We start from the raw sequence: 45,833 nt of genomic DNA on the forward strand, positions 1-45,833 counted from the left end.
CTTACCGGGTGATTTAAGCCAAAAAGTTGACCCGTACTTACGCCCACTGTACGACGCACTATTTGAAATGCTAGGTTTTGAAAAGGTTGAAAAACTGATTGAGCGTAACGTCATTGAAGTCGCACCACTGGCTTACATGCGCGGTCGCACACTCAACGATGCGTTTATTATTTTAGATGAAAGCCAAAACACCACCATCGAACAGATGAAAATGTTTTTAACCCGTATTGGCTTTAACTCTAAGGCGGTCGTGACTGGAGATATCACTCAAGTCGACTTGCCAAGAGGGAGTAAATCCGGCTTGAGACATGCCATCGAAGTGTTATCGAATGTGGATGATTTAAGCTTTAACTTCTTCCATAGCGAAGACGTGGTACGTCACCCTGTCGTGGCTAAAGTCGTCATGGCATATGAAGCGTGGGAAGAGCAAGACAGTAAGCGTCGCCAGCAATTGAAAGCAGAAAAAGAGCAGCAACGTGAGCTTGAAAAGCAGGAAAATAACTAAATGAGCGATGTTATTCTCGATTTACAGATAGCAAGCGAAAATACCGCGGGCTTACCCACTGAAGCTATGTTCCAGCGCTGGGTTAATGCGGTATTACCTAAGTTCCAAGCAGAAAGTGAAGTCACTATTCGTGTCGTTGATGAAGCCGAAAGCCATGAATTGAATCTCACTTATCGCGGGAAAGATAAACCAACCAACGTGTTGTCATTCCCCTTTGAAGCACCGCCTGAAGTCGAGTTACCGCTGTTAGGTGATTTAATTATTTGCCGCCAAGTTGTGGAACAAGAAGCAGCTGAGCAGCAAAAAAGTGAAGAAGAACATTGGGCACACATGGTGGTTCACGGTTGCCTACATTTACTGGGTTATGATCATATCGAAGATGATGAAGCCGAGGAAATGGAAGGATTAGAAACTGAGATCCTCGCAGAAATGGGTTATGCCGATCCGTATCTTGCGGAAAAAGAGTGAGCTCTCTATAATTTTCATTCGAATGCAATTTTTCGATATTCGACACAAATTTGTACCGCTAACCCATAAATTGTCTAGCCAATAAAAATGTTTTAAGCTAAACAATTCATTACCCAATCATATGGGTTAGCCATTTTTATTAATTAACTGAGGAATAATAAATTTAACGCCATGAGCGACGATAACTCTTCGAGTAGTGATAACCCTGGACCTAAGAAAGGTTTTTTTGCGCTATTAAATCAACTTTTCCATGGTGAACCAAAGAACCGTGATGATTTGGTCGAATTAATTCGTGATTCTGAACAAAACGATTTAATTGACCCAGATACCCGTGAAATGCTGGAAGGCGTTATGGATATCGCCGATCAGCGGGTACGTGACATCATGATCCCTCGCTCTCAAATTGTTACCTTAAAACGTAACCAAAGCCTTGATGAGTGCCTCGATGTCATCATCGATTCTGCCCACTCTCGCTTCCCTGTTATCAGCGAAGATAAAGATCATATTGAAGGGCTGCTAATGGCAAAAGATTTACTGCCATTTATGCGAACTGATGCAGAACCTTTCAGTATCGATAAAGTGTTACGTCAGGCTGTTGTTGTTCCTGAAAGTAAACGAGTAGACCGCTTACTCAAAGAATTCCGTTCTCAGCGCTACCATATGGCCATCGTTATCGATGAATTTGGCGGTGTCTCTGGTCTCGTGACCATCGAAGATATTTTAGAGCTGATTGTCGGTGAAATTGAAGATGAGTATGACGACCAAGATGATGTGGATATCCGTCAACTGAGCCGCCATTCATACTCAGTTCGTGCTTTGACCCAAATTGAAGACTTTAATGATGCCTTTGGCACGCATTTTAGTGATGAAGAGGTAGATACCGTTGGAGGCTTAGTGATGCAAGCCTTTGGTCACTTACCATCCCGTGGTGAAACCATTACCATTGATAACTACCAGTTTAAGGTTTCTATGGCTGATAGCCGTCGAATTTTACTGCTTCAAGTTAAAATTCCTGACGACGCGCCAGTGCCTACTTTGGATGAAGAACAGAGTTAATGAACTTATCCTCTCGTTATCAAAGCCAGTGGCTGCGTCTGCTGCTGGCCTTACTATTCGGAGCCAGTGGTACACTGGCTTTTTCGCCTTTTGACTTCTGGCCAGCCGCACTTCTTTCTGTTTTATTTCTCCAATTATTAACTCTACAAAGAACCGCTAAGCAAGCTTTTGCAATTGCATTCGCTTGGGGATTTGGTTTATTTGGTAGCGGTGTCAATTGGGTATACGTCAGTATCGCGGATTTTGGCGGTATGCCGGAGGCCGTTAACGTATTTATCGTTATCTTGCTGGCGGCATACTTATCACTCTACCCAGCCCTGTTCGGAGCACTACTCACCAAATTGACCCCTAATGCCAACGTATGGCGTTTGGTCTTTATGGCTCCCGCGTTATGGCAAGTGACCGAGTTCCTTCGAGGCTGGGTACTAACAGGCTTCCCATGGCTACAGTTTGGGTATACCCAAATTGACGGACCAATGAAATCATTAGCACCGATTTTTGGTGTTGAGATGATCACCCTACTGCTATTTAGCATTAGTGGCTTGATTGCCCTTGCAATCATTCGCCGTAACCTGTTCCCTCTTGCGTGTGCTGCCGTTTTATTACTGGCACCGTTGCTCGCTAAAAATCTTCAGTGGTTTACGCCATTGAACGATAAAACAATGGAAGTCGCGCTAGTACAAGGAAATATTCCTCAATCCATGAAATGGGAAGCGGGCTTTTTACAGCAAACCAAAGATCGCTATATCAAACTTTCTAGCCCTTATATTGGCAAGGCCGACATGATTATTTGGCCCGAATCCGCCATTCCTGTCGTTGAGCTGGAAAACCAAGCTTGGTTAAAAGCACTAGATACTCTGCTGAATGAAACTAAAACACGGTTAATCACAGGGACCGTGGATGCCAAACCTGTCAATGGTGACTCTGTATTCTATAATTCCATTATTGTATTGGGAGACAGAAAGCCGTATCTCTATCCCACTCAAAACCGGTATAACAAACACCATTTAGTGCCGTTTGGTGAATTTGTGCCTTTAGAAGATTTACTGCGCCCACTGGCTCCATTCTTTAACTTACCAATGTCAGGCTTTAGTCGTGGAGATTATCAACAAGCCCAATTGGCTATTGGTAATATTCATCTGACGGCAACCATCTGCTATGAAATTATTCTAGGTTCCCAAGTCAGAGACAATTTCAAACCAGATAGTGATTATTTGTTAACGATTTCAAATGATGCATGGTTTGGCGAGTCTATTGGTCCATGGCAACATTTCCAAATGGCAAGAATGCGCTCACTTGAGCTGGGTCGCCCACTGTTACGTGCAACAAATAACGGTGTGACTGCGGTGATTAACGCGGATGGCTCTATTCAAGATATGCTACCACAATTCCAAGCTGCGGTTCTGGCTACTGAAGTGACACCAACGACAGGATTAACCCCTTATGCTCGCTGGAGTAATTGGCCGATGTGGGGTCTGGTCGCTATATTTGGCATTGTCGGATTTACGCTTAACCGCCGTCAAAAACGTCACTAATTGACGCTTTAAACCCATTAAAAATCCCCGACATCTCGATTGATAATTCGGGGATTTTTTTAACCTAACCAATTAATAACCCCTGAGTTTCTGCTATCCCAATAGATGCAATGCAACCTGCATTAAAATTCAAATAATCCTCCTCGAGACCATCTGAAAAAATCACCCCGTTTTCAGGCATTAAAGATTCTAGCTGTAATGGCGTATTTGGCTCGATAGTGCCAAAAACTAATGTCGTTCCCGTCGTTTTACTACGAAAAGGTTCTCGTACACTAAACTGCAACCGCTTTTCTCCCCAACCAAATCCTTCAGATAAAGGATGTGACTGCGTTCCAGCGATGGCTTGTGCCCCAGCAAGAATAGACTGAAACCATCCAGTAGAGCCCAACCCTGTCGACACAATAATACCTGATGAGGATTGAAACTCTTGCTGTCCTTGCCATGCTAACCGATAGCGGGCAGAAGTATGACTTTTAGGTCCAATGAACAAATCATTGACGGCGAGTAACGTTTGCCCATCATTGGTTGTTGCCTGTGCAAACGTCACGGATTTTTGTTCCACTTTTCCATTGAGTGTACGAGTGACCACATCAGATAGCTGTCCGATTTCAAAGGGAAGTAACTGCCCATCCCAACGTGCTGGTTCAGGATTGATGGCTATCACAGGCTGTCCATTAAGATATTTGAGTGTATTCGCCACTAAGCCATCTTGCCCTATCACCACAACAATATCCCGCGCCGAAAACTGATAGCTAGGCAACAGCTTCCTTTCCAGTAATTGAAAGCGCCCTATCGCTTTTAAAATCGATTCTGCCTGAATCAACTGCCGCTGATAAATATCATGTTCGAGTAAATAATCACTTACTTCAACATCGTTATGCTCTAGATAAAACTTCGCTTGCGACCATGTATTAAAACGTTCAATTAATTCCTGCATACGTGTTTTACGCATCACTAACACGAAGCGAACATCATCAAAATGGCTCATTATTTCGCGCCTTTTTTCATCAATTGACCAAATAAATCAGGCGAGAAATTAATTTCACCAATTTTGCCAGCATTTTGTGCCAATGATTCGAATGCCATCGCCATCAACTGCTCTGGGTTCATTTTCGCCAATGCCATCGCCTTCAAATTCTCCACCGGCAATTGACTATAGGCTTTCATTTTGGCTTCAATGGCATAAGCATCCGCTTCTGATTGAGTACGTTGGTTTTCAACACTCAGCGCCACCAGCTCGTTACGTTTAGCTTCCAAGTTAACCTGAGCTATCAACTCTTCTTGTTCAATTTCAGCACGTTCACGCAGCAATGTGCGCTCATTATCCAATCGGGCTTCTTCAATTTGCTGCTGCTTGGCTTGTACCGATAAATCTGTTTCTAATTCGGCTTCTTTTATCGTTCTTTCCTGTTCAACGGAGAATTTACGTCTCGCGTAAATCGCATCATCCGCTTCTTTTAAAATTGACTCTCTCGCTTGTGCTTCAAGTGCTTTGAGTGTTTCTGGAGAAGGCGTAATGGCTGAAATCGCCACATCCAAAATTTCGATCCCCAAGGATTCAAGAGCAGGATGCTCAGACAGTTGTTGAGAAACCAACATCACCAATGGTTGCCCCATGAGTAATGCATCTCGCAAATTGGTACTTTGCGTTTTTGCTTGGATGACAGTTTGCGCACTACGAACCACCCTATCACTCAGCTTTAAAGGGTCTTCTGACGCATAAGATTTACCATCTTGAGCAAGGTTAAAATTCAAGACATCCGCTGTTTTTTCTGGGTATTTCACCTGAAATGAAATTTGTCCTTGAATACGTAAGCTTTGGAAATCCGCCGTCTGTAAATTAAAAATAAATGGCGCTTCTTGGGCGTTCAAAGGTAATGCCGCAATGGACGTTTTATCTGCGTTATACCAAAAACTTAATCCTTTACCTTGCTTATGTACTGCCCCATTGATGGATTGAATAATGAATGTCGATGAATCTGATTTGAAGTATTTAAAATTTAACATGTCCTACCCCGCTTAGTGTCTTTGTGAAATCAATTAGTGTCTTTATGACCTTAATTAATTATTGTCCTATAGACACAAATAAGTCAACACATAAATGTCTTAATGACACTAAATATGTTTTCGCGTATGATTTAACGCAAGACTAAAACAGGGGAAAGGATCTTAATCACATGACAGAAAAAGAATTTTTATCTAATTATGATCGGCGAGATTATTTAACTCCTTTGCTCACGGTGGATACCGTATTATTCACTTATCATGAAAACACCTTAAAAGTGCTGATCGTGGAACGCTCTAATTACCCGCAAAAAGGCCAATGGGGGTTACCGGGTGGATTCGTTGATGAAAATTGTGATACCACGTTAGACGATACGGTATATCGCAAACTAAAAGAGAAAACGGGGGTTGTTCCTCCTTATATCGAGCAGTTATGTACCGTAGGAAATTCAGAGCGAGATCCTCGCGGCTGGTCCGTAACAGTCTGCTATACCGCACTTATTGCTCACCAAGCCTGCGAAGCGCACATTGAAAGTGTTCATTCTGTTAAATGGGTCTCCATCGAAGAAATTGAAGGCATGGCACTGGCTTTCGATCACTACCAGCTTTATTTACAAGCCCGCGAACGTTTACGCCAGAAATCCCTTTATTCCATTGTGCCGGGATTTGCGCTACCAGAAGTATTCACCTTAGCCGAGCTGCAACATGTTCATGAGGTTTTAATCGGCAAAGCCATACAGAATAAATCCTTCCGCCGCCGTTTAGAGCAAGCTGATTTACTGATTGATACAGGGGAAAAACGCCAAGAACGCGGGCGCCCAGCCAATCTTTATCGCTTAAAATCACAATCGGCTGACTATCGGTTTATTCGTAATCTCGAATTTTGATGAGAGAGTTTGAGAAAAGAGTTTAATCAGCAAAATACCCTTGATAATCATACCAAGGGCATTTATTTAGAACGATGCAAGCCATAGGCGGCTTTTTAAGCCTAAATAGCTCGTCCAACCAGACGTAAAGCTGACCATCTCGCCTTTATCGATAATCATAAAGGTTGGCGTTGCGGTCACACCAACTTGTGCAGCAAGCTGCCCATGGGTGTCATTGATGACAGGAAACGCCAATTCCTTTTTCTGCATCCCCGCTAACAGCCGAGAACTATCCCCAGAGCGGAGTGCCACGGTCACCACAGGAACCCCTGACTTCGCTAAATCCGAAACGGTTGGGGATGTGATACTACAAACACCACACCATGTTGCCCAAAAATAGACGAGAACAGGCTGCTTCTGGCTAAGTTCAGCAATAGAAACCTCATCTCCTGTTGCAAGGGTCAGAGGTTCTAATAACATAGGGGCAAGGCTTTGCGGTTTACGCCAAAAATCCATCACCGTAAAAGCAATGACAAGAATAATCGCTAAAACGAGAAGCTCTTTTGACCACTTCTTGAGTCTCCCCATCATGTCATTATTTCGCTTTGCTGAGCTGTTCTTTCACGATGCGTTCAAATTCTTGTGCATCTACAGCGCCTGGGATCATTTCATCACCCACTAACGTTGCCGGTGTGCCGTTCACACCCAGCATATTAGCTAGCTCAAGGTTTTTACGGATAGCCGCACGGCTCTTATCACTCGCTTTTAACTTACCATTACCGGTTGCTTGTAGCGCTTCTTTGATATTCGAATCCGACAGCATGCCCTGTTTCGCCATCAGTTTTTGGTGCAATGCTAAGAACGCTTTTGGATTTTCTTGCCATAACGTCATCGCTAATTGCGAAGATTCCAACGAAGTTTCCCCTTTGAATGGCAGGTACTTGATGACTACTGCAACATCAGGGTTTTTCTTCACCATCTCTTCTAACAGTGGGTCAAAACGTTTGCAGTATGGGCAGTTAAAATCCGTAAAGTTAACTAACACTAATTTCGCGTCTTTCGAGCCAATGCGTGGGCTGGTCGGATCATTGAACAGCGCATCATGCTGATCTTTTAATACCTGCTTCATTTGTGCTTGTTGCTTCTCACCTTGTTTGGCTTGTAAAGCGACAATTGCTTCCTCAAGAATTTCAGGGTTTTCAACTAAGGTGTCACGTACCAATTTGCGCACCTGAGCTTCTTGATCCGCAGTCAGTGGTGCCGCATGTGCTGTTGCCCCTAATACTAACGAAGAAAATAAAACCGCTAACATTGTCTTTTTCATTTTTTGGCTCCTTTGGCCTCAGTCATAATTGATACTACAGATTCACGATCAAGTATTGTTGACAGTATTTTCCCCTCTGTCAGATTAGGGCCATAAATCTGGTTGAATGGTACAGCAACTTGCCCTCGGCGCTGTAAAAATGCCGAAATCTCTGGAGAAGGTTTGGTCCAATCCCCTCGCAATGCCACCACATCCGGTTCACTCAATAAATTCTGAATTTCTTCGTTGAGTAACACATTGTATTTATTTGCTTTGCAGGTCACACACCAATCTGCCGTCACATCAATAAACACGCGCTTATTCTCCGCTAGTGCCCTTGTGATAGCGTCTTCCGATAATGTTTCCCACTGCACTTTATCCGCAGCTAACGTTTGATGCCCTTGATGTTGATCTAACGCCATCCAAATAAACCCAGCACCGAGTGCCGAGAATAATAGGAATGGGAAGATAGCCGCGCGTACACCGCGATTTTTCAGAATAAACAACACAAGAATCAGTAAAAACAGTACCGCGATGATGATTGCCGTCATTGCACCAAAATGGGGTATCAGTAAGCTGATTAACCATAAGCAAGAGACCAACATCATTAAGCCTAGTACAGCACGCAATTTCAGCATCCATGTCCCCGGCTTCGGTAGTGCTTTTGCAATCACAGGGAAAGCCGCAATCAGAAGCCAAGGAAGACTCATTCCAACACCAAGTGCGGTAAAAATCAGCCACAGTTGTGACATCGGTGCCGCCAACGCAAATGCCACTGCCGTGCCCAAAAATGGTGCAGAGCATGGTGTTGCAAGTAATGTTGCGAAAACACCTTGCCAGAAATGTCCACTATTGCCCTGCCCACCTGCAGTCGCCAAGCGCGTGTTGGCCTTGCTGCCTAAATGAATCTCAAACAGCCCAAATAAATTCGCCGTAAATAATGCCGTAATAAGGACCATCAAGCCGATAAACCATGGGCTTTGGAACTGAATTCCCCACCCAACAACTTGCTGTCCCCATCGTAAGAGAGTCATTAGCAATGCCAATAACCAAAATGAGACTAAAATCCCTGATGAAGAGAGTAAAAATTGCCGGCGAATGGTATTTTGTTCCCCTTGAGGAACCAATAAGACAGAACCGAGTTTCATTGCCAATACAGGTAATACGCATGGCATTAAGTTAAGGATCAGACCGCCAAGCAGGGCAAATAAAACGACCAGCCATAAGCTAATCGACTGTCCACTATCATCACTCGATATGACACTCACATAGGGTTCAACCGTGCCATGAATTTGCTGGGATAACTCTCCATCAACAACAACAAATGAAACCGTTTTACCGACAAGGTTAGGTGCTTCCCCACCCCAATCATCGCTGACATTAATAGTTGCCGTTAATTTATCGCCTGAGTATTTTAAGGCAGGAACCCCCAAACTCGCACCATCAACCACATCAGTGTACAGATGTGGATCAATCCACGTATTGTCAGCGGCTTTTTGTAATTCTACCGTCAGCTTATTTCCAGCAAATCCATACTTAGCCTGCTCGACAAGACCACTCACTGCTGGAACATGACCTTTTGCTTGGTTAAATGCCCAACTGAAATCCGCAGGCGCGGGCTCAGTCAGATCTAACTCAAAAGGATAGTCCGTTAAAATACACACATTGCTACAAGTCGATAGCGTCAATGTGCCTGATAACTTATCGAGCTTTTCGCTCGTACTCACCGTGATAGGGAAAATCACATCACCCATGTAACCTTGAGTGGAAACCCCTGCAACATCAAAACGACCCGGTGTTGGCCACAGCCATTCCACCGTTTTTACCGGTGATGACCACGTTATCTCCGGCGCAACTCCTCCTTCACCCGGTGAGCGCCAATACGTTTTCCAGCCATCATCAAGTTTTACATCCAATAAAATATCGACTTTGCCCTCTTTTTGGGCAGAGCTAAGCAAGCGAACCTGAACATGGCTCGGAGTATTTGCGGTCATGAACCCCGTATTCGCAGGTTGTAACCAGCCTGTATCCGCAGCGTATAAGCTGCTAGAAAATACAGTAAATAACACAATTAACGCATTAATAAAAAAACGCATGATCCCTCCAGAATAAATAACAGCGACGAATGACAACCCGCTGCTTTCTAATCCCGAAGATTACAGAATTGTAGATGACGCCTAACGCTAGGTGGGGAATGGCTCTCTTCACGGTTTGCTCTATATATAATAAATAGCCTAGTGCAAAAGATAGCGAATGACGCTAAAGAAAGAAATACAAAAAAGAGAGGCTCAATCACGACAGGGACAAGAGTGAGGAGTGATTTTGAACTTAATTCGCAGGTTGAAAGCTTTACAGGCTCACTACCTTCTTTATTTGCATCAGAAAAATAAGTATCTGAATGAAACTGAAGGTGTTCAGCAGAAAGAGGAGAAAACATGGACGTCGAGGTAAACATGGAGGCGAATACGCGCTCTCCGACAGCTCTTTGGTTCATACAAAGCAGCACCATCAGACAGGCAAGCAATACTAATCCTTTACCTAACTTCATCGACCTATTCATGTCTGTCTCAGTTTATCTTCCTGAATTCTCAATAATTAGATAATTAAGTTAATAGAAGGTTACATATTACACAGCCAAATAAGCAACACAAGCAGCATCATTTAACTTTACAAATAACGCCCCTTAAAAAACTCACTATTTTTTGCATTTTTTCTTAAAAACGGCACGGAACTTGCAATCTATTTAGTGAATAGAAAAAAGAAATTATTTTGCACACTTTCGGTGCACGATAATCAAGTTTAGGTAGTTTGTCGTTTTATTAGTGCCGCAGCTCACAACTGCCTAAATAATATGCGAGACAGCTCCCGAATTTAAAACAATTCATTTTCAAAACTCATATTTTTTAATTACTTTTTAACAATAATAAAACATACAGCCGATGATCGTGCCATGATTAAAACCTCACGAAACATCTGCAAACACAACACCACAAAACCAAAATAATTCGAGCAATATGTTGTTAGAACACAGAACTCGAAATATGGCGGATTGACACCGATGTTCTAAAGGAGCTGTAATTATGCGTATTAGCAAGCTTGTTTTAACAATGATGCTTTTGGGTGCGACCTGCGCAGTTCAAGCAGAAGAATTAAACGGTACTCTGAAGAAAATCAAAGATAATGGCGTGATTGTGGTGGGTCACCGCGAGTCATCTGTGCCATTCTCTTACTATGATAATAATCAGAAAGTTGTTGGCTACTCACAAGATTATTCCAATCTCATTGTTGATGCAGTGAAAAAGAAACTCAATATGCCTGATTTACAGGTGAAGTTGATTCCTATCACGTCACAAAACCGTATCCCATTACTGCAAAACGGCACATTTGACTTCGAATGTGGCTCGACAACAAATAACCTAGAGAGACAAAAGCAAGCCGCATTCTCCAATACTATTTTCGTTGTTGGTACTCGACTGCTGGCGAAAAAAGACTCTGGCATCAAAGACTTTGCTGATTTAGCTGGCAAAAACGTCGTTGTGACCTCAGGTACAACGTCGGAAGTGATTCTGAATAAGCTAAATGACGAGAAAAATATGAAGATGCGCATTATCAGTGCTAAAGACCACGGTGACTCATTCCGTACTTTAGAATCTGGTCGTGCTGTTGCCTTTATGATGGACGATGCCCTATTAGCCGGTGAACGCGCAAAAGCGAAACAACCGGATATCTGGGAAATTGTAGCAAAACCGCAAACTGAAGAAGCTTACGGCTGTATGCTGCGTAAAGATGATCCACAATTCAAAGCATTAGTCGATGATACTATCTCAACTGCACAAAAATCTGGTGCAGCAGAGAAATCATTCGACCGCTGGTTCAATCAACCAATCCCACCGAAGAACCTGAATCTGAAGTTTACGTTATCTGATGAAATGAAAGCGCTGTTCAAATCACCAAACGATAAAGCATTAAACTAATAAAAAAGACAAACAGGGTGTTACTGAAGTAGGAGTCGCAAGGCGGTCGTTCCCGCCTTGCTTTCTCTTATTGCGGTATTCGGGACAATCAAATTGCCCACAGGAAGTCATATTATGTCAATTAATTGGAATTGGGGGATATTCCTTGAGAATGCCCCATTTGGGAATACCACCTATTTAGGGTGGCTAATATCTGGCTTAGAAGTCACCGTCACGCTATCCATCTGCGCATGGATCATTGCATTTCTCGTTGGCTCGTTCTTTGGTATTTTACGTACCGTCCCCAACCGGTTCTTAGCTTTCTTAGGAACGGCTTACGTTGAATTATTCCGTAACGTGCCGCTTATCGTTCAGTTCTTCACTTGGTATTTAGTGATCCCTGAACTGCTGCCTCAATCCATCGGCGACTGGTTTAAAATGGAGTTAGATCCTAACTACCAGTTTTTCCTCTCCTCTATGCTATGCCTTGGTTTATTCACCGCTGCGCGAATGACTGAGCAAGTTCGTGCTGCTATTCAGTCCTTACCTAGAGGACAACGCAATGCAGCACTCGCGATGGGGCTGACACTACCGCAAACATACCGTTATGTACTGTTACCGAATGCTTATCGCGTTATTTTACCGCCGATGACTTCGGAAATGCTGAACTTGGTGAAAAACTCCGCTATTGCATCCACTATCGGGTTAGTGGATATGGCGGCACAAGCAGGAAAATTACTCGATTACTCCGCCCATGCTTGGGAATCTTTCACAGCAATCACGCTCGCATATGTCGGTATCAACTTGATTATTATGCTGCTAATGAGCTTGCTTGAGCGCAAAGTGCGCTTACCCGGCACACTAGGAGGACGCTAAGATGGCTTATCAATTTGATTGGAGTTCCATTGAGCCAAGCATCCCATTCTTAGTGGATGGCTTTATTATCACAGCCAAAATTACGGCAGCTGCCATTGTGGTTGGGATTTTATGGGGAACCGTACTGGCAGTCATGCGATTATCCAGTATTAAACCTCTGCGTTGGCTGGCGGCGTTTTACGTCAACACCTTCCGGTCAGTTCCATTAGTTATGGTACTGTTTTGGTTCTATTTAGTTGTGCCTAACATATTACAAAATGTTCTAGGCTTATCACCAAAAAATGATATTCGTTTAATATCCGCAGTGGTAGCCTTCTGTCTTTTTGAAGCGGCTTACTACTCTGAAATTATCCGTGCAGGTATTCAAAGTATCTCGAAAGGTCAGGCAAGCGCCTCCCTCGCTTTAGGTATGACCCAAATGCAAACCATGCGTTTAGTCGTATTACCGCAAGCGTTCAGAGCGATGGTGCCATTATTGCTGACCCAAGGTATTGTATTATTCCAAGATACCTCATTAGTGTATGTTCTTGGGTTGACCGACTTTTTCAGAACCGCGACCAATATTGGTGAGCGTGACGGTACGCAAGTCGAGATGATACTCTTTGCAGGTCTCATCTATTTTATTTTCAGTTTCGGCGCTTCAATGCTGGTGAATTATCTTAAGAAAAGGACTGTTTCATGATTACCCTGAAAAATGTATCTAAATGGTATGGCCAATTTCAGGTGCTCACAGATTGCACAACTGAGGTCAAAAAAGGCGAAGTTGTCGTTGTATGCGGGCCGTCTGGTTCTGGTAAATCCACATTAATAAAAACAGTAAATGGGTTGGAGCCAATTCAACAGGGTGAAATTTTCGTTAACGATATCCAAGTTAATAATAAAAAAACTGACCTTGCGAAGCTGCGCTCAAAAGTGGGGATGGTATTCCAGCACTTTGAGCTATTCCCACACCTTTCCATTATTGAAAACCTAACCTTAGCGCAAGTTAAAGTGCTAAACCGTGACAAAAAAGCGGCAGAAGCTAAAGGATTAAAACTACTGGAGCGTGTTGGTTTAGCAAGCCATGCCAACAAATTTCCAGCGCAATTATCCGGTGGTCAGCAGCAACGTGTCGCCATCGCCCGTGCATTGTGTATGGACCCCATTGCTATGCTGTTTGATGAACCAACATCCGCCCTAGACCCAGAAATGATTAACGAAGTGCTGGATGTTATGGTTGAGCTGGCTAACGAAGGCATGACCATGATGGTCGTCACCCATGAAATGGGCTTTGCAAAGAAAGTTGCCAATCGCGTTATTTTTATGGATGAAGGGAAAATCATCGAAGACAGTAAAAAAGAAGATTTCTTCGCGAATCCTAAATCTGATCGCGCGAAAGATTTCTTAGCAAAAATCTTACATTAATCGCCCTTTGAGTTGCAGAAAGTCCGACAGGGCTTTTTGCAACTTTTCTCTCAGCTTTTCTTACCGACACAAAATTCACCTCGTTTTCTTAATTGGCACTTTTCCGCGCTTGAAATCTCTTAAAAAATTCTCTAACGTGTTCTAAGTTCAAATAAAATTGCGAACAAAGCAAATTCACCCTGAAATAGTTCAAGTTTTAGGTAGAAAATTGAATTATGATAGGCGATACGCTTGTTATTTTGTGCGCGCTCTTAGTTTCAACAACGTATGGCAATATCAACGTATCGCCAACCACTATGTAGCACAAAATATAACAAACAGCTGAAACAGCAAGACCAAGTCCCTGTAAATTCATCTAATCGACGATTCATCGTTTTTTACAGACACAATGGCTTTCGGCATTGTTGTTTTCATGTGTGATCCGCTATGCTATGCGGATCCATTTTATAGACAAGACATTCACCAGCTACAGGCTAACCCTGTAGCGATTATTCACCATAGGATTATCGGTGCCATGCAAGAACAATATCGTCCAGAAGATATAGAGCCTAAAGTACAGCGTCACTGGGATGAACACCAAACGTTCAAAGTGACAGAAGACAACAGCAAAGAGAAATACTACTGCCTGTCCATGCTACCTTACCCTTCTGGTCGACTACACATGGGCCACGTTCGTAACTACACCATTGGTGACGTGATCTCCCGCTACCAGCGCATGCTGGGTAAAAACGTTCTGCAACCAATTGGTTGGGATGCGTTTGGTCTGCCAGCTGAAGGTGCTGCTGTTAAAAATAACACCGCACCTGCACCATGGACTTACGCCAATATCGATTACATGAAAGGTCAGCTGAAAATGCTGGGCTTCGGTTACGATTGGAACCGCGAAGTGACCACCTGTACACCAGAATACTACCGTTGGGAACAGTGGTTCTTCACTAAGCTGTATGAAAAAGGCTTAGTGTATAAGAAAACCTCTGCAGTGAACTGGTGTCCACACGACTTAACCGTTCTCGCAAACGAACAAGTTATCGACGGCTGCTGCTGGCGCTGCGATAGCCAAGTTGAGCGTAAAGAGATCCCTCAGTGGTTTATCAAAATCACCGACTACGCTGAAGAGCTGCTCAATGACTTGGACAAACTGGAAGATTGGCCAGAACAAGTTAAAACCATGCAGCGCAACTGGATTGGTCGCTCAGAAGGTGTGGAAATCACTTTTGATGTTGCCGACCGTGCAGAGAAATTAACTGTCTACACCACCCGCCCAGATACCTTTATGGGAGCGACCTATGTCGCGGTTGCAGCAGGTCACCCATTAGCGCAAGAAGCTGCCAAAGCGAATAGCGAATTAGCCGACTTTATCGATGAGTGCCGTAATACCAAAACTGCGGAAGCGGATATGGCAACCATGGAGAAAAAAGGTCTGGCAACAGGTCTGTATGTCGTTCATCCATTAACCCAAGAAAAATTACCAATTTGGGTCGCGAACTTTGTTCTGATGGAATACGGTACAGGCGCAGTGATGGCGGTTCCAGCTCATGACCAACGTGACTGGGAATTTGCTCATAAATACAATCTGCCAATCAAAGCAGTGATTGCAGATGCTGAAGGCAACACGCCTGACTTATCTCAAGAAGCGATGACGGAGAAAAATGCCCTTATCAACTCAGGTGAGTTTACTGGTTTAAGCAACGAAGCTGGCTTCAATGCTATCGCAGATAAACTAGTTTCGCTTGGTGCGGGTCAACGCAAAGTCAATTATCGTTTACGTGACTGGGGTGTTTCCCGTCAACGTTACTGGGGCGCGCCAATTCCAATGGCGACCTTAGAAGACGGTACCGTTGTTCCAGTTCCTGAAGACCAATTACCGGTTATTTTACCGGAAGATGTCACCATGAACGGCATCACTAGCCCGATTAAAGCGGATCCTGAGTGGGCAAAAACGACGATTAATGGTCAACCAGCGCTGCGTGAAACCGATACGTTCGATACCTTTATGGAATCATCTTGGTACTACGCTCGTTACACTTGCCCACAATACGATGATGGCATGTTGAACCCAGAAGCAGCAAACTACTGGCTGCCAGTGGATCAATACATCGGCGGTATTGAACACGCCATCATGCACTTAATGTATTTCCGCTTCTTCCACAAATTAATGCGTGATGCAGGTCTGGTGAACTCTGATGAGCCAGCAAAACGTTTACTGTGCCAAGGTATGGTGCTGGCTGATGCCTTCTACTACACCGGTAGCGATGGTCAGCGCGTGTGGGTTTCTCCTGCGGATGCAATTGTTGAACGTGATGACAAAAACCGTATTACTAAAGCGGTAGACCGCGAAGGCCATGAACTGGTTTATACTGGTATGAGCAAGATGTCTAAATCTAAGAACAACGGTATCGACCCGCAATTAATGGTCGAAAAATACGGTGCTGATACCGTCCGTCTGTTCATGATGTTCGCCGCGCCACCAGAATTAACCCTTGAATGGCAAGAATCTAGCGTTGAAGGAGCTAACCGTTTCGTTCGTCGTGTATGGCGTTTAGTTCATGAACACGCACAAAAAGGTGCAACTCAGCCATTAGACATCAGTGCATTAACGGCGGAACAAAAAGATTTACGTCGTGATCTCCACAAGACTATTGCGAAAGTGACTGACGATGTGGGTCGCCGTTATGCTTTCAACACGGCTATCGCGGCTATTATGGAGTTTATGAACAAATTAGTTCGTGCTCCACAAGATACAGAGCAAGATCGCGCTTTAGTTCAAGAGTCTTTAGATGCGATTACCCTGATGTTATCACCAATCATTCCACACGCTTGTTTCGAAATGTGGAAAGCATTAGGTCACAACGAAGATATCGACTTTGCAAACTGGCCTGTAGCAGATGAAAAAGCCATGATTGACGATACAAAACTGGTCGTTGTTCAAGTTAACGGTAAAGTGCGTGGTCGTATTACGGTTCCTGCGGATGCTAACCAAGAATTCGTTCAGGAAATGGCATCACAAGAAGCAAGCGTCACTAAATACCTTGAAGGCGTGAGCATCCGTAAAGTCATTTATGTACCAGGTAAATTACTGAACTTAGTTGTTGGCTGATAAGGAGCCCAAGTGCGCTATCTGATAACTCTATTTCTCAGCCTGTCGGTGCTTGTCACCGCAGGTTGCGGTTTTCGTCTTCAAGGGACAACTCAACTTCCTGAAGAATTGAAAACGTTACAATTAAGTTCTGGCGACCCATACAGTTACCAAACGCGTGTGGTCAGAGAACAGCTTCGACTCAATAACGTAACCTTGTTAGATTCCGGTCGTGCTGATGTGCCTATTTTAAAACTGGTAGGCTCAACAGAAAGCACGGATACCGTTTCGATTTACCAAGATGGTAAAGCGGCGGAAAAACAACTGACATTGGTCATGAAGGCACAAGTATTAATGCCTGATGGCGCTATTTATCCGCTGGAAACTAAAGTTGTGCGGACTTTCTTTGATAACCCGTTAGAAGCGCTCGCTAAAGATGCTGAGAACGAGATTGTGAAGCAAGAGATGCAACAACAAGCAGCACGTAACATTGTGCGCAAATTGCTTCTGGTTCACAGCGCTGAGTTAGAAAAAGCGAAAGCAAAAGCGGCTGAGAAACCTGTTGCCGAATAATGATACGCATTTATCCTGAACAGCTGGCCTCTTCGTTACAAGAGTCTCTAAGAGGCCGCTATCTCATTTGGGGCTCCGAGCCCCTCCTTATTCAAGAAAGCCAAGATGCTATTCGCCTAGCTGCTCGCCAGCAAGGATTTGAAGAGCATTTTACCTTCGCGTTAGAGCAAAATACCGATTGGGACGAGATTTTTAGTCTCTGTCAGGCGTTAAGCCTTTTCGCTAGCCGGCAAATGCTCACCTTATTTTTACCTGAAAATGGTCCCAATGCCGCAATGGCGGATAAACTCGCTCAGCTGGCAAGTTTGCTTCACCCAGATCTACTGTTAGTCCTGCGAGGACATAAACTGACTAAAGCACAAGAAAACAGTGCTTGGTTCAAAGCGATTAGCCAAGATAGTGTCTATGTCAGTTGCTTAACACCTGAGTACCAACGCTTACCTCAGTGGGTATCTAAGCGTGCTAGTCAGATGAGACTCGCATTAGAAACAGAGGCAAATCAGCTACTGTGTTACTGTTATGAAGGGAACTTACTGGGGCTTGCTCAAGCGTTAGAACGCTTATCACTGCTCTACCCTGACGGTAAACTGACCTACCCTCGCGTCGAAAGCGCAGTTAATGATTCTGCGCATTTTACGCCCTATCATTGGGTTGATGCGATTTTAGCGGGAAAACCTCGCCGTTCATGGCATATCCTTGAGCAGCTCAAGCAAGAAGATGTTGAACCCGTGATTTTGCTGCGCGCTATTCAACGTGAACTCATGTTATTGATTACGTTAAAACGTCAGTCTACGAGCACGCCATTGAAAACCTTATTCGACCAGCATAAAGTCTGGCAAAACCGCCGAGGTTTGTTAGGTGAAGCACTCCAACGTTTGAGCCTACATCAATTACAATCTGCCTTGATGTTACTCACTCAAGCGGAAATTCATACTAAGCAAGATTTCTCTCACTCTTCATGGCCAGACTTACAGTCTCTCTCCATGGTGTTGTGTGGTAAAACGGATGCGGAACATTTTATTCAGCATTCATAATGCACGATGTATAGATAAGTCACCTGATATCAATAGGTAACGAACAATGAACGCGAAACCACAAGGTCTACAAGCACTCTTTGGCGGAACATTTGACCCCATTCATTATGGACACCTGCGCCCTGTTGAAGCACTCGCAAAACAAGTCGGATTGCAAAAAGTAATTTTGCTTCCCAATCACGTTCCTCCGCATCGACCTCAACCTGAAGCAAGCCCTGCCCAGCGTTTAGAAATGGTAAAACTCGCAATTCAAGATAACCCATTGTTCTCTGTTGATACCCGTGAACTACGACGTGATACGCCTTCTTTTACGCTTGAAACACTGAGTGAATTACGCCAAGAGTTAGGAGAGCAGCAACCTCTTGCGTTCATTATTGGGCAAGATTCTCTTCTATCCATCAACACGTGGCATGGTTGGACTCAGCTATTAGATAAATGCCATTTACTCGTTTGTGCAAGACCCGGTTATGCAACGCATTTCGATGACCCCGATATGCAGCAATGGCTGCAACAGCATCAAGTCACAGAACCGCAAATATTGAGCGAGACACCGAGTGGTTCAATTTTCATTGGTGACACTCCACTGGTGAATATTTCTGCCACTGAAATCCGGGAACAACTGGGTTTAGGACAGGCTTGTGATGATTTATTGCCGCGCGCTGTTTACCACTATATTCAGCAGCAGAATTTGTATCAAAAATAAGCAGCTTTATTTCGACTATTCGAATGGAAATATCAATAAATAATTGATTCTCTTTTATTCGCTTATTTTCAATTTAATTAATTGCACAACCCCACGCATATTCTAGAATATGGGTACGCGAGAGGTAGCGATATTTTGTTTGTAAAGTTACGATAATTATCTTGCCGAATGGATAAGATATCCCTATAAATTGCCCTCTTACATCAATAAAAAATAATTTAGCCGATTTTTCCGAAAATCTGGGGTAAAATAGCGGCGCTTTATTGGGGGATATCTCCCCTGAAAGTACAGCGATAAATCGTGTTTAACAAGAGATTCTCTCAATTTGAATAAAGGTGAACCTTTTGCAAGGAACTGAACTCCAAAAATTTATTATCGATCAACTTGAAGATGCGAAAGCAGAAGATATTACATCGATCGATGTCCATGGGAAATCAAGTGTTACCGACCAAATGATTATCTGCACAGGGACTTCAAGCCGTCATCTCATGTCCGTTGCTGATCGTTTAATCGATGCATGCCGTAAACAGGGTTTGATGCCTTTAGGTGTAGAAGGCCAAGGTATTTCAGACTGGATTGTTGTCGACCTTGGTGATGCCATTGTGCATATCATGCAAGATGAAAGTCGCCGCATGTACGAACTAGAAAAACTCTGGAGCTGAGTTTGAAATTACAGCTCATCGCCGTCGGTACAAAAATGCCGGACTGGGTACAGACCGGCTTTATGGATTATCTTCACCGTTTTCCTAAAGATATGCCTTTCGAGTTAACCGAAATTCCCGCAGGAAAACGAGGAAAAAATGCAGACATCAAGCGTATTCTCGAAAAAGAAGGCGAATTGATGCTTGCTGCTGTTGGTAAAGGCAATCGCATCGTGACATTGGATATTCCAGGGGATCGTTGGGACACACCTAAACTTGCCGTTCAGCTGGATAAATGGAAACAAGATGGTCGTAATGTCAGTTTATTAATCGGTGGACCGGAAGGACTTGCACCTGCGTGTAAAGATGCTGCAGAGCAAAGCTGGTCGCTATCACCGTTAACACTACCCCATCCGCTCGTTCGCGTCCTTGTTGCCGAAAGTCTTTATCGGGCATGGAGTATTACGACTAATCATCCGTATCATCGGGAATAGTTAGGAATTAATTTGTACACAATGGCAATGGGATGAAACAACAACGCACCCCTTTTCGCGACCATACCGCAGAATCAGTTTTGTTTATTCGCCGAGCATTAATTGCTTTCGGCGTCATTGTCATACTTACCTCAATCCTCGTGACCAATTTGTATCATTTACAAATTGTCCGTCATGAAGATTACCAAACTCGCTCCAATGATAACCGCATTAAATTGGTGCCAATTGCCCCTAGCCGCGGCATTATTTATGATCGTAAAGGTACTCAGTTAGCCCTTAACAGCACTTTTTATCAGTTAGAAATCGTGCCTGAGAAAGTGGAAAACTTGCAGGAAACCCTCGACAAATTACGCGATGTGGTCGACCTCACAGACGAAGACATCACAAACTTCGAAAAAGAGCGTAAACGCTCCCGCCGCTTTACCTCAATTGCACTGAAAACTCAGCTGAACGAAGTTCAGGTAGCGCGTTTTGCGGTCAATCAGTACCGCTTTCCGGGATTAGAAGTCAAAAGCTATCAACGCCGTTCATATCCATACGGTTCAGCATTAACCCATGTCATTGGCTATGTTGCAAAAATTAACGATAAAGACGTTGAGCGCCTCGATAAAGATGGCTTGCTACCAAACTATGCCGCCAGTCATGATATCGGAAAATTAGGTATTGAGCGTTATTACGAAGATGTGTTGCACGGCAAAACAGGCTACGAAGAAGTTGAGGTGAATAGCCGAGGTAGAGTTATTCGTCAACTTCACGAACAACCACCGCAAGCAGGTCGCGATGTCTATTTAACTATCGACCTTGAATTACAGACCTACATCGAAAAAATTCTGACCACCAGCCGTGCTGCGGTCGTGGTTACCGACCCTCGTAATGGCGAAATCCTCGCTTTGGTATCAACACCTAGTTACGATTCAAACTTGTTTGTGAACGGAATTTCCAGCAAAGATTATCAAGAGCTACTAAATAACCCTAATAGACCGCTGATCAACCGAGCAACTCAGGGCTTATATCCACCCGCATCCACGGTGAAACCATTCATTTCAGTGGCAGCCTTGAGTGAAAAAGTGATTACACCGAATACCACTATCTATGATCCAGGTTGGTGGCAGCTCCCCGGCTCTGAAAAACGTTATCGTGACTGGAAGCGTTGGGGACACGGCAAACTGAATGTGGTCAAATCCATCATTGAATCTGCCGATACCTTCTTCTATCAAGTGGCTTATGACATGGGGATTGATCGCCTATCTGATTGGATGACTCGTTTTGGTTATGGCGAATACACTGGTATCGACCTTTCCGAAGAGCGTCAAGGTATTATGCCAACTCGTGAGTGGAAGCAAAAACGCTATAAAAAACCTTGGTATCAAGGGGATACTATCCCTGTTGGGATCGGTCAAGGCTATTGGACATCAACGCCAATTCAAATGTCTAAGGCGCTGATGACATTAATCAATGATGGTAAAGTGAAAACACCACATTTGCTGTATGGAACTAAACTCGGCAATGCCATGGTACCTTATGAAGATAAAGAAACCCGCCAGATTGGTGATATCCACTCAGGTTATTGGGAGCTAGCTAAGACGGGTATGTATGGTGTCGCCAATGCGCCGAATGGTACGGGTAAACGCAGCTTTGTTGGCACACCATATAAAGTGGCAGCGAAATCAGGAACAGCCCAAGTATTTAGCTACGAAACCTATAACGCAAGCAAATTAGCGGAACACCTGCGCGACCATAAACTCATGATTGCGTATGCCCCTTACGATAAGCCCACAATTGCCGTTGCGATTATTTTAGAGAACGGTGGTGCAGGTCCTGCGGTCGGTGATATTGTTCGCCAAATCTTTGACCATGTCCTGTTAGGTGATAACAAGACCCAAGTTGAAACCTCGGGTGCCAGCGCAGAGGAAGATCGTTAATCATGACAGACGATAAACGAAAACTATCACTATCAACACGTCTGCACATTGATGTGCCAATGTTATTGATTATCATAGCATTGCTCGCGTATAGCGCATTTATTATGTGGAGTGCTAGCGGGCTAGACCCAGATATGATGGAAAGAAAATTGGGGCAAATTTTTTCTGGCTTCGTAGTCATGATCGTGATGGCGCAAATCCCCCCACGAATGTATGAAAGCCTTGCGCCACATCTGTTTATTTTCTGTGTCATATTATTGGTTTTTGTCGATGTATTTGGGCAAATCAGTAAAGGGGCTCAACGTTGGCTCGACCTAGGTTTTGTGCGTTTCCAACCATCGGAAATTGCTAAAATTGCCGTCCCCTTAATGGTGGCTCGCTTTATGAACCGAGATACATGCCCGCCTTCATTTAAAAACACCTGTATTGCACTTGTCTTTATCTTCGTTCCAACGTTGCTCGTCGCAGCACAACCGGATCTCGGTACTTCAATTCTCGTTGCCGCATCAGGTCTATTTGTTCTATTCCTAGCAGGAATGAGCTGGCGATTGATTGCCGTTGCTGCCGTTGCGCTCGCCGCCTTTATCCCAATGCTTTGGTTCTTCTTAATGCATGATTACCAACGTGCACGAGTCATGATGTTACTTGACCCAGAAAGCGACCCACTCGGTAAGGGATACCATATTATCCAGTCTAAAATTGCCATTGGCTCCGGTGGGTTAATGGGAAAAGGCTGGCTGGAAGGCACTCAATCCCAGCTAGAATTCTTACCTGAACGACACACTGATTTTATCTTCGCTGTATTAGCCGAAGAACTCGGACTCATTGGTGTATTAGTCTTACTGGCGCTCTACATTTTGCTCATCATTCGTGGGCTCTATATCGCCGCGAGTGCGCAAAACACCTTCGGGCGAGTCATGGTCGGTGGATTAATCCTAATCCTATTTGTGTATGTGTTTGTTAATATTGGCATGGTCAGCGGCATCTTGCCTGTCGTTGGTGTTCCCCTTCCCTTAGTCAGTTATGGTGGCTCCGCCTTAATTGTTTTAATGGCTGGATTCGGTATTATCATGTCTATCCATACCCACAGAAAATTTCTATCTAAGAGTTTATAACATGAGGCTTAGTATGCGTTTACAATGGATTATGCTCGCCATGGCAACCACATTGCTCAGTGGTTGTATTAACGAAGACGTTAAGCAGCAGCCAACAGTACCAACCAATATCCCAACACAAGATGTCTTGGGTGCTGAGCCACATTATGAACCTTATCACCCAACGGCGAATAATGATTACCAACGTAATGGTAAACAGTATCAAATCGTGCGTGATCCGGCGCAGTACTCTCAAGTTGGTTACGCATCAATTTATGGACAAGAAGCCTCTGGTCAACTGACAGCCATTGGTGAACGAGCGAACCCAGTAGAGTTAACAGCTGCTCACCCAACCCTGCCAATTCCAAGTTATGCACGTATTACCAATATGATGAATGGTCGCATGATGGTGGTGCGTATTAATGACCGGGGTCCATATACACCGGGTAAAAGCATTGCCGTATCTCGTGCGGTTGCAGATCGCTTAAATCTGATGACAACGACAAAGATTAAAATTGATGCTATTCAAGTTGCACCCGATGGCAGCTTATCGGGTCCCGGTACAGTAGGTTCAAACTTTGTTAAGCAAAGTTATGCGCTCCCCGACCGCCCACAGTTAGGGTCTGGTCCATTAGGCACGCCAGTGATGCAAGAATCCCCAGCACCAACAAATTCACTGCCCGTCCAACAACCTGTTGAACCTATGCAACCGACTATGCCTGATATGAACATCAAGCCGCAGGAACCGCAAGCTGCGCCACAAGCAACCGCAACAGAATCGGTCCCTGAGCGTGGATTTTTAGTCCAAGCTGGTGCTATCAGTAGTAAAGCGAATGCACAAAGCATGTTAGACAATTTAAAAAACCAGTTTAAGGTTCCAGGACGCCTGCAACCCTACAATGGCATCTACCGTGTTCAATTAGGACCTTTTGCAACCAGACAACAAGCCGTAGAGATTCAATCTCGCTTACAGTCCGAGCGTAATCAACAATCTATGGTTGTCGCGCCTTAGTCTCCCAATAGCCGAATAATTTACGTTGTAAGGGGAAATAAATCCTTATTTCCCCTGCAACTTGAAGTAGAACGGGTATAAACTAGCGTAAATTTACCTGCACAGCGCAAGAGCTTCTTTTATCTGCCTTTGAACTTTTGCTAAACTGCGCTTTCTTGTGTTAACCGAATGCCGGATATAATGATACAACCATGAAAAATGTCTTCCCATCACGCTATGTCTTTCTGTCACGCATTGCGCGCCAGACTGCCTTGGCTTCTGCACTGATCGTTTCTACCGCTAATTTTGCAAATGCAGATGAAGCATTTCCAAATACATCAATTCCCGCAGTGCCAGACATTGATGCGGCTGCCTATATCTTAATTGATTACAATTCAGGTAAAGTCCTTGCCGAAAGCAATGCAGACCAACGCCGCGATCCTGCCAGTTTGACCAAAATGATGACCAGCTACGTTATCGGTCAAGCCATTAAATCAGGCAAAATCGGTGCGAATGATATGGTTACGGTTGGCGATGATGCATGGGCGACAGGTAATCCAATCTTCAAAGGCTCATCATTAATGTTCTTAAAACCAGGGGATCGCGTGAGTGTTTCTCAGCTGACCCGTGGTATTAACTTACAGTCAGGTAACGATGCTTGTGTAGCAATGGCGGATTATGTTGCTGGTGATCAAGCTAACTTCGTTAACTTGATGAACACCTACGTAACTAAACTGGGTCTGCAAAATACCCACTTCCAAACGGTTCATGGTTTGGATGCCGCGGGTCAATACAGTTCTGCTCGCGATATGGCGTTGATTGGTCAAGCACTGATCCGTGATGTACCGGAAGAGTACGAAATTTACAAAGAAAAAGAGTTTACGTTTAATAATATCCGCCAAACTAACCGTAATGGTCTACTATGGGATAAAAGCCTCGCCGTTGATGGGATTAAAACCGGTCATACTGATGCAGCGGGTTATAACTTAGTGGCATCAGCGAAAGATGGCGATATGCGCCTGATCTCTGTTGTTATGGGTGGAAAAAGCAGTAAAGGTCGTGATGCAGAAAGCAAAAAACTGCTCACTTATGGCTTCCGCTTCTATGAAACAGTTAAGCCACTGCAAGCCGATGTTGAGTTCGCAACTGCTCCCGTTTGGTTTGGTGATGACAGCGAAGTTAAATTAGGCGTCGTTGAAGACCTTTACCTCACCATTCCTCGTGGTCGTTTAAAAGACTTGAAAGCAAGCTACGAATTAACCACAACTGAAATTGAAGCACCGCTGAAAAAAGGCCAGCAAGTCGGAACGATTAGCTTCCAATTAGATGGAAAAACAATTGAACAACGTCCTTTAACGGTATTAAAAGATGTTGAAGAAGGTGGCTTCTTCAGCCGCTTGATCGACTACATCAAACTATTATTCCATCGTTGGTTTAGTTAATACTTGAAATCGAAATAAGTTAACCCCATATAGTTTGTATCTGAAAGCCTGTAGTGAAATACAAACCCTAGTGGGGTCATGAATTGGCTGGCGAAATCTATTTTCTTCCAGCCAATTTTTATACAGGCGCTAATTAATCTTTTAGGAGTGCCCATGAAAACGAAATTAGGTGAACTGCTTGAGTTCCCATGTCCATTGACCTACAAAGTGATGGGCCTAGCGCAGCCAGAATTAGTTGACCAAGTCATTGAAGTTGTTCAACGCCATGCTCCGGGTGACTATGCACCGGATGTGAAACCGAGCAGCAAAGGTAACTACCACTCAGTTTCTATTACGATTAACGCGACTCACATTGAGCAAGTTGAAACGCTCTACACTGAGTTAGGCGCATTAGAATTAGTCAAAGTTGTCCTGTAATGAACAACGCAAAAAGCCGAGCCATGTGCTCGGTTTTTTATTGCTCGTAATGTTGAAATATACTGCAAAATAACACGTTTATAACAAGCTAAACTGGTGGTAAAGCTTTCACAGCGTTATACTGCCATTCATCTTTACAGCCTGTGGACACCGAATTTTGTCGAAGAATAGCATCATCATCCGCGACTTAGGTCTGGCTCCCTACGAGAGCACATCTGAGGCAATGCATCAATTTACTGAATCCCGTACTTCTGATACCTGCGACGAAATTTGGCTGGTACAGCACCCTTCTGTCTTTACTCAAGGGCAAGCAGGTAAAGCTGAGCATGTTCTCGCGCCAGGAAACATTCCTGTCATCCAAAGCGATCGAGGTGGACAAGTGACGTATCATGGTCCCGGTCAGCAAGTGATGTATGTTATGGTGGATTTAAAGCGTAGCCATATTGGTGTCCGTGAACTGGTTAGTGCTCTAGAAACCTGCGTGGTGAATACCCTCGCTCATTTTAATATCAGTGCGTACCCACGCCCTGATGCCCCCGGAGTGTATGTCAATGGAGACAAAATCTGCTCCCTTGGTTTACGCATCCGCAAAGGCTGTTCGTTCCATGGATTGGCACTGAATGTTGATATGGATTTAGAGCCTTTTAATCGCATTAACCCCTGTGGTTATAGTGAGTTGAAAATGACACAAGTGCGAGCACTGTCGCCAAATATTACATTAAGCGATGTTCAACCAGTGCTTATTAGTCAGTTCTGTGACACACTTGGATTTCATATTGTTCAATAATAATGCTATAATTTTTTAACATTATTCAAAAAAATTTTAATGGCAAACAGATAACTGGAACCGGCACATTATGAGTAAACCAATTCAGATCGAGCGTGGAATTAAATATCGTGACGCCGATAAAATGGCACTGATCCCTGTTAAAAACGTGGTGACGGAACGTGAAGAAATTCTACGTAAACCTGACTGGATGAAAATCAGATTGCCAGCTGACTCTACGCGAATTCAAGGCATCAAAGCCGCAATGCGTAAAAATGGCCTGCACTCCGTCTGCGAAGAAGCGTCATGCCCTAACCTCTCTGAATGTTTTAACCACGGAACTGCCACCTTTATGATTTTAGGTGCAATCTGTACTCGCCGTTGCCCATTCTGTGATGTTGCCCACGGCCGCCCAAATGCCCCTGATGCCAATGAGCCTGAAAAATTAGCCCAAACTATCAAAGATATGGCTCTACGCTATGTGGTTATTACTTCCGTAGACCGTGATGATTTACGTGATGGCGGCGCACAGCATTTCGCTGACTGCATCAGTGCAATCAGAGAAAAAAGCCCATCGATTAAAATTGAAACGCTTGTACCTGATTTCCGCGGCCGTATGGATCGCGCATTAGAAATCCTTACCGCTACGCCACCGGATGTGTTTAACCATAACCTTGAAAACGTTCCACGCATTTACCGCCAAGTTCGCCCTGGCGCTAACTATGAATGGTCCTTGAAATTGCTGGAAAAATTCAAAGAAGCACATCCAGAAATCCCAACAAAATCAGGTTTAATGGTTGGCTTAGGCGAAACCAATGAAGAAATTATCGAAGTTATGCGTGACTTACGTCGTCATGGCGTGACGATGTTAACATTGGGACAATACTTGCAGCCAAGCCGCCACCATTTACCCGTTAAGCGTTACGTCAGCCCTGCTGAGTTCGATGAAATGAAAGAAGCGGCTATGGATATGGGCTTCACACATGCAGCATGTGGTCCATTTGTGCGCTCTTCTTACCATGCTGACCTACAAGCAAAAGGCGAAGAAGTTAAATAATATTTACCATTTCACCCAACGATGCTTGCAGAGAAACCCTGATGATGCATATTGCACATTGGGGTTTTTTATTAATTATCTAATTTATCACTAATACAAATTATTATTAGATGAGTTTGATCCATAAAAAAACTCGCGCTAGCAATGCTAGTGCGAGTTTAGTGCTGTTCGTTTCTAAGTATTTAATTACAAAGAGACAACGTTAGCAGCTGATGGACCTTTCGCGCCTTCAGTGATTTCGAATTCGACTTTTTGGCCTTCTGCTAAGGTTTTGAAACCGTCGCCAGAAATCGCAGAGAAGTGAACAAAAACATCTTTGCTACCATCTTCTGGAGTGATGAAACCAAAACCTTTAGATTCATTGAACCACTTAACGTTACCTTTAACTTTAGACATCAAATTATTACCTTTAAAATAAAATAGACACACCATCTGTATCAAGCTCAGTACATCAGATATGTAACTTACTTGTCTACAACCTAGATCACGAAAATTGATTTAAATGATAAAAAAATATTATTTATCCACACTTTTCCCCAAAAAAACGGGAATAATCCTTATCAATAGTAATTAACGCAAAGATAAATATTACTAATAGTTAATTTTTCAGCGTTTACTTCTCGTGAATAAGTAGCCAATCTTTAATATCCAAGCCCCCTGTGTAACCCACCAATTTTCCATCATGCCCCAACACACGATGACAAGGTACAATCAATGAAATAGGATTACGGGAATTTGCCATTCCTACAGCTCGGCAATAGTTAACAGAACCTAATTTTAAGGCGAGATCTTTATAACTCCAGCGCTCACCATAAGGAATTTCGCACAAATGCTTCCAGACTTTTTTCTGAAACTCAGTACCTTGCGGATTCAGTGCGACAGAAAACACTTTCCGCTTATGATTGAAATATTCTTTTAACTCTTTAGCACACTGCTTTGAGAATTCGTTCTTCGACTCTTTCTCCATTTTTTCATCAACAAAATAGATACTCGTCACACCTTCATCATCAGCCGTAATATGGATCCACGGTTTCGGAAAGTTTTCTGGGGCTACTAAATATTGATGGTACATAACATCTCCTCAAAAGGATTCACTTACCTGATTGTATATACAGTTATAAGGTAAATTATTTCTACTTTGCAATGATATTTTTTCTCAGTGTAGCTAACTGAATCATCTCCCCCTGAATTTTTTTATTTCCAATGTTAATAACAGCATAGCCAATAATTTGAATGATTATCATTCAAAATAAGAAATCACTATATATTGTGTGGTTGAAATATTTTTTATCAATATATAGGATCAAGCCATCTTAGATACACCACTATCACGTAACTACCACGTTCTGAAAATATTAAGGTGAAAAAAATGACTGAGATTACCATTTATAGTAAGCCTAACTGCGTCCAGTGTAATGCCACCTACCAAGCTTTTGAACGCAAGCAACTTCAATATAAAGTCATCGACCTATCTGAAGATAATCAAGCCATTGAATTTATAAAAAAACTAGGTTACCAACAACTTCCCGTTGTTATCGTGGGAGAGCAACATTGGTCAGGATTTCGCCCTGACAAAATCAATGCTTTGATTGAGTAAGTGAGGCTGATATGACCACACAGCCACTGATTTATTTTTCAAGCCATTCGGGCAGCTGCCATCGGTTTGTCGAAAAATTACAATTGCCAGCAACCCGCATCCCCATCGGTCATTTACCTGAGAATGCCATTTTAGCAACTCAGCCTTATGTACTGCTGCTACCGACCTATGGTGGAGGCTCTTCCCATGGTGCAGTACCTAAAGAAGTTGTGCATTTTCTCAATATCCCAACTAATCGTACGTTGATTCGCGGTGTTATTGCGGCAGGTAATACTAATTTTGGGGAAGCTTACGCGCTCGCCGGCAGCATTATTGCTCAAAAATGTGCCATTCCCTTCCTCTATCGCTTCGAATTATTAGGTACTGAGCGAGATGTACAGTCCGTAAAACAAGGATTGAAAACATTCTGGGAAAGCGCTCATACAAAGGAACCAATCAATGGATAACCCACAAAACAGCCGCAATGCGGATTATCATGCGCTAAATGCGATGTTGAACCTCTATGATAGTGAAGGTCGTTTACAGTTAGATAAAGACAAGCAAGCAGCATATCTCTACTTTCGCCAGCATGTGAATCAAAACACCGTCTTTTTTCATGATTTAAAAGAGAAACTTGATTTTTTAGTGAATGAAAAATACTACGAAGAAGAGGTCCTCGCACAGTACGATTTTCCGTTCATTAAACAACTTTTCAAGCAAGCCTATGCTCATAAGTTTCGTTTTCAAACGTTCTTAGGCGCTTTTAAGTATTACACCAGCTACACACTTAAAACCTTCGATGGAAAACGCTATCTTGAACGTTACGAAGACCGCGTTTGCATGGTGGCACTCACCCTTGCACAGGGTTCTAAATCTCTCGCCTCCCTCTTCGTAGATGAAATCATCACTGGGCGCTTCCAACCTGCAACGCCAACGTTTCTCAATTGTGGGAAGAAACAGCGCGGGGAGCTAATATCCTGCTTTTTACTGCGAATTGAAGACAACATGGAGTCTATCGGGCGCTCAGTGAATTCAGCACTACAACTGTCTAAGCGCGGGGGTGGTGTTGCTTTCTTGATGAGTAATTTACGCGAACAAGGTGCCCCGATAAAACAGATCAAGAACCAATCCTCTGGCGTCGTACCTGTCATGAAAATGCTGGAAGATGCATTTTCCTATGCAAATCAATTAGGGGCGAGACAAGGTGCAGGTGCCGTTTATCTTCATGCTCACCATCCTGATATTCTGCGCTTTTTAGATACTAAACGAGAAAATGCGGATGAAAAAATTCGCATTAAAACACTCTCTCTTGGAGTCGTGATCCCTGATATTACATTCCAGCTCGCGAAAAATAATGAAGACATGTACCTATTTTCCCCTTATGACATTCAAAAAATCTACGGGGTACCCATGTCAGAAATCAGTGTTACAGAAAAATACCACGAAATGGTGAACAACAAAGCCATCAAAAAATTCAAAATTAATGCGCGGGAATTTTTCCAAACTATCGCTGAAATCCAATTTGAATCAGGCTATCCGTATATTTTATTTGAAGATACCGCGAATCGTGCCAACCCCATTGCTGGGCGTATCAACATGAGTAATTTATGCTCTGAAATTCTACAAGTAAACCAAGCCAGCCAATATGAAGATGATTTAAGTTACCAAGAAATTGGTAAAGATATTAGTTGCAACTTAGGCTCTATGAATATCGCAAATACCATGGATTCACCAGACTTTGCATTGTCGATAGAAACCGCTATTCGCGCTCTAACTGCGGTTTCAGATATGAGCAATATTGGCTCAGTTCCTTCTATTGCTAAAGGTAACCGACAATCCCATGCTATTGGTCTTGGTCAAATGAACTTGCATGGTTTTTTAGCCCGAGAACATATCCACTATGGATCTGAAGAAGGATTAGATTTTACTAATATTTATTTCTATACCGTGGCTTACCATGCCTTAAAAACATCGAACCAATTAGCCATTGAACGCCAACAAACCTTTGATGGCTTTGAATCATCCTCCTACGCTAGCGGCGAGTATTTTGATAAATATATCAACAACACATGGTTACCAAAGACCCAAACCGTTCAGGAATTATTCCGACGCTCGGGCATCGAAATACCCACACAAGCAAACTGGCAAGCCTTAAAGCAGTCAGTGATGACCAATGGAATATATAACCAAAACTTGCAAGCGATCCCACCAACAGGATCTATTTCCTATATCAACAATTCGACCTCCAGCATTCACCCTGTAGTTGCTCCTATCGAAATTCGTAAAGAAGGCAAAATTGGGCGTGTTTACTATCCCGCACCATTTATGACCAATAAAAATCTTCAGTTCTACCAAGATGCCTATCAAATTGGTCCAGAAAAAATCATCGATACCTATGCAGAAGCGACCCAGCACGTTGACCAAGGTTTGTCGCTAACACTGTTTTTTGATGGTAATGCAACCACCCGCGATATCAATAAAGCACAAATCTATGCATGGCGAAAAGGAATAAAAACCTTGTATTACATTCGATTACGCCAAACTGCTCTCGAAGGTACCGAAGTAGAAGGCTGTGTTTCCTGCTCACTGTAAAAGGATAAATAATATGACCACCAGCACGCCTAATCGCCCAATTCAAGCAATAAACTGGAACCGTATTCAGGATGATAAAGACCTCGAAGTATGGAATCGGCTAACCAGTAACTTTTGGTTGCCAGAAAAAATTCCACTGTCAAACGATACTGTTTCATGGAATACACTAAAAACAGACGAGCAACAGCTCACCATTCGTGTATTTACGGGATTAACACTTCTGGACACCATCCAAAATACTGTTGGTGCGCCTTGCTTAATGGAAGATGCACAAACGCCCCATGAAGAAGCCGTTCTCTCCAATATCAGCTTTATGGAAGCGGTACACGCACGTTCCTATAGCTCGATTTTTTCTACACTATGCTCCACCGTAGATGTTGATGAAGCCTATCGCTGGAGTGAAGAAAACACTGCATTACAAAATAAAGCTAAAATTATTCTTTCTTACTATTGCGATTCCCATCCACTCAAGAAGAAAGTCGCCAGCGTTTTTTTGGAGTCCTTTCTATTTTACTCTGGCTTTTATTTGCCAATGTACTGGTCAAGCCGTGGAAAACTGACCAATACCGCAGATTTAATTCGGCTGATCATTCGCGATGAAGCCATTCATGGCTACTACATCGGTTATAAATTCCAAAAAGCGCTAGCTCATTACTCAGAACAAGAACGTAATGAAATTAAAGATTTCACTTTCTCATTGCTACTTGATTTATATGAAAATGAAATCAAATATACTCAAGAGTTGTATGATGGTGTTGGCTGGAGCGAAGACGTCAAAAGTTTTCTACACTATAACGCCAATAAAGCGTTGATGAACTTGGGCTATGAAGCACTATTCCCAGACTCAATTACACAAGTGAGCCCTGAAATTTTGTCCGCTCTTTCACCTGACGCCAATGAAAACCATGACTTTTTCTCTGGCTCTGGCTCATCCTATGTCATTGGCAAAGCGGTGAGTACTGAAGATGATGATTGGCTTTTTTGAATAACATCAACAAAAATATCACGCATCAATATTCTGAAAAAATAATAAAATAACCTCATGCATTAACTCATTGAACAATAATGGTGGGTTAGGCTTAAAGCCTGCCCACTGAATAATAAATTAACACTTATATTCGAAGCATAATGAGCATAAAAACACCACAAGCGGAACTGACTACGGGCTTAACGCTCTTAATGGCAATTGCCACCGGACTCGTCGTTGCCAGTAACTATTACGCGCAACCTCTACTCGATACCATCGCACTCCAATTTAACCTCACCACTAACATGGCTGGGTTTATTGTGACGGCAGCTCAATTAGGCTATGCCGTTGGGTTACTATTTTTAGTTCCTCTCGGTGATCTTTTCGAACGAAAAAAGTTGATCATCGTCATGACGACATTGTCAGCGAGTGGTTTATTAATCACGGCGCTTTCTGACAATATTTGGCAAATTTTGCTCGGTACGGCTTTAACCGGATTATTCTCCGTTGTCGCGCAAGTCCTTGTTCCTATGGCTGCCTCTATTGCGAAACCGCATCAAAGAGGGAAAGCCGTCGGAACGATTATGAGTGGGCTACTTTTAGGTATTTTACTTGCCAGAACTATCTCTGGCGGGGTTGCCATGATCGGGGGATGGAGAGCCATTTACTGGGTCGCCTTTGGATTGATGATGATCCTCGTCCTTGTTTTAGCGCTCAAACTACCCCGCTATCACCAAAAAACTGATCTTAACTATTTTCAGCTCATCTTCTCCATTGGACGCCTGTTTTTTACAACCCCCGTATTAGGTACTCGAGCACTACTCGGAGCCTTAACTTTTGCAAATTTTGCACTGTTATGGACTGCCATGGCATTCTTGCTTGCTAGCCCCCCATTCAATTATTCGGAAGGGACTATCGGACTATTTGGTCTTGTTGGTGCGGCAGGAGCATTAATGGCAACTCAAGCGGGTCGCTTAGTTGATAAAGGCAAAGGTAAATTAATCACGACCCTTGGCTTAGTGTTACTACTGTTATCTTGGATCCCCATTGGCATGGCGAAGTATTCGTTAATTGCCTTTATTATCGGCGTATTAGTCCTTGATTTGGCGGTTCAAGCCGTGCATGTCACAAACCAAAGTACCCTTTATCGTATTATGCCTGAAGCACGTAACCGCTTAACCGCAGGTTATATGACCAGTTATTTTATTGGTGGTGCATTAGGTTCATTACTTTCAGGATATGCATATGAACATGCGGGCTGGCTAGGCGTTGCAATTTCAGGGGCAGTCTTGACCGGAATAAGCTTAATCATTTGGGCTATTGGTGCTCGATTTGATCCAAAAATTACTTCAGAGCAATAAATACATTTAATTCTCTCAATGCATAGCCGCTAAATAGATTGCGGTTATGCATATCCAGCTCACTTAATATCAATCACATTCTTTCCTGGTCCATTATTTAACCTATTATTATGTGGCTATGATAATAATCATCTTATCAAATAGCTAACAATGATAAATAATTAGTGCAAGGTATAATTTACTTAGAAAAAGTTAATTAGTGACACAGTTAAGCAAAAAGTATACCTTCATCAAATGGTATACTTCTTGCCCATAAAATATTAACCCAGTATCACTCAGTACCCTAGGCTCCTTCTCTTGGTATTTACCTCCAAAAAGAGAGCTCCTTCTATCTTGTAATTATTGAGTAATAAAAAAAATGGTATTGAGTTAATGCGATGTGATTATATATTGTTTTATATGATTTTATTTGTCGTATAAAACGCAATTATACTTTGATCTATTTATCTGCACGATAGTAAGAAAGCAGTGATTGTTAATTGAACTATACTAAATGCGTTAAAACACATTCATAAAATTTATGAATGATGTATCATTGTCAAAATAAAATGGATGAAATTAATTAAGTATAATTGCTAATTCTATCTTTTAATATACCATTCACATGGTTGATTGCAGTTGAAACATTACCAACTGAAACTAATAAGGTATCCAAATAATGGAAAGTTCATTTACACCGACAGAAGAATTACTTAACGCCCGTGTCGCGCAACAAGTTTCACTGGAAAATACCATTCCTTACCAAGAAATTTTATTAACGCGCCTGTGCATGCACGTGCATGGAAAACTGTTGGAATCACGTAACAATATGCTAAGAGCTCAAGGAGTCAACGAAACGCTGTTCATGGCGTTAATGATCCTTGATACCAAAGATTCTCATAGCATTCAGCCATCTGAACTTAGTGCAGCATTGGGATCTTCACGTACTAACGCTACGCGTATCGCAGATGAATTAGAAAAGAATGGCTGGATTGAACGTAAAGAAAGTCATAATGACCGTCGTTGCTTACACCTGCATTTAACTGAAAAAGGCTCTGAGTTTTTAAGCGGATTATTGCCACCACAACATAAAGCCTTAATCGATATTTGGTCGGCATTAGACACTGATGAAAAGCAGCAGCTTGATAAATTAATGCGCAAGTTACTCATCAAGCTTGATAGTATCAAAGAGTGATTATATTAACCACAATAAATTAATGGTTAATGTTTTTGAGGCATTCTGTGGTTTAAACTGAAAAAAAACCTTTTCACTCACTTATATTTCATTATCCTTTCAGTGATATATTGCTACATCCCATCGAGCAACGAAATCATTTGTCGTCTTAGTTTCCAGTAGTTAATACTAACTGCTGGAAACAGCCGTTATTTTTATCCATTGAATATGGGGAACCATCAGTATGAGCGCCCGCGAGGATCTACCGGAAACGCAAACACCGCCATTAAACAAAAAAAGACAGCGCAGAAATGCTCTCATGTTCTTAACCTTTATTTTTGTCGCTATTGGCATCGGGTGGACGGCATACTGGTATATTGTCCTACGCCATTACGAGTCCACAGATAATGCTTATGTAGCCGGAAATCAGGTTCAAATCCAAGCTCAAATATCAGGCAGCGTCATGACGGTCAACGTCGACAATACCGATTTTGTTAAAAGCGGAACAGTATTGGTGGAACTCGACCCTCGAGATGCTGAATTAGCTCTCGAAAAAGCAAAAACTGAACTTGCTAACAGTGTTAGACAATCCCAGCAGCACATAATCAATAGTCGACAATTTCAAGCTAATATTGATGTTAAACGCTCTGAACTATCCCGTTTGCAAAATGATTTAAAACGTCGTGAAGTTCTAGGAAATAGTAATCTGATTGGAAAAGAAGAACTACAACACGCGAGAGAAGCGGTCGTCAGCGCTAAAAGTGCTTTGGATGTGGCAATTGAGCAATATAATGCCAACCAAGCCATCGTGCTCAATACTGCCCTAGAAAAACAACCTCTCGTTGAACAAGCGGCAACACAAGTGAGAAATGCGTGGCTTGCTCTACAACGAACCAAAATTGTCAGCCCTGTGGATGGTTACGTGTCGCGCCGCAGCGTACAAGTCGGCTCGCAAATCACGCCAAATACCCCATTAATGGCAATCGTGCCATCTAGCGGTATGTGGATTGATGCCAACTTTAAAGAAACACAACTTTCCAGCATGCGGATTGGTCAGCCCGCAAAAGTCACGACCGATTTCTATGGTAAAAATGTAGTATTCAACGGTACGGTCGTTGGATTAGATATGGGTACAGGTAGCGCATTTTCATTATTACCTGCGCAAAATGCCAGCGGTAACTGGATTAAAGTAGTACAACGCCTCCCGGTACGTATTGCTCTTGACGAGGCTCAGTTAGATGAATACCCATTACGTATTGGGCTTTCTACGGAAGTTGAAGTGGATACCGCCAACAAAGACGGGAAAGTGTTATCAAAGGGTCTACGTGATGCGCCGGCTTACCACACGACGGCTTTAGCTGTAGATATGTCTCCTGCTGACAAGATTGTTGCTGAGATTATTCAGAATAATGCCGGCAATAAGTAAACGGAGACACTGACGTGACAAATGCACCGTTAACTGGCTCAAAATTGGCTTGGATGACGATTGCCTTATCTTTGGCAACTTTCATGCAGGTATTGGATTCGACCATTGCTAACGTCGCTATCCCCACTATTGCGGGTAATCTGGGTGCATCTAACTCACAAGGCACATGGGTGATTACGTCGTTTGGCGTCGCGAATGCTATCTCTATCCCTGTCACTGGTTGGCTAGCTCGCCGTATTGGTGAAGTTCGACTCTTTTTATGGTCTACAGGGCTTTTCGCACTCACCTCATGGTTATGTGGGATCTCTAACAGCTTAGAAATGCTCATCTTATTCCGCGTATTACAAGGTTTAGTTGCAGGTCCTCTGATTCCGCTTTCCCAAAGTTTATTGCTAAACAACTATCCTCCAGCCAAACGCAGTATGGCGCTTGCATTATGGTCAATGACCATTGTTGTCGCCCCTATCTGTGGACCTATTCTTGGCGGATATATCAGTGATAACTATCACTGGGGATGGATTTTCTTTATTAACGTGCCATTTAGTATCGCCATTATTTTTGCCATCATGCGAACCTTAAAAGGACGTGAAACAAAAATATCCATCAAACCAATTGATACTGTTGGACTTGTCTTACTGGTCGTCGGTATTGGCGCACTCCAAATTATGCTCGACCAAGGGAAAGAGCTTGATTGGTTTAATTCAACAGAGATTATTGTTCTGGCAGTGATTGCAGTTGTCGCAATTGCCTTCTTGATTGTTTGGGAGTTAACAGATGAACATCCTGTAATCGACCTTTCACTCTTCAAAGAACGCAATTTTACCATTGGCTGCTTAGCGCTCAGTTTGGCATATATGCTCTATTTCGGCACTATCGTTCTATTGCCTCAATTACTCCAAGAGGTATACGGCTATACGGCAACTTGGGCAGGCTTAGCATCGGCACCGGTCGGTCTATTGCCTCTTTTAATCACGCCTATTATTGGTCGCTTCGGTAACCGTATCGATATGCGTTACTTAGTTACCTTCAGCTTTATTATGTATGCAGTGTGTTATTACTGGCGAGCTTATACCTTCGAACCAGGAATGGGATTCGCGGCGGCTGCATGGCCTCAGTTTGTTCAAGGCTTAGCGATTGCCTGCTTCTTTATGCCACTAACAACCATTACGTTATCAGGCTTACCACCTGAAAGAATGGCGTCAGCATCTAGCTTATCTAACTTTACGCGAACATTAGCAGGGGCAATTGGTACCTCGATCACAACCACTCTGTGGACACAACGTGAAGCGATGCACCATGAAAACTTAACGGAATTTGTTAATCCATATAATCCTAATGCTCAACATATGTACAGTGAGCTCGCGCAAATAGGCATGAATGAGCAGCAAAGCGCCGCTTATATTGCACGCTCAATCACAGAGCAAGGGCTAATTATTTCGGCGAATGAGATTTTTTGGATGTCCGCGGGGGTCTTTATTCTACTCATGGTCATAGTTTGGTTTGCGAAACCACCATTCGGCGCAGGATCGAAAGAGGGTGGAGGCGGCGCTCACTAACCCCTATTCTCGCTATCATGTTGAAACGAAAAAAAACCATACACAATTTTGTGTATGGTTTTTTCTTTAAGCTCATGCTAATGCACGATTACTTAACTTTGTTTTGTGACCACCACTGAGATAGCATAATACCGGTTGCCACAGAAACGTTCAGGCTTTCAACTTTACCTGTTCCGCCAATGTACAAACTCATATCGCCCTGATCCCAAGTGCTATCACTTAATCCATCACTCTCTTGACCTAACACCAGCACCATTTTCTTCGGTAATTGAACTTTAGCAATGTCCTGACTACCTTTATGGCTTGATGTGGTGACAATGGTATAGCCCGCTTGACGGAACTTATCCAATGTTGTCGTGAAGCCATCCGCGTCAATCGCTTTAATATGCTCAGCACCACCTTCAGCAGTACGAATTGCCGCACCAGACTCTAACATTCCGGCATCTTGTAAAATTACGCCTTTCACGCCAAAGTGAGCACAACTACGCATGATCCCGCCAAGGTTATGTGGATTACCCACATCTTCCAATGCTAAAACACAATCGGTATCTACCGCATTTTCTAAGTAAACCTCAGCCGCCATACCACCACGTTTTTTAATGATGAAGCACACACCACCATGGTGTTCAGTACCAGATGCTTTCGCAAGCTCTTCTTCATCAACAACATGGTATGCTTTACGGTTTGCCGCCATCCATTTTAATGCATCACGAAAACGGGGAGTCACTGACTGTAAGAACCACGCACGAACAATGCCGTCTGGACGGTTTTTAAACATCGCTTGGCAAGCATTTTCACCATAAATACGCGTCTCTTCTTGACGCTGTTTACGCAGTTGTTCAGGGTCAATTTGGCTTTTCCCTGAAATACCACCATGGTCATTTTCTAATTCATCACTACCTGGTTTTGATACAGTACGCCATGGTGACTGCTCGCGAGGTGCGCTATCACGTGGGCTGGAACGTCTATCGCTGTCAGAACGTCTTTCTGAACGACCACCTTCTGGGCGGTTTGAACGACCTGAACGATCGTTGCGATCATTACGATCGTTACGCCCACCAGAACGTTTGTCACCGCGTCTATCATCGCGCTTATCATCACGACCGCCGCGGCGCTTATCATTACCTTTATTATTGTCCTGCTCTTCGCTACGGACATACATCACTTTTACTTTGCCGTTTTTACCACTAAAATCATTCGTGTCGTTCATCGCTATCCCCTACTAAGCTATGGCGCGAAGATTACATGAAGTTGCAAAGCTACGCTACCGATCCTCACTATTATCTCACCGAAAAGTTGTTGAATATACTTCTATCGTATGCAAATCGTTTTGCGTACAATATGCCCCTTATTTTGTTGCAATGAAAAGTACCCTATCAACCATGAGTCAGAACGCTGTCTATCTCCTGCGCCAACAACGCTTAGCTCTTTCAACAAAACCTTTTAAAGCAAGAGGTTGTCGAGTAAAACGTTGCCATTTTTGCCTACTACCTGTTCCACAATGTTTATGTGAAGAGACTGTTTCTGCGCAAGCAAAAAGCCAATTTTGTCTCATTATGTTTGATGGTGAGGTTTTTAAACCTAGCAATACAGGAAAACTGATTGCAGATGTACTTCCTGATACGCAAGCTTACCAATGGTCCAGAACAGATCCTGATAGCCAGTTATTAGCGATACTGCAAGATCAGACTAGACAACCTTATCTGATTTTCCCAGAAAGCTACGCACAAAATGATCGTATTGTTGTTAACCAACCGACGCTTTCCCACAAACCTGCATTGTTCATCTTATTAGACGGAACTTGGCCGGAAGCCCGTAAAATGTTTCGAAAAAGTCCTTACTTGGACCAAATTCCCATGCTATCCATTAACACCAAAGCGAGAACAGATTACCTCCTACGTATCCCATCAAGGGAAGAGCAACACTGTACGGCTGAAGTCGCCGCCACTGTATTGGAACAAGCTGGGGACATCGATGCATCTCAAAAGTTATTTGCTCATTTTAATCTGTTTCGCCACAAATACTTGGAAGGAAAACCCCACCACCCGACCGCTCAAATGCTCCTATCTCAGCCCTTAAAATAACGCTTATTAGGTATTCTTTACGTTATTTATACATTGCGCTTTCCAGCAATTTATATTTTGAAAATCACCTTCACAACAAAACGTGAGGGTGCTTGTATTATTCAATAAAATTCCCTCTATAAACTGGCGCTTCTCCCAATATACGGCATAGTATTGCTTACGAACTCAAGATCAATTGGGCGGTATTTACGCTCACCACATAAAAGGTTTGCCAGCATGGGGTTAGTGAGTCAACTAGAGTCATTATTTAGGCCAAAATCCATCGTTGTCGTAGGCGCTTCAGAAGATCCTAGCCGAGCAGGTTCCGTCATGATGAAGAACTTACTGAGCAGTGGCTTTAAAGGTCCTATTCTGCCCGTTAATCCGAATAGAAACTCTATTCTTGGCGTCCTCGCTTACCCATCAATTGATAAACTGCCATTAAAACCTGATCTTGCCGTCATCTGTACCCACTATTCTCGTAACACCGAATGCTTACGGCAACTTGGAGAAGCTGGCTGTAATGTTGTGATCATACTGTCATCCCCTTCTATTCAGTTTAACGAACTGAAAAAAGTGGCGCAGCAATACCAAATTCGCTTGCTAGGTCCCAATAGTTTAGGCTTCTTTGCCCCATGGCAAGGACTCAATGCCAGCTTTTCCCCTATTCCTATTTTAAAAGGCAAATTAGCATTTATTTCACAATCTGCCGCAGTTTCAAATACCGTATTGGATTGGGCGCGTCACCGAGATATCGGTTTTTCGTATTTTATTGCTCTAGGAGATAGCATCGATATTGATATCGATGATCTGCTGGACTACCTAGCCCGAGATAGCAAAACCAGCGCAATTTTGCTGTATTTAGAAAATATTAGTGATGCAAGGCGCTTTTTATCTTCTTCTCGTAGTGCATCACGTAATAAACCAATTTTGGTTATCAAAAGCGGTCGCACCCGAAAAGCACAAGAATTACTTGGTGAAAAACCAAGTTTAGATGCCGCCTATGATGCGGCTATCCAACGCGCGGGTTTACTGCGAGTACAAGATACCCATGAAATGTTTTCGGCAGTCGAAACTCTAAGCTATATGACCCCACTGCGAGGGGAACGTTTATCAATAATGAGTAATGGCTCCGCACCTGCTGCGATGGCACTTGATGAGCTACTACTGAGAAATGGAAAACTCGCGAAACTTGGCGTAGAAACAGAAAACGAATTAAGCTCCTTGCTCCCTCTCGATTTATCAACGCAAAATCCAATTGATCTCGGCGATGATTCCACGGTAGATAGATACCTTAACGTGTTGAACAAAATGCTCGATAGCCACGATCATGATGCATTGCTTTTGATCCACACACCCAGTGCCATAACCCAAAGCAAATCTATGGCAGAAAAAGTGATTAAAGCAATTAAACAGCATCCACGAGGAAAATGGCTAACGATATTAACAAATTGGTGTGGGGAATATACATCCCAAGAGGCAAGAAGGCTCTTTAGCGAAGCAGGTATTCCAACTTATCGAACACCTGAAGGTGCTATTACTGCCTATATGCATATGGTGGAATATCGTCGTAACCAAAAACAATTAAAAGAAACCCCTGCCCTTCCTATCGGGATTACTGCGAATACTCAGCAAGCCCATACATGCATTATGCAGGCAATTGAAAATAACAAATTACATTTGGATACCCATGAAGTTCAGCCTATTTTAAAAGCTTATGGATTAAATAGCCTACCAACATGGATAGCGCATTCTAGTGAACAAGCTGTTGAAATTGCTGAAAAGATTGGTTATCCCGTTGCATTGAAATTACGGTCCCCTGATATTGTGCACAAATCAGAAGTTCAAGGGGTTATGCTCTATTTAAGGAATGCCAAAGAAGTTGCAGAGGCGGCTGATGCGATCATAGAACGCGTTTCTACCAACTTCCCTCTAGCACGGATTGAAGGCTTATTAGTACAAAGTATGGCGAATAGAGCCGGTGCTCAAGAGCTCCGTATTGCGGTAGAATTGGATCCCGTATTTGGTCTACTAATCATGCTTGGTGAAGGTGGTATTGAATGGCAGCAAGAGAGCCAAGCTGCCGTCGCGCTTCCTCCACTGAATTTAGCTCTGGCGCGTTATTTGGTCATCAATGCCATTAAAGGACATAAAATTAAAGCCCGTAGTGCTTTAGAACCATTAGATATTCCAGGGCTAGCTAGCTTACTGGTTCGGGTCTCTAATTTAATTATTGATTGCCCTAATATCAGCCGATTGGATATACACCCGCTGCTAGCCGCAGGCGATGAATTCACATTGCTTGATGTTTCAATGACATTAAGCTCTACAACTGATAGCCCAAATACTCGACTTGCCATTCGCCCATATCCAAATGAATTAGAAGAGACAATCCACCTAAAAGATGATCTGACTTGCTTGCTAAGACCGATTCTTCCGGAAGATGAGCCTTTACTGAAATCCTTTATTGAACAAGTCACCAAAGAAGATCTGTATTACCGCTATTTTAGTGAAATCAGTGAGTTTACTCATGATGATCTCGCCAATATGACTCAAATAGACTATGACCGAGAAATGGCATTTGTCGCCGTTAAAAATAGCAAGACACAACCTGAAATTATTGGCGTTACCCGTGCGATGGCGGATCCTGACAATCAAGAAGCAGAATTTGCAGTGTTAGTTCGTTCAGATATGAAAGGGCAAACTCTAGGCTATCAATTGATGCAAAAGCTTCTGAATTACACCCGCGCACATGGTATTAAAAAATTGACCGCAATCACCATGCCAGAAAATCGCAATATGATCAGCTTGGCAAAAAAACTAGGGTTTCAAATTGATGTTCAATTTGAGGATGGTGTCGTGAATCTGACCCTGCATCTATAATAAAATTTAGGAATACACTGTAATCTGCATGGTAAGCAAACCAATTACCAATTTATTCCTAATGAACGATGTAAATATGATATCATCGACAGATCATTCGCTTAAATATTTGTATAAAGCGATTTGCTATTAGACTAACAAGAGAAAATTCACACTGTGATGTTGTCAAAATTAAAACAAGCAAAACATCAACAACACTTGGCAAATATGCCTAAATTGTCTCAGTCAGTTGATGATGTTAAAACGCTCTATAAGACGGAAGATTTTCGTGGTGCTCTGCTTGAACAAATCTCGCAAGCTAAAAATACAGTCTACATTACGGCGCTGTATTTAGAAAAAGACGATGCGGGTAAAGACATTCTTCATGCTTTATATGCTGCTAAGCAAGCAAATCCTAATCTAGATATTAAAATTTTAGTTGATTGGCACCGAGCTCAACGAGGGCGTATTGGTGCAGCAGCTAATCTCACTAATGCCGATTGGTATTATGAAGTCTCTCAACAATACCCTCATATTGAGATTCCTGTTTTTGGAATTCCTGTTAATACACGGGAGGCATTGGGCGTACTACATTTAAAAGGCTTCTTATTTGATGATACATTGCTATATAGCGGTGCAAGTATCAACGATGTGTATTTACATCGTCATGAAAAATATCGCTATGATAGATATCACCTGATCAAAAATAGCCATCTCACCGCGACGATGAAGAAATTCATTGATGACTCTCTTCTATCATCAGATGCTATTCATCTACTCAATACGCCTAATCGACCAAAAACTGCGGAATTCAAAGGGTTAATCAAACAATTTCGTTTATCATTACGTGGGATAAACTACCAATTCGTAGGAAATGCTAGTAATGATGAGCTCGCTGTTATCCCCTTTGTTGGTCTAGGTAAAAAGAATGAGTTAAACCGTACGATCACACATTTAATGAGCTCAACCTCTGAAAAGCTGACCATCTGTACACCATACTTTAATTTACCTGCCGTTTTGGTCAGGATTATCAGTAAATTACTGCGTGATGGAAAAAAAGTTGAAATTATTATTGGCGATAAAACGGCTAACGATTTTTATATCCCGCCAGAAGAACCATTTAAGATTATTGGTGCATTACCTTATCTCTATGAAATAAACTTGCGCCGTTTTGTCAGCCGCTTACAACGCTTCATTGACAGTGGGCAACTGACTGTTCGTTTATGGAAAGATGGTGATAATACCTACCATCTCAAAGGAATGTGGGTTGATAATCAGTGGCAATTGATTACAGGTAATAACTTGAATCCACGAGCTTGGGGATTAGATCTGGAAAATGCTGTTTTGATCCACGATCCGAAACAGCAACTCCAAGAACAACGCCAACATGAGTTAGATTGTATTCGCACTCATACTAAAGTTGTTCATCACTACCGTGAATTGGACAGCATTCAAACTTACCCGGTTAAAGTGAAAAAGCTGATCCGCCGATTACGACGGATCCGCGTCGACCGCCTAATTAGTCGAATACTTTAATTATTATCTCTTTAAAGCGCCGCTCACGTGGCGCTTTTTATTATCTATTGAACTCTAACTCACGAGTTGTTGTAGAGGCTCAAGATATGTCATCTATCACATATAAACCATTAGCTTTAATTTTTTCATTAATAATCATCACTGGCTGCTCAGGGTTTCATTGGTCAAATGATAACTGGAAAGGTAAGGATAAAGCACAACATTTCGCCTTTTCAGCTGCGATGGCAGCTGCAGGAAACGCTTATGCCGATAGACAAAACATGCAACATAGACAAGCAGCTCAATTCGGCATGGTATTCTCTATTTCTCTAGGGGCAGCAAAAGAATTCTATGATAGCCGCCCATCGGGTACTGGCTGGAGTTTGCATGATTTTGCTTATGATATCGCTGGGGCTGTTGCAGGTTATACGCTCTACCAAAACTTTAAATAGTATTCATAAGATTTAAAATCTGACGCAGCAGGTAAGAAATAGGTACAGGTACAGGTACAGGAAGTGATCTTTGAAATAGCATGTTACTGAAAAACAAAAACCCCGTGATTTTCATCACGGGGCTTGCTAT

General features: G+C 42.9%; 43 protein-coding genes (1 of these 43 only partly in view). 34 read left to right on the top strand and 9 right to left on the bottom strand.

The features are described from left to right. The 4 genes from PR795_RS16280 to lnt all read left to right on the top strand — a co-directional run. A protein-coding gene (locus PR795_RS16280) for a PhoH family protein (RefSeq protein ID WP_181480899.1) crosses the window boundary here: on the top strand, nt 1-505 show its final stretch. It extends 548 nt beyond the left edge of the window; 505 of the gene's 1,053 nt are visible here — the last part of the coding sequence; its start codon lies off the left edge, out of view; it ends in the stop codon at nt 503-505. Then, on the top strand, nt 506-973 hold the full coding sequence (ybeY, locus tag PR795_RS16285) for an rRNA maturation RNase YbeY (protein WP_006660961.1): 468 nt from the start codon (nt 506-508) through the stop codon (nt 971-973). Between the two features lie 171 nt (nt 974-1,144). Then, nucleotides 1,145-2,029: a CNNM family magnesium/cobalt transport protein CorC gene (gene corC, locus PR795_RS16290; protein WP_006660960.1), complete on the top strand. Its 885-nt coding sequence runs from the start codon at nt 1,145-1,147 to the stop codon at nt 2,027-2,029. After that, a complete protein-coding gene (gene lnt / locus PR795_RS16295; protein ID WP_181480663.1) occupies nt 2,029-3,564 on the top strand; it encodes an apolipoprotein N-acyltransferase in 1,536 nt (511 codons plus the stop codon). The genes corC and lnt overlap by 1 nt, the downstream gene beginning before the upstream one ends. Before the next feature lie 64 nt (nt 3,565-3,628). Here lnt and PR795_RS16300 read toward each other — a convergent pair whose 3' ends face one another. Continuing rightward, nucleotides 3,629-4,552: a sugar kinase gene (locus tag PR795_RS16300; RefSeq protein ID WP_272516951.1), complete on the bottom strand. Its 924-nt coding sequence runs from the start codon at nt 4,550-4,552 to the stop codon at nt 3,629-3,631. Continuing rightward, the gene (locus PR795_RS16305; RefSeq protein ID WP_154630444.1) at nt 4,552-5,571 is read right to left on the bottom strand and encodes an SPFH domain-containing protein; all 1,020 of its coding nucleotides are present in this window, start codon (nt 5,569-5,571) and stop codon (nt 4,552-4,554) included. Before PR795_RS16305 ends, PR795_RS16300 begins: the two co-directional genes overlap by 1 nt. Before the next feature lie 170 nt (nt 5,572-5,741). On the opposite strand from PR795_RS16305, the gene PR795_RS16310 reads away from it, so the two are divergent. Continuing rightward, the gene (locus PR795_RS16310) at nt 5,742-6,455 is read left to right on the top strand and encodes an NUDIX hydrolase (RefSeq protein ID WP_181480661.1); all 714 of its coding nucleotides are present in this window, start codon (nt 5,742-5,744) and stop codon (nt 6,453-6,455) included. Between the two features lie 66 nt (nt 6,456-6,521). Here PR795_RS16310 and PR795_RS16315 read toward each other — a convergent pair whose 3' ends face one another. From PR795_RS16315 to PR795_RS16330, 4 genes are read right to left on the bottom strand one after another with little or no spacing between them, the layout of a single operon-like run. Beyond that, nucleotides 6,522-7,025: a protein disulfide oxidoreductase gene (locus PR795_RS16315; protein ID WP_006662327.1), complete on the bottom strand. Its 504-nt coding sequence runs from the start codon at nt 7,023-7,025 to the stop codon at nt 6,522-6,524. Nucleotides 7,026-7,029: 4 nt separating this feature from the next. Next, nucleotides 7,030-7,758, bottom strand: a complete 729-nt coding sequence (locus PR795_RS16320) for a DsbA family protein (RefSeq protein ID WP_006662328.1) — start codon at nt 7,756-7,758, stop codon at nt 7,030-7,032. Continuing rightward, a complete protein-coding gene (locus PR795_RS16325; RefSeq protein WP_272516952.1) occupies nt 7,755-9,833 on the bottom strand; it encodes a protein-disulfide reductase DsbD family protein in 2,079 nt (692 codons plus the stop codon). Before PR795_RS16325 ends, PR795_RS16320 begins: the two co-directional genes overlap by 4 nt. A gap of 47 nt (nt 9,834-9,880) precedes the next feature. After that, nucleotides 9,881-10,297 carry a metal resistance protein gene (locus PR795_RS16330; RefSeq protein WP_071992064.1) on the bottom strand — a complete coding sequence of 139 codons (417 nt, stop codon included), beginning with the start codon at nt 10,295-10,297 and terminating at the stop codon, nt 9,881-9,883. 520 nt (nt 10,298-10,817) lie between these two features. On the opposite strand from PR795_RS16330, the gene PR795_RS16335 reads away from it, so the two are divergent. The 17 genes from PR795_RS16335 (at nt 10,818) to lipA (ending at nt 28,180) form a co-directional block, all read left to right on the top strand. Then, nucleotides 10,818-11,711 (top strand): amino acid ABC transporter substrate-binding protein, encoded by an 894-nt coding sequence (locus PR795_RS16335; protein WP_006660952.1) that lies wholly within the window; start codon nt 10,818-10,820, stop codon nt 11,709-11,711. A gap of 114 nt (nt 11,712-11,825) precedes the next feature. Then, nucleotides 11,826-12,566 (top strand): amino acid ABC transporter permease, encoded by a 741-nt coding sequence (locus tag PR795_RS16340; protein ID WP_006662330.1) that lies wholly within the window; start codon nt 11,826-11,828, stop codon nt 12,564-12,566. A gap of 1 nt (nt 12,567) precedes the next feature. After that, on the top strand, nt 12,568-13,248 hold the full coding sequence (gltK, locus tag PR795_RS16345) for a glutamate/aspartate ABC transporter permease GltK (RefSeq protein ID WP_006660949.1): 681 nt from the start codon (nt 12,568-12,570) through the stop codon (nt 13,246-13,248). After that, complete coding sequence (locus PR795_RS16350; RefSeq protein WP_006660948.1) at nt 13,245-13,970, top strand: amino acid ABC transporter ATP-binding protein; 726 nt, start codon at nt 13,245-13,247, stop codon at nt 13,968-13,970. The genes gltK and PR795_RS16350 overlap by 4 nt, the downstream gene beginning before the upstream one ends. Nucleotides 13,971-14,484: 514 nt before the next feature. After that, complete coding sequence (gene leuS / locus PR795_RS16355; protein WP_036967912.1) at nt 14,485-17,067, top strand: leucine--tRNA ligase; 2,583 nt, start codon at nt 14,485-14,487, stop codon at nt 17,065-17,067. A 12-nt stretch (nt 17,068-17,079) separates the two neighbouring features. Continuing rightward, entirely contained in the window at nt 17,080-17,619 is a 540-nt protein-coding gene (gene lptE / locus PR795_RS16360; protein ID WP_036960188.1) for an LPS assembly lipoprotein LptE, read from the top strand. Further along, complete coding sequence (gene holA / locus PR795_RS16365; RefSeq protein ID WP_036974533.1) at nt 17,619-18,653, top strand: DNA polymerase III subunit delta; 1,035 nt, start codon at nt 17,619-17,621, stop codon at nt 18,651-18,653. Before lptE ends, holA begins: the two co-directional genes overlap by 1 nt. A gap of 46 nt (nt 18,654-18,699) precedes the next feature. After that, on the top strand, nt 18,700-19,356 hold the full coding sequence (gene nadD, locus PR795_RS16370) for a nicotinate-nucleotide adenylyltransferase (protein WP_006662332.1): 657 nt from the start codon (nt 18,700-18,702) through the stop codon (nt 19,354-19,356). A 335-nt stretch (nt 19,357-19,691) separates the two neighbouring features. Then, entirely contained in the window at nt 19,692-20,018 is a 327-nt protein-coding gene (rsfS, locus tag PR795_RS16375; RefSeq protein WP_006660943.1) for a ribosome silencing factor, read from the top strand. Nucleotides 20,019-20,020: 2 nt separating this feature from the next. After that, nucleotides 20,021-20,491, top strand: a complete 471-nt coding sequence (gene rlmH, locus PR795_RS16380; protein ID WP_006660942.1) for a 23S rRNA (pseudouridine(1915)-N(3))-methyltransferase RlmH — start codon at nt 20,021-20,023, stop codon at nt 20,489-20,491. A gap of 32 nt (nt 20,492-20,523) precedes the next feature. Continuing rightward, nucleotides 20,524-22,413, top strand: a complete 1,890-nt coding sequence (gene mrdA / locus PR795_RS16385; protein ID WP_154630458.1) for a peptidoglycan DD-transpeptidase MrdA — start codon at nt 20,524-20,526, stop codon at nt 22,411-22,413. A 2-nt stretch (nt 22,414-22,415) separates the two neighbouring features. Then, the gene (gene mrdB / locus PR795_RS16390) at nt 22,416-23,528 is read left to right on the top strand and encodes a peptidoglycan glycosyltransferase MrdB (protein ID WP_006660940.1); all 1,113 of its coding nucleotides are present in this window, start codon (nt 22,416-22,418) and stop codon (nt 23,526-23,528) included. 13 nt (nt 23,529-23,541) lie between these two features. Next, nucleotides 23,542-24,519 (top strand): endolytic peptidoglycan transglycosylase RlpA, encoded by a 978-nt coding sequence (gene rlpA / locus PR795_RS16395; RefSeq protein WP_006662334.1) that lies wholly within the window; start codon nt 23,542-23,544, stop codon nt 24,517-24,519. A 191-nt stretch (nt 24,520-24,710) separates the two neighbouring features. Continuing rightward, on the top strand, nt 24,711-25,940 hold the full coding sequence (dacA, locus tag PR795_RS16400) for a D-alanyl-D-alanine carboxypeptidase DacA (protein ID WP_006660938.1): 1,230 nt from the start codon (nt 24,711-24,713) through the stop codon (nt 25,938-25,940). Nucleotides 25,941-26,093: 153 nt separating this feature from the next. Further along, nucleotides 26,094-26,357, top strand: coding sequence for a DUF493 family protein YbeD (gene ybeD / locus PR795_RS16405; protein WP_006662335.1), 264 nt, complete (start codon nt 26,094-26,096; stop codon nt 26,355-26,357). 157 nt (nt 26,358-26,514) lie between these two features. Further along, nucleotides 26,515-27,144 carry a lipoyl(octanoyl) transferase LipB gene (lipB, locus tag PR795_RS16410; RefSeq protein WP_179897764.1) on the top strand — a complete coding sequence of 210 codons (630 nt, stop codon included), beginning with the start codon at nt 26,515-26,517 and terminating at the stop codon, nt 27,142-27,144. 70 nt (nt 27,145-27,214) lie between these two features. Continuing rightward, complete coding sequence (gene lipA, locus PR795_RS16415) at nt 27,215-28,180, top strand: lipoyl synthase (protein WP_006660935.1); 966 nt, start codon at nt 27,215-27,217, stop codon at nt 28,178-28,180. 186 nt (nt 28,181-28,366) lie between these two features. Here the strand turns inward: lipA and cspE are convergent, their stop codons facing one another. Together cspE and PR795_RS16425 are read right to left on the bottom strand one after the other, a co-directional pair. After that, nucleotides 28,367-28,576 (bottom strand): transcription antiterminator/RNA stability regulator CspE, encoded by a 210-nt coding sequence (gene cspE / locus PR795_RS16420; protein WP_006662336.1) that lies wholly within the window; start codon nt 28,574-28,576, stop codon nt 28,367-28,369. A gap of 217 nt (nt 28,577-28,793) precedes the next feature. Then, the gene (locus PR795_RS16425) at nt 28,794-29,252 is read right to left on the bottom strand and encodes a methylated-DNA--[protein]-cysteine S-methyltransferase (RefSeq protein ID WP_036960178.1); all 459 of its coding nucleotides are present in this window, start codon (nt 29,250-29,252) and stop codon (nt 28,794-28,796) included. A gap of 297 nt (nt 29,253-29,549) precedes the next feature. Here PR795_RS16425 and nrdH point away from each other — a divergent pair, with 297 nt between their 5' ends. The 8 genes from nrdH (at nt 29,550) to emrB (ending at nt 38,811) form a co-directional block, all read left to right on the top strand. Then, a complete protein-coding gene (nrdH, locus tag PR795_RS16430; RefSeq protein WP_006662337.1) occupies nt 29,550-29,777 on the top strand; it encodes a glutaredoxin-like protein NrdH in 228 nt (75 codons plus the stop codon). Nucleotides 29,778-29,788: 11 nt separating this feature from the next. Then, complete coding sequence (nrdI, locus tag PR795_RS16435) at nt 29,789-30,223, top strand: class Ib ribonucleoside-diphosphate reductase assembly flavoprotein NrdI (RefSeq protein ID WP_036974532.1); 435 nt, start codon at nt 29,789-29,791, stop codon at nt 30,221-30,223. Next, the gene (nrdE, locus tag PR795_RS16440; protein WP_181480659.1) at nt 30,216-32,348 is read left to right on the top strand and encodes a class 1b ribonucleoside-diphosphate reductase subunit alpha; all 2,133 of its coding nucleotides are present in this window, start codon (nt 30,216-30,218) and stop codon (nt 32,346-32,348) included. Before nrdI ends, nrdE begins: the two co-directional genes overlap by 8 nt. A 13-nt stretch (nt 32,349-32,361) precedes the next feature. Then, a complete protein-coding gene (nrdF, locus tag PR795_RS16445; RefSeq protein WP_006660929.1) occupies nt 32,362-33,333 on the top strand; it encodes a class 1b ribonucleoside-diphosphate reductase subunit beta in 972 nt (323 codons plus the stop codon). A gap of 143 nt (nt 33,334-33,476) precedes the next feature. Further along, on the top strand, nt 33,477-34,676 hold the full coding sequence (locus PR795_RS16450) for an MFS transporter (protein WP_006662341.1): 1,200 nt from the start codon (nt 33,477-33,479) through the stop codon (nt 34,674-34,676). Between the two features lie 658 nt (nt 34,677-35,334). Next, nucleotides 35,335-35,850: a transcriptional repressor MprA gene (gene mprA, locus PR795_RS16455; protein WP_006660925.1), complete on the top strand. Its 516-nt coding sequence runs from the start codon at nt 35,335-35,337 to the stop codon at nt 35,848-35,850. Between the two features lie 223 nt (nt 35,851-36,073). Further along, nucleotides 36,074-37,255, top strand: a complete 1,182-nt coding sequence (gene emrA / locus PR795_RS16460) for a multidrug efflux MFS transporter periplasmic adaptor subunit EmrA (RefSeq protein WP_006662342.1) — start codon at nt 36,074-36,076, stop codon at nt 37,253-37,255. A 14-nt stretch (nt 37,256-37,269) separates the two neighbouring features. After that, on the top strand, nt 37,270-38,811 hold the full coding sequence (emrB, locus tag PR795_RS16465; RefSeq protein ID WP_181480658.1) for a multidrug efflux MFS transporter permease subunit EmrB: 1,542 nt from the start codon (nt 37,270-37,272) through the stop codon (nt 38,809-38,811). An 88-nt stretch (nt 38,812-38,899) separates the two neighbouring features. On the opposite strand, the gene PR795_RS16470 is transcribed toward emrB, so the two are convergent. Further along, nucleotides 38,900-40,021 (bottom strand): tRNA/rRNA methyltransferase, encoded by a 1,122-nt coding sequence (locus tag PR795_RS16470; RefSeq protein ID WP_036960171.1) that lies wholly within the window; start codon nt 40,019-40,021, stop codon nt 38,900-38,902. A gap of 172 nt (nt 40,022-40,193) precedes the next feature. On the opposite strand from PR795_RS16470, the gene PR795_RS16475 reads away from it, so the two are divergent. The 4 genes from PR795_RS16475 to PR795_RS16490 all read left to right on the top strand — a co-directional run bounded on the left by PR795_RS16475 (nt 40,194) and on the right by PR795_RS16490 (nt 45,703). Then, a complete protein-coding gene (locus tag PR795_RS16475; protein WP_006662345.1) occupies nt 40,194-40,895 on the top strand; it encodes a tRNA-uridine aminocarboxypropyltransferase in 702 nt (233 codons plus the stop codon). Nucleotides 40,896-41,111: 216 nt separating this feature from the next. After that, on the top strand, nt 41,112-43,757 hold the full coding sequence (locus PR795_RS16480; RefSeq protein ID WP_272516953.1) for a bifunctional acetate--CoA ligase family protein/GNAT family N-acetyltransferase: 2,646 nt from the start codon (nt 41,112-41,114) through the stop codon (nt 43,755-43,757). Nucleotides 43,758-43,916: 159 nt separating this feature from the next. Then, the gene (gene pssA, locus PR795_RS16485) at nt 43,917-45,272 is read left to right on the top strand and encodes a CDP-diacylglycerol--serine O-phosphatidyltransferase (RefSeq protein ID WP_036960169.1); all 1,356 of its coding nucleotides are present in this window, start codon (nt 43,917-43,919) and stop codon (nt 45,270-45,272) included. Between the two features lie 86 nt (nt 45,273-45,358). Next, nucleotides 45,359-45,703, top strand: coding sequence for a YfiM family lipoprotein (locus PR795_RS16490; RefSeq protein WP_006660918.1), 345 nt, complete (start codon nt 45,359-45,361; stop codon nt 45,701-45,703). Nucleotides 45,704-45,833: the final 130 nt, after the last annotated feature.

The sequence above is a fragment of the Providencia sp. PROV209 genome (assembly GCF_028479485.1).
In the GTDB taxonomy this organism is placed as follows: domain Bacteria; phylum Pseudomonadota; class Gammaproteobacteria; order Enterobacterales; family Enterobacteriaceae; genus Providencia; species Providencia alcalifaciens.

What these genes read in the sequence shown, in the direction of transcription:
- ybeY (WP_006660961.1), top strand. Translation starts at nt 506, where the DNA reads ATGAGCGATGTTATTCTCGATTTACAGATAGCAAGCGAAAATACCGCG.
- corC (WP_006660960.1), top strand. Translation starts at nt 1,145, where the DNA reads ATGAGCGACGATAACTCTTCGAGTAGTGATAACCCTGGACCTAAGAAA.
- lnt (WP_181480663.1), top strand. Translation starts at nt 2,029, where the DNA reads ATGAACTTATCCTCTCGTTATCAAAGCCAGTGGCTGCGTCTGCTGCTG.
- PR795_RS16300 (WP_272516951.1), bottom strand. Translation starts at nt 4,552, where the DNA reads ATGAGCCATTTTGATGATGTTCGCTTCGTGTTAGTGATGCGTAAAACA.
- PR795_RS16305 (WP_154630444.1), bottom strand. Translation starts at nt 5,571, where the DNA reads ATGTTAAATTTTAAATACTTCAAATCAGATTCATCGACATTCATTATT.
- PR795_RS16310 (WP_181480661.1), top strand. Translation starts at nt 5,742, where the DNA reads ATGACAGAAAAAGAATTTTTATCTAATTATGATCGGCGAGATTATTTA.
- PR795_RS16315 (WP_006662327.1), bottom strand. Translation starts at nt 7,025, where the DNA reads ATGATGGGGAGACTCAAGAAGTGGTCAAAAGAGCTTCTCGTTTTAGCG.
- PR795_RS16320 (WP_006662328.1), bottom strand. Translation starts at nt 7,758, where the DNA reads ATGAAAAAGACAATGTTAGCGGTTTTATTTTCTTCGTTAGTATTAGGG.
- PR795_RS16325 (WP_272516952.1), bottom strand. Translation starts at nt 9,833, where the DNA reads ATGCGTTTTTTTATTAATGCGTTAATTGTGTTATTTACTGTATTTTCT.
- PR795_RS16330 (WP_071992064.1), bottom strand. Translation starts at nt 10,297, where the DNA reads ATGAATAGGTCGATGAAGTTAGGTAAAGGATTAGTATTGCTTGCCTGT.
- PR795_RS16335 (WP_006660952.1), top strand. Translation starts at nt 10,818, where the DNA reads ATGCGTATTAGCAAGCTTGTTTTAACAATGATGCTTTTGGGTGCGACC.
- PR795_RS16340 (WP_006662330.1), top strand. Translation starts at nt 11,826, where the DNA reads ATGTCAATTAATTGGAATTGGGGGATATTCCTTGAGAATGCCCCATTT.
- gltK (WP_006660949.1), top strand. Translation starts at nt 12,568, where the DNA reads ATGGCTTATCAATTTGATTGGAGTTCCATTGAGCCAAGCATCCCATTC.
- PR795_RS16350 (WP_006660948.1), top strand. Translation starts at nt 13,245, where the DNA reads ATGATTACCCTGAAAAATGTATCTAAATGGTATGGCCAATTTCAGGTG.
- leuS (WP_036967912.1), top strand. Translation starts at nt 14,485, where the DNA reads ATGCAAGAACAATATCGTCCAGAAGATATAGAGCCTAAAGTACAGCGT.
- holA (WP_036974533.1), top strand. Translation starts at nt 17,619, where the DNA reads ATGATACGCATTTATCCTGAACAGCTGGCCTCTTCGTTACAAGAGTCT.
- nadD (WP_006662332.1), top strand. Translation starts at nt 18,700, where the DNA reads ATGAACGCGAAACCACAAGGTCTACAAGCACTCTTTGGCGGAACATTT.
- mrdA (WP_154630458.1), top strand. Translation starts at nt 20,524, where the DNA reads ATGAAACAACAACGCACCCCTTTTCGCGACCATACCGCAGAATCAGTT.
- mrdB (WP_006660940.1), top strand. Translation starts at nt 22,416, where the DNA reads ATGACAGACGATAAACGAAAACTATCACTATCAACACGTCTGCACATT.
- rlpA (WP_006662334.1), top strand. Translation starts at nt 23,542, where the DNA reads ATGCGTTTACAATGGATTATGCTCGCCATGGCAACCACATTGCTCAGT.
- dacA (WP_006660938.1), top strand. Translation starts at nt 24,711, where the DNA reads ATGAAAAATGTCTTCCCATCACGCTATGTCTTTCTGTCACGCATTGCG.
- ybeD (WP_006662335.1), top strand. Translation starts at nt 26,094, where the DNA reads ATGAAAACGAAATTAGGTGAACTGCTTGAGTTCCCATGTCCATTGACC.
- lipA (WP_006660935.1), top strand. Translation starts at nt 27,215, where the DNA reads ATGAGTAAACCAATTCAGATCGAGCGTGGAATTAAATATCGTGACGCC.
- cspE (WP_006662336.1), bottom strand. Translation starts at nt 28,576, where the DNA reads ATGTCTAAAGTTAAAGGTAACGTTAAGTGGTTCAATGAATCTAAAGGT.
- PR795_RS16425 (WP_036960178.1), bottom strand. Translation starts at nt 29,252, where the DNA reads ATGTACCATCAATATTTAGTAGCCCCAGAAAACTTTCCGAAACCGTGG.
- nrdH (WP_006662337.1), top strand. Translation starts at nt 29,550, where the DNA reads ATGACTGAGATTACCATTTATAGTAAGCCTAACTGCGTCCAGTGTAAT.
- nrdI (WP_036974532.1), top strand. Translation starts at nt 29,789, where the DNA reads ATGACCACACAGCCACTGATTTATTTTTCAAGCCATTCGGGCAGCTGC.
- nrdE (WP_181480659.1), top strand. Translation starts at nt 30,216, where the DNA reads ATGGATAACCCACAAAACAGCCGCAATGCGGATTATCATGCGCTAAAT.
- nrdF (WP_006660929.1), top strand. Translation starts at nt 32,362, where the DNA reads ATGACCACCAGCACGCCTAATCGCCCAATTCAAGCAATAAACTGGAAC.
- PR795_RS16450 (WP_006662341.1), top strand. Translation starts at nt 33,477, where the DNA reads ATGAGCATAAAAACACCACAAGCGGAACTGACTACGGGCTTAACGCTC.
- mprA (WP_006660925.1), top strand. Translation starts at nt 35,335, where the DNA reads ATGGAAAGTTCATTTACACCGACAGAAGAATTACTTAACGCCCGTGTC.
- emrA (WP_006662342.1), top strand. Translation starts at nt 36,074, where the DNA reads ATGAGCGCCCGCGAGGATCTACCGGAAACGCAAACACCGCCATTAAAC.
- PR795_RS16470 (WP_036960171.1), bottom strand. Translation starts at nt 40,021, where the DNA reads ATGAACGACACGAATGATTTTAGTGGTAAAAACGGCAAAGTAAAAGTG.
- PR795_RS16475 (WP_006662345.1), top strand. Translation starts at nt 40,194, where the DNA reads ATGAGTCAGAACGCTGTCTATCTCCTGCGCCAACAACGCTTAGCTCTT.
- PR795_RS16480 (WP_272516953.1), top strand. Translation starts at nt 41,112, where the DNA reads ATGGGGTTAGTGAGTCAACTAGAGTCATTATTTAGGCCAAAATCCATC.
- pssA (WP_036960169.1), top strand. Translation starts at nt 43,917, where the DNA reads ATGTTGTCAAAATTAAAACAAGCAAAACATCAACAACACTTGGCAAAT.
- PR795_RS16490 (WP_006660918.1), top strand. Translation starts at nt 45,359, where the DNA reads ATGTCATCTATCACATATAAACCATTAGCTTTAATTTTTTCATTAATA.